This window comes from Microcoleus sp. FACHB-831 (genome assembly GCF_014695585.1).
Taxonomy (GTDB): domain Bacteria; phylum Cyanobacteriota; class Cyanobacteriia; order Cyanobacteriales; family FACHB-T130; genus FACHB-831.
Map to the genome: position 1 here is coordinate 1 of NZ_JACJON010000026.1, position 57,671 is coordinate 57,671.

The 57,671-nt window shown below is 46.1% G+C and carries 43 protein-coding genes (1 of these 43 running past the window's edge); 22 read left to right on the forward strand and 21 right to left on the reverse strand.

Translation table 11 applies throughout. The features are described from left to right. Nucleotides 1-60: 60 nt before the first annotated feature. On the reverse strand, nucleotides 61-240 hold the full coding sequence (locus H6F77_RS04010; RefSeq protein ID WP_190485605.1) for a hypothetical protein: 180 nt from the start codon (nucleotides 238-240) through the stop codon (nucleotides 61-63). A gap of 704 nt (nucleotides 241-944) precedes the next feature. On the opposite strand from H6F77_RS04010, the gene H6F77_RS04015 reads away from it, so the two are divergent. Together H6F77_RS04015 and H6F77_RS04020 are read left to right on the forward strand one after the other, a co-directional pair. After that, nucleotides 945-1,868: a class I SAM-dependent methyltransferase gene (locus tag H6F77_RS04015; protein ID WP_190485607.1), complete on the forward strand. Its 924-nt coding sequence runs from the start codon at nucleotides 945-947 to the stop codon at nucleotides 1,866-1,868. A 290-nt stretch (nucleotides 1,869-2,158) separates the two neighbouring features. Continuing rightward, complete coding sequence (locus H6F77_RS04020) at nucleotides 2,159-2,317, forward strand: hypothetical protein (RefSeq protein ID WP_190485609.1); 159 nt, start codon at nucleotides 2,159-2,161, stop codon at nucleotides 2,315-2,317. 254 nt (nucleotides 2,318-2,571) lie between these two features. On the opposite strand, the gene H6F77_RS04025 is transcribed toward H6F77_RS04020, so the two are convergent. Next, nucleotides 2,572-3,222 (reverse strand): hypothetical protein, encoded by a 651-nt coding sequence (locus H6F77_RS04025; RefSeq protein WP_190485611.1) that lies wholly within the window; start codon nucleotides 3,220-3,222, stop codon nucleotides 2,572-2,574. A 472-nt stretch (nucleotides 3,223-3,694) separates the two neighbouring features. On the opposite strand from H6F77_RS04025, the gene H6F77_RS04030 reads away from it, so the two are divergent. From H6F77_RS04030 to H6F77_RS04040, 3 genes are all read left to right on the forward strand, one after another. Then, entirely contained in the window at nucleotides 3,695-4,651 is a 957-nt protein-coding gene (locus H6F77_RS04030) for an NAD(P)-dependent alcohol dehydrogenase (protein WP_242021891.1), read from the forward strand. A gap of 137 nt (nucleotides 4,652-4,788) precedes the next feature. Beyond that, nucleotides 4,789-5,580: an SAM hydrolase/SAM-dependent halogenase family protein gene (locus tag H6F77_RS04035; protein ID WP_190485613.1), complete on the forward strand. Its 792-nt coding sequence runs from the start codon at nucleotides 4,789-4,791 to the stop codon at nucleotides 5,578-5,580. A gap of 325 nt (nucleotides 5,581-5,905) precedes the next feature. Then, nucleotides 5,906-6,301 (forward strand): nuclear transport factor 2 family protein, encoded by a 396-nt coding sequence (locus tag H6F77_RS04040; RefSeq protein ID WP_190485615.1) that lies wholly within the window; start codon nucleotides 5,906-5,908, stop codon nucleotides 6,299-6,301. Between the two features lie 118 nt (nucleotides 6,302-6,419). On the opposite strand, the gene H6F77_RS04045 is transcribed toward H6F77_RS04040, so the two are convergent. The 8 genes from H6F77_RS04045 to H6F77_RS04080 all read right to left on the reverse strand — a co-directional run bounded on the left by H6F77_RS04045 (nucleotide 6,420) and on the right by H6F77_RS04080 (nucleotide 19,324). Then, nucleotides 6,420-7,145, reverse strand: coding sequence for a DUF928 domain-containing protein (locus tag H6F77_RS04045; protein WP_190485617.1), 726 nt, complete (start codon nucleotides 7,143-7,145; stop codon nucleotides 6,420-6,422). Nucleotides 7,146-7,420: 275 nt separating this feature from the next. After that, nucleotides 7,421-9,367, reverse strand: coding sequence for a CHASE2 domain-containing protein (locus tag H6F77_RS04050; protein ID WP_190485619.1), 1,947 nt, complete (start codon nucleotides 9,365-9,367; stop codon nucleotides 7,421-7,423). 315 nt (nucleotides 9,368-9,682) lie between these two features. Then, nucleotides 9,683-12,256 carry a two-partner secretion domain-containing protein gene (locus tag H6F77_RS04055; RefSeq protein ID WP_190485621.1) on the reverse strand — a complete coding sequence of 858 codons (2,574 nt, stop codon included), beginning with the start codon at nucleotides 12,254-12,256 and terminating at the stop codon, nucleotides 9,683-9,685. A gap of 302 nt (nucleotides 12,257-12,558) precedes the next feature. Then, nucleotides 12,559-13,095, reverse strand: a complete 537-nt coding sequence (locus H6F77_RS04060) for a hypothetical protein (protein ID WP_190485623.1) — start codon at nucleotides 13,093-13,095, stop codon at nucleotides 12,559-12,561. A 134-nt stretch (nucleotides 13,096-13,229) separates the two neighbouring features. Next, a complete protein-coding gene (locus H6F77_RS28690) occupies nucleotides 13,230-15,053 on the reverse strand; it encodes a CHASE2 domain-containing protein (protein ID WP_309228796.1) in 1,824 nt (607 codons plus the stop codon). 142 nt (nucleotides 15,054-15,195) lie between these two features. Beyond that, entirely contained in the window at nucleotides 15,196-16,047 is an 852-nt protein-coding gene (locus H6F77_RS04070; RefSeq protein ID WP_190485624.1) for a FecR family protein, read from the reverse strand. Between the two features lie 74 nt (nucleotides 16,048-16,121). Next, nucleotides 16,122-18,155 (reverse strand): CHASE2 domain-containing protein, encoded by a 2,034-nt coding sequence (locus tag H6F77_RS04075; protein WP_190485626.1) that lies wholly within the window; start codon nucleotides 18,153-18,155, stop codon nucleotides 16,122-16,124. A gap of 302 nt (nucleotides 18,156-18,457) precedes the next feature. Beyond that, entirely contained in the window at nucleotides 18,458-19,324 is an 867-nt protein-coding gene (locus H6F77_RS04080; RefSeq protein ID WP_190485628.1) for a FecR family protein, read from the reverse strand. A gap of 77 nt (nucleotides 19,325-19,401) precedes the next feature. Between H6F77_RS04080 and H6F77_RS04085 the strand changes: the two genes are divergently transcribed. Both H6F77_RS04085 and H6F77_RS04090 read left to right on the forward strand, forming a co-directional pair. Next, complete coding sequence (locus H6F77_RS04085; protein ID WP_190485630.1) at nucleotides 19,402-20,013, forward strand: thylakoid membrane photosystem I accumulation factor; 612 nt, start codon at nucleotides 19,402-19,404, stop codon at nucleotides 20,011-20,013. 176 nt (nucleotides 20,014-20,189) lie between these two features. Then, complete coding sequence (locus tag H6F77_RS04090; protein ID WP_190485632.1) at nucleotides 20,190-20,801, forward strand: hypothetical protein; 612 nt, start codon at nucleotides 20,190-20,192, stop codon at nucleotides 20,799-20,801. Nucleotides 20,802-21,055: 254 nt separating this feature from the next. On the opposite strand, the gene H6F77_RS04095 is transcribed toward H6F77_RS04090, so the two are convergent. Continuing rightward, a complete protein-coding gene (locus tag H6F77_RS04095; RefSeq protein WP_190485633.1) occupies nucleotides 21,056-26,098 on the reverse strand; it encodes an ATP-binding protein in 5,043 nt (1,680 codons plus the stop codon). 628 nt (nucleotides 26,099-26,726) lie between these two features. On the opposite strand from H6F77_RS04095, the gene H6F77_RS04100 reads away from it, so the two are divergent. Together H6F77_RS04100 and H6F77_RS04105 are read left to right on the forward strand one after the other, a co-directional pair. Continuing rightward, nucleotides 26,727-28,166 carry an ATPase domain-containing protein gene (locus H6F77_RS04100; protein WP_190485635.1) on the forward strand — a complete coding sequence of 480 codons (1,440 nt, stop codon included), beginning with the start codon at nucleotides 26,727-26,729 and terminating at the stop codon, nucleotides 28,164-28,166. 46 nt (nucleotides 28,167-28,212) lie between these two features. Beyond that, nucleotides 28,213-29,778, forward strand: a complete 1,566-nt coding sequence (locus tag H6F77_RS04105; RefSeq protein ID WP_190485637.1) for a sensor histidine kinase — start codon at nucleotides 28,213-28,215, stop codon at nucleotides 29,776-29,778. Nucleotides 29,779-29,812: 34 nt separating this feature from the next. On the opposite strand, the gene H6F77_RS04110 is transcribed toward H6F77_RS04105, so the two are convergent. Beyond that, a complete protein-coding gene (locus H6F77_RS04110; protein ID WP_190485639.1) occupies nucleotides 29,813-30,571 on the reverse strand; it encodes a nucleotidyltransferase domain-containing protein in 759 nt (252 codons plus the stop codon). 3 nt (nucleotides 30,572-30,574) lie between these two features. Continuing rightward, complete coding sequence (locus tag H6F77_RS27775; RefSeq protein WP_242021893.1) at nucleotides 30,575-31,261, reverse strand: DUF6717 family protein; 687 nt, start codon at nucleotides 31,259-31,261, stop codon at nucleotides 30,575-30,577. A gap of 154 nt (nucleotides 31,262-31,415) precedes the next feature. Here H6F77_RS27775 and egtC point away from each other — a divergent pair, with 154 nt between their 5' ends. The 4 genes from egtC to H6F77_RS04135 all read left to right on the forward strand — a co-directional run bounded on the left by egtC (nucleotide 31,416) and on the right by H6F77_RS04135 (nucleotide 35,628). After that, nucleotides 31,416-32,204: an ergothioneine biosynthesis protein EgtC gene (egtC, locus tag H6F77_RS04120; RefSeq protein ID WP_190485642.1), complete on the forward strand. Its 789-nt coding sequence runs from the start codon at nucleotides 31,416-31,418 to the stop codon at nucleotides 32,202-32,204. 52 nt (nucleotides 32,205-32,256) lie between these two features. Beyond that, complete coding sequence (locus H6F77_RS04125) at nucleotides 32,257-33,498, forward strand: SUMF1/EgtB/PvdO family nonheme iron enzyme (RefSeq protein WP_190485717.1); 1,242 nt, start codon at nucleotides 32,257-32,259, stop codon at nucleotides 33,496-33,498. A 197-nt stretch (nucleotides 33,499-33,695) separates the two neighbouring features. Further along, the gene (gene egtD, locus H6F77_RS04130; RefSeq protein WP_190485643.1) at nucleotides 33,696-34,739 is read left to right on the forward strand and encodes an L-histidine N(alpha)-methyltransferase; all 1,044 of its coding nucleotides are present in this window, start codon (nucleotides 33,696-33,698) and stop codon (nucleotides 34,737-34,739) included. A 226-nt stretch (nucleotides 34,740-34,965) separates the two neighbouring features. Beyond that, nucleotides 34,966-35,628 (forward strand): dual specificity protein phosphatase family protein, encoded by a 663-nt coding sequence (locus tag H6F77_RS04135; protein ID WP_190485645.1) that lies wholly within the window; start codon nucleotides 34,966-34,968, stop codon nucleotides 35,626-35,628. Here the strand turns inward: H6F77_RS04135 and H6F77_RS04140 are convergent. The 4 genes from H6F77_RS04140 to bchM all read right to left on the reverse strand — a co-directional run bounded on the left by H6F77_RS04140 (nucleotide 35,621) and on the right by bchM (nucleotide 37,968). Continuing rightward, nucleotides 35,621-36,001, reverse strand: a complete 381-nt coding sequence (locus H6F77_RS04140; RefSeq protein WP_190485647.1) for a DUF423 domain-containing protein — start codon at nucleotides 35,999-36,001, stop codon at nucleotides 35,621-35,623. The genes H6F77_RS04135 and H6F77_RS04140 overlap by 8 nt on opposite strands. Nucleotides 36,002-36,015: 14 nt before the next feature. Further along, on the reverse strand, nucleotides 36,016-36,690 hold the full coding sequence (gene rplL / locus H6F77_RS27780; RefSeq protein WP_242021895.1) for a 50S ribosomal protein L7/L12: 675 nt from the start codon (nucleotides 36,688-36,690) through the stop codon (nucleotides 36,016-36,018). A gap of 78 nt (nucleotides 36,691-36,768) precedes the next feature. Then, nucleotides 36,769-37,239 carry a hypothetical protein gene (locus H6F77_RS04150; RefSeq protein WP_190485649.1) on the reverse strand — a complete coding sequence of 157 codons (471 nt, stop codon included), beginning with the start codon at nucleotides 37,237-37,239 and terminating at the stop codon, nucleotides 36,769-36,771. Nucleotides 37,240-37,281: 42 nt separating this feature from the next. Then, nucleotides 37,282-37,968: a magnesium protoporphyrin IX methyltransferase gene (gene bchM, locus H6F77_RS04155; RefSeq protein WP_190485651.1), complete on the reverse strand. Its 687-nt coding sequence runs from the start codon at nucleotides 37,966-37,968 to the stop codon at nucleotides 37,282-37,284. A 325-nt stretch (nucleotides 37,969-38,293) separates the two neighbouring features. Between bchM and H6F77_RS04160 the strand changes: the two genes are divergently transcribed. Beyond that, complete coding sequence (locus tag H6F77_RS04160; RefSeq protein ID WP_190485653.1) at nucleotides 38,294-38,761, forward strand: pentapeptide repeat-containing protein; 468 nt, start codon at nucleotides 38,294-38,296, stop codon at nucleotides 38,759-38,761. Nucleotides 38,762-38,925: 164 nt separating this feature from the next. On the opposite strand, the gene nagA is transcribed toward H6F77_RS04160, so the two are convergent. Next, nucleotides 38,926-40,113 (reverse strand): N-acetylglucosamine-6-phosphate deacetylase, encoded by a 1,188-nt coding sequence (gene nagA, locus H6F77_RS04165; RefSeq protein WP_190485655.1) that lies wholly within the window; start codon nucleotides 40,111-40,113, stop codon nucleotides 38,926-38,928. 44 nt (nucleotides 40,114-40,157) lie between these two features. Between nagA and purE the strand changes: the two genes are divergently transcribed. The 7 genes from purE (at nucleotide 40,158) to H6F77_RS04200 (ending at nucleotide 50,268) form a co-directional block, all read left to right on the forward strand. Continuing rightward, nucleotides 40,158-40,679, forward strand: a complete 522-nt coding sequence (gene purE / locus H6F77_RS04170) for a 5-(carboxyamino)imidazole ribonucleotide mutase (protein ID WP_190485656.1) — start codon at nucleotides 40,158-40,160, stop codon at nucleotides 40,677-40,679. 480 nt (nucleotides 40,680-41,159) lie between these two features. Then, nucleotides 41,160-42,812, forward strand: a complete 1,653-nt coding sequence (locus tag H6F77_RS04175) for an ammonium transporter (protein ID WP_199321174.1) — start codon at nucleotides 41,160-41,162, stop codon at nucleotides 42,810-42,812. A gap of 224 nt (nucleotides 42,813-43,036) precedes the next feature. Continuing rightward, the gene (locus H6F77_RS04180) at nucleotides 43,037-44,698 is read left to right on the forward strand and encodes an ammonium transporter (RefSeq protein WP_309228797.1); all 1,662 of its coding nucleotides are present in this window, start codon (nucleotides 43,037-43,039) and stop codon (nucleotides 44,696-44,698) included. 71 nt (nucleotides 44,699-44,769) lie between these two features. Next, complete coding sequence (locus H6F77_RS04185; RefSeq protein ID WP_375335919.1) at nucleotides 44,770-45,633, forward strand: SGNH/GDSL hydrolase family protein; 864 nt, start codon at nucleotides 44,770-44,772, stop codon at nucleotides 45,631-45,633. Nucleotides 45,634-46,125: 492 nt separating this feature from the next. Next, on the forward strand, nucleotides 46,126-47,334 hold the full coding sequence (locus tag H6F77_RS04190; RefSeq protein WP_190485658.1) for a 4-hydroxy-3-methylbut-2-enyl diphosphate reductase: 1,209 nt from the start codon (nucleotides 46,126-46,128) through the stop codon (nucleotides 47,332-47,334). A gap of 187 nt (nucleotides 47,335-47,521) precedes the next feature. Further along, complete coding sequence (locus H6F77_RS04195) at nucleotides 47,522-47,821, forward strand: muconolactone Delta-isomerase family protein (protein WP_190485660.1); 300 nt, start codon at nucleotides 47,522-47,524, stop codon at nucleotides 47,819-47,821. Nucleotides 47,822-48,105: 284 nt separating this feature from the next. Further along, nucleotides 48,106-50,268, forward strand: coding sequence for a fused MFS/spermidine synthase (locus H6F77_RS04200; RefSeq protein ID WP_242021896.1), 2,163 nt, complete (start codon nucleotides 48,106-48,108; stop codon nucleotides 50,266-50,268). Nucleotides 50,269-50,397: 129 nt separating this feature from the next. On the opposite strand, the gene glgA is transcribed toward H6F77_RS04200, so the two are convergent. Both glgA and H6F77_RS04210 read right to left on the reverse strand, forming a co-directional pair. Beyond that, on the reverse strand, nucleotides 50,398-51,870 hold the full coding sequence (glgA, locus tag H6F77_RS04205; RefSeq protein ID WP_190485665.1) for a glycogen synthase GlgA: 1,473 nt from the start codon (nucleotides 51,868-51,870) through the stop codon (nucleotides 50,398-50,400). Between the two features lie 231 nt (nucleotides 51,871-52,101). Next, complete coding sequence (locus H6F77_RS04210; RefSeq protein ID WP_190485667.1) at nucleotides 52,102-53,766, reverse strand: CHAT domain-containing protein; 1,665 nt, start codon at nucleotides 53,764-53,766, stop codon at nucleotides 52,102-52,104. 383 nt (nucleotides 53,767-54,149) lie between these two features. On the opposite strand from H6F77_RS04210, the gene H6F77_RS04215 reads away from it, so the two are divergent. Beyond that, a complete protein-coding gene (locus H6F77_RS04215) occupies nucleotides 54,150-57,218 on the forward strand; it encodes a poly(A) polymerase (protein WP_190485669.1) in 3,069 nt (1,022 codons plus the stop codon). A 105-nt stretch (nucleotides 57,219-57,323) separates the two neighbouring features. Here H6F77_RS04215 and H6F77_RS04220 read toward each other — a convergent pair whose 3' ends face one another. Next, nucleotides 57,324-57,671 carry the 3' portion of a PadR family transcriptional regulator gene (locus H6F77_RS04220; RefSeq protein WP_190485671.1) on the reverse strand. Its footprint extends 189 nt past the window's final position, so only the last 348 of its 537 coding nucleotides appear in the window; its start codon lies beyond the right edge, outside the window — the gene reads right to left on this strand; its stop codon occupies nucleotides 57,324-57,326.

Here is a 57,671-nt window from a genome sequence, read left to right on the forward strand (position 1 = left end):
GTGAGGATTTTTTTTCTTAAGTCTATGGAATATGCTGCTGCCATCTCTATAATTTTTTTATTACCTCTCTACTTTACCCTTATTGTGGTACATCTGATTGCAATTTGCTGTAAAAGTGTGAAATGCCTTTTGCGATGCCAAAAACAGCGCGATCGCCCATTGCGGTAAGTTGGTGTTGACTGTAGTAATTAGTGGGGCGATCGCGCTTTTGTTTAGTTTTGAGTGAAAGCGATCGCGCATACTAGAATTCAGACACCTGCATTGGTTAAAGTAGCGCCATGTCTGTAGCAAGAACAAAGAGCTTAAGATTACAAGTTGTCTGTGCGCGATCGCAAGCAGTTAGATAGTTGGTAGGGTGGGCGAATGTCCACCTAATTTTTTGTAGAATACGTTTGATAAACCTGATTGAAGACGCGATAGCTTGCGCTGCTGCTTGTCAGCAGATCGCACCCCCCCCTCAAGTTCCCTAATGAACTGTTGGAAGCAATGTTCTAGCCTGGAATGGCAAGAATCCAATTAGATAAAGGGAACAAGCGATGGGACTGACAAGAATGCTTTTCGACACCCTGCTGTAAGACGCAACTTTTATTTAGAATCCTCAGTCAAGAACTACTACTGGGCGCAAGCTATATTTATCGCATCTGTAGAAGGATTTACGCCTATCTTTCCTTAATGTGGCGAATCCTGCAAAAAGTATCAAAAATCGTGCGCGAGGACAGGAGAGGATTTGAATACCACAGCTAGCCATTTTCTAGTAACGATCTGAACCGTGATGCAGTTGCCCATTGATATAAAATACAAATTCTTAAGGGTTTTAGTGAGTTAAACGGCTAAAATTCGGTATAATTGCTGAACTTTGGAAAGTTAGAGTATCGTACTTTCAATGACGGTATCGTCGAGTTTTCCGCCCTGTACATTGTCTTGATAAACAGCCTCTAATATCTATGAGTCAGACTTTAAAACACCTACTTGCCCGGTTGCCATACGCTAGGAAGCTACACAGAACCTTTAGTGCATTTGCAACAGTTATGGATCAAGGTGCTTTCTCGGCAGGGCATTACTACTCGCCAGTACCAAAGCGAAGTGAAGTATTGGCATACCTTGAGTCCTTAAAAGAAGAAGAAATAGAACTTCCAGATATTAATCTGAACAAAGAGGGACAAGCTAACCTTCTTGAGGTATTTCAAACCTTTTACAAAGATTTACCCTTTGGTGAAGAACGAACTTCGGATTTACGTTACTACTTCTCACAATGGTGGTTTTGTTATGCGGATGCAATATTCCTTTATTCTTTCTTAAGACACACTAACCCAAAAAGAATTATCGAGGTTGGATCGGGCTTCTCTTCAGCAGTTATTCTTGATACAGCCGACAAGTTCTTACCTCACTATCCTGAAATTACGTTTATTGAGCCTTACCCCGATCGCCTTAAAAATTTACTCAAACCTCAAGACTTTGAGAGATGTAAGCTTTTGGAAACCAAGGTTCAAGAAGTGCCCCTTAGCATTTTTACTTCATTACGTGCTGGAGATCTTTTATTCATTGACTCAAGCCATGTTGTAAAGTGCGCGAGCGACTTGCAATTCTTGATGTTTAAAGTATTGCCTCAATTACCAGTAGGAGTTTTTGTACATTTTCATGATGTATTCTATCCCTTTGAATATCCGGGGGAATGGCTGCTTGAGGGTAGATATTGGAACGAAAATTACTTCTTACGCTCTTTTCTTGCGTATAACAATGAATGGGAAATTTATTTTTTTAACACCTATGTGGCCAAAGTTTTTAACCAATTCCTTGCAGATAAAATGCCCCTTTGCTTAAAGAATACTGGGGGAAGCATTTATATTCAAAGAGTTGGAAAAGGCTAACAAAAGCATAGATTGGACGGCTTGGTAAACTTTGGCTTTATTTCAGCGCGATCGCCCATTGCCGTAGGTTGGTTTTGACTGTAGTATGTAATTACGCGATCGCGCTTTTGTGTAGTGTTGAGTTGTAGGTTATGTCAACAAAAACATATTTCTTAGTGCGATCGCACTCAATCAATCGCAGCCCATCTCCATATAGCAGCTTGCCATTAGATTATGTAACCCATCCAACCCATCGATATGAACAAGGATAGCTTTTACCTAAGAACGAGTAAACACAATAGGAACTGGCAGTGGATGCGATCGCCCTCCACATACTGACAAGAGCGATCGCGAAGGACAGCTACGCTTCACGCACCTGCTCTTCACGCCACCCAAACTTACGCCACCCAGCAAGAAAGGTGAGAGAGGCTTTATGTGCGATCGCCGTTTGGGACGGTTCGCTTAGGTGAGCGCTAGGAGAGCATCGACAGCAGCGTCCTCACCCATCATCGAAATACTTTCAATGTTGCGTTTCTCCTGGCAGCTTTACAAACTCTGTAATTTACCTGGAGATATACTGAAGTTTTCAGTTTATTCACGCTCCTAATAGATAATATCAATATAATTTCCGCCTAGTAAACAGTCCGACTGCTTTATCTTTGGGTCTGTGGTGGCTGTAATTCAAGGTTATTTGTTGGTTTTTAGCATCTTTTACCTTAGTAAGTTATAGCTTGAGAACCGCTCTAAGCAGAAAGATAATATTAACAATTATTGCAGCTACTCCTAAAGTCATAGCCATCATGCTTAATTTCTCTTCTTGTCTAAGTAGACCTTTCTCAAATTGTTCGGGTAACAGTACTTGTAGTTGCCTCATACCAACTATTCGAGCACTGGCACTAAATTTTTGGTGATACTGCTCTATCACTGCCTTGATAAGTAAAGCATCGTTAGGATTGAGGAGTACAGGGCTTATTTGTATACTGCTGCTATTAAAAGTGACAGAGGCAGTAATGTTATCTGGATTGGTCTCTATAACTTCAGCACTAAGAACATGATCGGTACCTATATTTAAACTTAGTGGTTTATCATAATCAGAAGATTGAATTGATGTATTTCCAGAGTTGTATACCCTCACTGTCATTATAAATACGTTTTGGATTGGTTTGCTTTCATAAAACACCTGCAATTTTCCTTGAAAATTATCTGTTACATTAAAAAGAGGAACAAGTGAAACAACTCTACACGTAATCTCTTTTTTGGGTTTTTGCCGTCTATAGATGTACAGTGAAATCAATACAGAAACGATAATACCGACTATGCCAACAATAACTGTCCAGATAGGATCGCGTAATAGATCGAGGATGCTTTTCGACATTGTTAGGAAAACTCAGAATTTTTTAGTGTTGTTTCTCCAAGATTATAGCAAGACACATATGAATATCTGGTAAAAATCCCACACCCTCCGCAACTTCCCTGCTGAACCGTTGCAACTGATTTTATAGACTGGAATGGCGATAATCCAGTAGGTCGTTTCTGGCTGCATATAAATATTGGTGAGATCGGGCTTTCGTTTAGTGTTTATTGAAGGCGATCGCTGGTATTAATTAAGCAAGCATCAACGTATTTTCAGCCATATAAAAACCTGCTTAATACGTCATGCGCGAAGCAGAAAAAAAGCCCTGAAGTTTCCCGGTATGGGTGCTGCTGCACTTAAATTGTTTATGTAAAAAAAAGCATATGTGATTAAAACTCAGCCTATTTCCGATTCGTGTTGGGTTAATGCCCGCTAGACTAGCGTTATAACCGGGCGTATTCTCGCCCAATTAAAATAAAGGAGCGGTATTTTTATGAGCGATTTAATGAAAGCAGTTTTTATCAATCAATATGGCTCGCACCAATTACTGCAATATGCAGACGTTCCTAAGCCTCACATCAAGCCTAACCAACTGTTGGTGAAAGTTCGTGCCAGCAGCGTTAATCCCGTAGACTGGAAAATTCGCTCCGGACACTTGTCATTAATCACGGGTAATAACTTCCCGATGATTTTGGGGTTCGATCTTTCCGGCGAAGTTGTCGAGGTTGGGAATAGAGTCACGCGGTTCAAAAGCGGAGATAATATTTACGCCTACCTCGACAGCATACCAGGAGGAGCTTACGCGGAATATGCAGCGGTATCAGAAAAAGCGGCTTGTCTGAAACCAAATAACATGAATTACGAACAAGCTGCTACCGTACCTCTTGCAGCTTTGACAGCCTTACAAGCTTTGCGAGATTTAGGTCAAATACAGCGGGGACATCGCGTATTAATCAATGGTGCTTCGGGTGGAGTAGGCAGCTTTGGCGTGCAAATTGCTAAGGCGATTGGCTGCGAGGTGACGGCAGTTTGCAGCGCGAAAAATGCGGAATTAGTAAAGTCATTGGGAGGCGATCGCGTTATCGATTATACAACCTCTAACTTCACTCAAACCCCAGAGAGATACGACATTATTTTAGACGCTGTGGGCAAGCAATCCTTTGATTCTTGCGAAAGTATTTTGCAACCGAATGGAGTTTACGTTTCTACTTTGCCCACGCCCGATAACATACTACCAACCGTCCTCACATTTCTGTTACCTGGTAAAAAAGCTAAATTCGTTCTTGCTCAATCTAATGGTTGGGATTTAGCCTATCTCAAAGATTTAATTGAAGCCGACAAACTGCGGACGGTTATCGATAGAACTTTTAGTTTATCTGAAGTAGCAGCGGCTCATGCTTATAGCGAAGAAGGGCGTGTAGTCGGCAAGCTGGCGATCGCAGTACCCTAGAGCTTTTTGGCAGAAGCAATCTACCATTTTTGCAGGGAGCAAGGGGGAGTAGCCTGCGTAGGATCGCAACATTAACTCTGACGGTAGAAGCCAGGATTTGAGCGTGGCACGATTCTAGAGAAAAGCGAGGTAAAAATATGCTAGTTCACATCATTGCCGATTACGGTTTTGGCGATCTCGCCTTTGCTGAAGTAGTGCAGCGCATCAAGTTCTACCTACCCGATGCCGAACCGATTCTTACCCCCGTGCCTCCTTTTGCGACGATTGCGGCTGGATTCTGTATCGCGCAGCTAGGCTTGAACGAAGCCCCAGCCGGAACCATCATTTACCACAACGTCGCCCCCCGCGAAGATGACGAACAAGCGCGTGCAGCCAATGCTGGCGAACGTCTTGCTTTTGCAAGGTTGCCGACAGGGGTGCGGGTAATCGGCGTTAATGCTGGCTATGCTTACTCGTTCGTGCGCGATGTGGCTGAAGACTTGCGCTGGGCTGCTGTTCCTGCGGAAGGTTCGCAGTTTCGTTCTCGCGATTTGTTTCCGCAAGCCGCCGCCGCGATCGCGCTAGGACAACCCGATGCAATAGCAGAGAAAATCCCCGCCTCCGACATACCCGACGTGCCGCAAAACTGCATCGCCTACATTGACGGCTACGGCAACTTAAAAACCACTATTAAACACGATGGCAAGATACGAGATGGCGCCGCCGTGCATTTGCAAATTGGCGATAAGGAGATGCAAGCGATCGCCAGCGATGGCAGCTTTGCAGTGGAATCCGGACAGTTAGCCTTTGCGCCCGGTAGCAGCGGTTGGACTAATGCCCAAGGCGAAGAGATGCGCTGGATGGAATTGTTCCTGCGCGGTGGCAATGCTTGGGAGTCTTTTGCTCGTCCGTCAGTCGGCACATCGATACAGATGGACTATAAATCATAAGCTTAAAAGCTTTCCTAGAAAGCAGCTTTTATAGGCGGCTTTCTCATCCCCCGGTAGTTTAATACTTTCTATTTTTAGAAAATCAATGTGACAGTTGATGCGACTAAATCAATGCTAGCTGATGCTGTGGAATACCTATTCAGGTTGTCAAAATTGCAGCAGAGGATTTTTGAGGTTTTAAGCAAATTTTATCTAACGTTTAAGTATCAATATTTTTATTATTTTTAGCATGATGACCTTGCGGACGGGCATAATATTAACTGGTAATTTTATATTAGAATATCTCGATAAAAAATACCACCGAACAACCCAGGAGATATAGAATATGGCAGAAATAAACCATGCTACGCTGGAAGTTGCTCATAAAGCATTCGGTTACTTCACGCATGGTATAGCGACAGGCGATTGGAACCTGTTTATAGAAATGCTTACCGACGATTTTACCCTCTGGTTTCCAATAGGGCCATACCAGGGATTAAATGTTGGTAAAGAGCGAGCGAGCGCATTCTTCAATTACGTTTCTGAAACCTGCAACACAAGGTTAGAGGCGACACTCGATCGCGTTACCAGCAATGAAACTACTGTTGTTTTCGAGTTCAGAGACGAAGGAAGCTTATTTAACCAACCTTACAAAAACCGAGTAGCAGTTTCTTTCGATGTTCGTGGAGACAAAATTTGCGGTTATCGAGAATATTTTGGTAGCGATGGTAAATCTAATTAACATAAACATTAAAAAGCCAGTTTTAATTAAATAAAACTGGCTTTTTACTTGGGCTTAGTTGGGTGGGTATTATCTAAACCAGCAACTTTCACAATCTAAAATCCCAAACTGTATTAACTTATTGTCTAGCTACGGTTTGCCGATCTTGGACTGCAACTTCACTCAATCCTACTTGATCTAGCAATAACATAAACTCATCCTTCGACGAGTTGCTTGAAATAGCATTGAGGGCGTCGAACCATAGTCCAGCTTCAGCATATACAGAAGCGCGATCGCGATCGCTTGTTGCTGCTGTTAGCTTTTCTTCCACCTGTGGCGATCGCGCTACGCGCTTAATCCAGCTTTGTACAAACGTATCGTTAGAGCGTCTGTTCTTATTACAAATTAAGGTAACAGACCAACGATATTCTTTACCTGGAACCAGTTCTGGCAAATTGCTAGGCATTTCTAATTTAGCAATTCCAGCCTTTTCTACCTGTACTTGTTGTACAAAAATCGGTTGGGCAACTCCCGATTCCACTAAGGCAAATTCCAGTGGTTGCGCTGGCTTTTCTGATATATTCCAGAAAAACGTAGGATGACCTAACGAGGTTTGTGCTGTGTGATCGTTAGGCACTAATAATGCCAATTTTACTGGTGCTGCTTCAGTGCATCCTCGCGAACCAGTTGCTTGGGTTCGTCTGGGCGTTCCCCGATTAGGAGGAACGTAACTAAATTTTGATTTTGTTTGTCGGGTAACTCCCGGCTTCGCAGGGCTTGCAAATACGCTATTGAGGGAACTATCTAGAAAACTGGTTGCGGGCATCAGGAACAACGTTGATGCAGCAACTCTAACCGCAGTCATCAATATTCGGGGAGCGACCATAATAACAGGCGCAGGGGTTAAAAAAGTTTTGTTAACAGTAGATGCTCCCTACTTAACAAAAGTTTGTAAATTGTGTAGTAGCAATAATAAAAGCTACTAGCTTTAACTACTATCCACAATACGAGAGTGGTAACTGCACTTCCTCTTTATTTAGATAGAAAGCCTATCCTAACTTATGAGGGAGTAACTAGAGCAAGAATTGAGCAACTTCTGCATATAGATATAAAAGCACAACTGAACTTATGGGGGAGTAATTAGAGCAAAACTTGATAAACTTCTGTGACCTGAGTCCGCCCTTTGAGCCTAACGCTGTCGATAAATCGAGTGGGGAATTGTTCTTGGATATGCTGATAAGTTGCTTGATTAATCAAAATGCGGCAAATACCCCCATCAATTGATTTGTTATAGCTTTCTAACCGCGCTGCCACATTAACGCTATCTCCAATGGTTGTATAGTCTACTCTTTGGGAACAGCCGAGGCTACCAGTTACGACCGTTCCTGTGGCAATACCGACTCGCATGGCGGTGGTGGGGCGTCCTTGAACGAGCCATTGCTTATTAAGAGTTTGAAGGGCTTTAGCCATGTCTTTGGCGCACCGAACGGCGGCGATCGCATCTTTGGCTATCTCTTCGGGCGTAGTTCTAGCAATAGGGACGCCGAAAACGGCCATAATCGCATCGCCAATAAATTTATCAACAACACCACCATGAGCCAAAACCAGCCCACCCATCGCCTCCATATACTGATTGAGCCACGACATCAGCGTTTTTGGATCGGTTTCTTCGGTAATTGTTGTAAAACCTTTCAAGTCTGCAAATAGCACCGTTGCAGTCATTTGACGCCCCAAGAGTCGTCCTTGTTCTAACAATTGATCGCGATCGCGCCAAATAGCTTTAGCAATGGCTGGAGTTACGTGACGCCCAAACAAATGCATCACCATTTGTCGATCTTGGCGCTCTAATTGTGCAGTGTAACCAACGATCGCAGTAGTAGCTCCAATTAAAGCCAGCAACGGCGGTACGACCGGAATCCACCAACTGCTAAGAAAAAGCACATAGGAAGTAGCGATCAGCGCCCCAGCCGCTAGTATTAGACCAATACTTAGTTGTAACAGCGAGTAGTTGCGATCGCCGTCAGGACGAACAGCCCAACTCAAAGCCGCACCGATACCAGACCACAGAAAAATCCAGGAAATTTCTAACGATTCTGACCAAGTTTGGATTAACGGACGCCCTTCTAAAGCTGCACTTAAAATTGTTGCGGCGAGATGAGCTTGAAGTACAACACCAGGAGTTTGTTCGGGCAAAGTTCTTAGACCGCTACTGTAGGGAATGTAGAAGAGATCGTTCAAACTCGGAGCAACAGCGCCAATTAAAACAATGCGATCGCGCATCATTGATGCTGGTACTTTATCTTCCAAAACATCCCTTAGCGAAACCATATCAAACGGCGCAGCACCGTTGAAATTCAACATAATTTGGTAGCCACCAGCATCCGCTCGTACATAGCCACCATCATTCGCCTCAAAAGGCACAAATACAGCCTTACCTAGCTGCAAAAAATCATTTTTAGCATATTCGGGAGTAATACCTTCAGCCTCCAGATAAATACCAGCCAGACGAAGGCCAAAACTAGGTAAAGCAGGCTCATTATTAGGCGTTACAAACAGCAAGCCGCGACGGATTTTGCCATCTCCATCAGGCACAATATCATTAGCGCCCACTTGATCTAACTTGCTTAACAGAGGTGGCGGGGCGACAGTACTGCTTTTGTTATCGGCAACTTTTTTTTCAATTCCAATTAGATTAGGCGTGGATTTAAAGACTTTTTCTAAATTTTGAGTACCGGGGGGAACGGGCAAATCTCGATAGATATCTAGGCCAATTGCTCTAGGCTTTTGTGCTTTTATTTTTTCCAGCATTTTAGCCATATCAGCATCGCTTGCAGGCCACTTTCCCACATAACGAATATCGGGTTCGTGAATACCAACAATCAAAATGCGCTTTTGCATTGGATCGGAGGGACGCCAGCGAAAAAATTGATCGAGAGTTGCCCATTCCCAGGACTGCAAAAGACCAGCAAAGCGGAAAGCAATAACGATTCCAGCAACACCACTAGCAGCGATCGCGCATCCACGACGCGAGGCGATCGCGCTTCCCCGCTGTAGCCAAATTTTCTGTTTCAGATGCTTGGCCCCCATAATGCTTTCAGCTATAAGAATTTTAAACTTTCAGAGGGAATACTTTTCCACTAAATCTGTAACTGTTCAGGAAAAACCTCAAATCTTATTTAATTAAAAACTCCGCAAAAAGCGAATACTTGGTATTTTACTCTATCTGTAACTATAGCCATAAACCATCATTTTTCCAACTTCCTCTTCTACTCTTTCCTTCGCGTCCTAACGGCTAGCTCCTAACGCGCTTCGCTTTGCTAACGTTTCGCGGACGTGGTTCCTTATAAAAACTTTTTCTCCAAATTAACTAACGCTGCTATAGTATGAATAAAGTAATTCCTACTATAAATTACACGTTAACTTTTCTGCGGATTCAACAGCCATCAACTGTCGATTAGTTCCTAAAATGACCCGGCCATCAGCCCCCGCGCTCATACCTTGTGCCTCTTGGATAGTAGAATTTTCCAAGCGATTAACTTTCGACTCCTCTACACTATCGCGATCGCTCCTAACAGCGCTGCTGCGTGACGAAATCGCCTCAACATCAGTTACCGCATAAGAACCAGTAAAAGCACCATACGGCGTAGAAGGCAAACCACCAGTACCAGTAACAGTAAAGCTGCCGCGTTCAAAATTACGACGCGCCAAACAACTATCAGCAACTAATTGATCGGGGCTAACAAATTCTTCTTCTAGGGGCGCCAGCGAACCTTGAACATCATTTACCTCTGTATTAATATTGACAACGCCATTAATTCCCAAAGTAGAACTAGCGGTAATTTTGCTATTAGGAGCTATAAAAAAACCGAGTGAGTTGATTTTAATATTTCCCCCATTTCCCTCGTAGGCATTAGCAGTAATATTGCTATTTTCCAGAGCAACAACTACATCGGTGTCTATACTAATATTTCCCCCGTTGCCACTACCACCAGCTTCGGCAGAGATGATACTGTTGCGACGCAGTTGTAAAGATTGGGTTTCTAGGCGAACATTCCCTCCTTCCCCTGCTACAGTTGTAGCGGCGGCGATACTTCCTCCGTTATCCATATCAATTGAATTAGCCACAACTTTTATATCCCCTGCATCTCCCGTTTCTCGACTGCGAACGCTTAATCTACCCCCATCTTGGAGAAGCAATCTATTAGTTTCTACGGTAAGATTTCCCCCTTTCCCAGCTCCTGAAGTACCGTTAGACAAGGCGCTGAGAGCTTGGCCATCCGGGGAACTGCCGATTAATTCTACAGATTCGGAAGCCTTAACACTTACATCTCCTCCTTGCCCTTTACCAAAAGTATTAGCTGCGATCGCTGCTCCTTCTAACACCTCTAGTCGCCCAGTTACTACCTGCAAATTTCCAGCATTTCCAGTTGCTAAGGTGCTGCTATAAAACCCAGTAAGCAAACGAGTATTTGGCGGAATAGAAACTGGATTGCTACCAGTCAATTGAACTGATTCGGCTGCATTTACATTCAAATTTCCAGCTCGTCCCGCTCCCAAACTAGCAGTAGTCAGGGTTGCGTTATCCGCAGCCGAAAACCGCTGTGTATTAATAGTTAAATTTCCAGCATCTCCAGTGTTGCCAGTCCCGGTTAATAAAGAGGATGCTTTTAAATCTACAGATCTAGAAGCATTAACAGTTAAATGACCTCCCTTACCTGGCCCAAAAGTAGAAGTAGCTATAAATGCGCCATTACTAGCACTAAAAGCAGGCGTATTAATGACTACATCTCCAGCCGCGCCAGTACCAAAACTAGCAGTAAATAATCCATTGCGGAGGCTTTCTGGCTGGATAGTTCCTGTTGAAAACTTGATGGTGTCTTCTACATATTTTCCAGTTCCAGTCAGTTCTACCGACTCCATCGCGTTGACTGTGAGCATACCTCCCGGTTGCGAACCTAGAGTTAGTGCTGTCAGGCGGGAATCTTCGCGGAGTCGGAGCGATCGCGCCTGCACTTGGATATCGCCTCCCCTAGCGCCGCTGACATCAACTGTCGCTCGCTCGGATAACTGCACGTCCTGGAAGTTTTGCACGCCTGGATAGCTTAGTACCCAGCCATTAGCTGTTTGGTTTAGGTTGACTAAACCCATACCTGCAACGCCGCCTAGCTCAACCCGTCCGCTTGGTGCTGACACTCTGCCTCCTTGCAAGGTTACTTCACCTCCCACAAGTGCTAAGGTTTTCCCAGGAGTGACTAAATTTGCTCCCTGCACCCGTATAGCACCGGGATTGCTGCCAAATTGCACTCCAGAGGGAGCGCTTACCGTCAGCAGAGGTGAAGATTCGGATAAATTGGCGCTGAACTGGTTGCGATCGCTAAAGACTATGCTGCTGGCTGTACTGGCGAAAAACGACCCTTTCACGTCGAGACGAGCAGTTGTGCCAAATAAGATGCCGTTGGGGTTAATTAGAAATAAGTTGGCTTCGCCATTAACACCAAGCGTCCCCAAAATATTAGATGGGTTAGCGCCAGTCACCCGCGTGAGAATGTTTTCAATGCCAGCAGGTGAGGAAAAATAAATTCGCTGTCCTGGGTTGATATTAAATTGTAGAAAACTGTGGAAGAGGTTAGCACCTCTAAATGCTCCGCCATCGATGCGATCGCTCTGTCGATTATTGATAAGTACGCTAGGAGTAACAATAGAACTTTCACTCCCCAAAGTCGTATCAGGCACTAACTGAGCGAATGCACCACCTTCAGCCAGTAAAAAGTAAAAAGGCAAAAGCAGAAAGCCATAAATCTTCTGTTTTGCCTTATTGATACCATTTGGGTTTAATCTGGCTGCATTTGAAGAGCGGAGATTTCCTACTGGTAAGACGTTTCCAATCCAAAATCCAAAATCCAAAATCCAAAATGGTATGACTCGCTCTAACTTTGGCTTTGAGCGATCGCGCCTAGCCGATGTTTGCTGTGACAACTTTCGTTCCCCACCTCTTCACCCCTAGTTTGGATTTTTTAGGATGAATTTCTATCTGCCGAAGGTGTTAGAAACTACAAATGCCACCAATCTGACCTGCTCAGACCTATCCCCCATCTCCCTTAAAAAGGAGGGAACCACGAATTATTTTAAATCTCGCTTTTTAAGGATGATTTTGGGGGATCTAAATTGTTTATAAACAGTCTCTTAGAAACTGCTAAGGCCGTTGAGCAGTAAAAGTTTTACCATTCGGTATTGCATATTTACTTGAATTAATAATTCTAGCGTATTCCCGTAAAATCCTAGCGACGGGCACTATTAAGAGTGATGCGATAAATTTGTTGTTCTGGTGACAGATTACAATCAGAAATCGGCTCATTCGGTGGGCAATTCGCGCCTGGGGCTGGCTCCCACTCTACCATTAATAACGATAAACTATTACCTTTGCGGAAACCCATCCCAGCCCCTGTAGGGCCATCCGCTGCGTATTGAGGGTCTTCTTTCCAGCCCTGTTTAATTAGCATTGCTTTAAGATTATTAGCAACATCGCGCAGTTCGTTAAAATTGCGTCCATTTCCGGTTGCTGCGATTTTGCAGCCCATCCCTTGTCCGTTGTTTATATAGTCTTTAAAAGATGCTCGTGTAAGAGTCGCTTTAACTTTAAGAGTTTGTGACATTTGCGATCGCAGTTGGTTGCAGGTGTTAGCGGGCAATGGTTGAAAGCGTCTTGCTGAAGCCTGCGAAACTAAAGTAGAGGCAGTTGTTGATTGAGATACCGCGAAGGACATCGTGCAAGCGATCGCAGCCAAGACAGTATATTTCAGGCAGTTTTTACCCATTGTTTAATTCTCTATTTTGGTTTACTTCCTTGATTAATTAAAGCTTCATTGCCACAGCAAAAATTCCGCAAAAATTTCACCTTGATTCTAAGATTCCCGACTTCTTAGATAAGTCGGGGATCTGAAAGACGCCTTTACCTTTTGCCTAAAATAGCGCAAATAACTGTTTCGCGTTCTCTACCTCGTAATTGGATAGTTTTAATCGGTCGCACGTAATAGCGATCGCGCACGTAGGCATAAGTTTCAGCACTCATTAGCACGCGATAGGGGTTGCCCGCTTTTACCTCTTTGTTCATCGCTTCAAGTCGAGCCGCGACGTTGACAGTATCTCCCAAAATAGAATAACTTATACGGCGAGAACCACCGACACTGCCAGCAATAACCGGGCCAGTATGAATGCCAATTCCAAATTCAATAATTGGCTTGCCTTCAACCTTAAAACGCTGGTTTAGCTGTTGTAATTGTTCGTGCATTGCCAGACAAGCAGCGATCGCATTCAGAGCATCTTGCTTAATGTCTTCTTCTTTGCTACGAGCGAAGGGAATGCCAAAAACGGCCATGATTGCATCCCCAATATATTTATCAATCACGCCGTTATTGTCCATAATGCATTCGCTCATAGCGTCCAGATACTGGTTGAGCCAGTTGAGCAATTCGCGTGGTTGTAATTTCTCCGAAATAGTAGTAAAACCTCGAATATCCATAAACAGAACGGTCGCTACCATTTCTTGGGCTTGCAACTCGCCGTTTTGGATAATTTCCTCTTTGCGCTGCCAAATTAAACTGGCAGTTTCAGGAGCAACGTGTTTTTCAAACAACTTCATCAATTGTTGTTTTTCTTGCTGTTCTCGCAACTGCACGATCGCGCCAGCTAATAGCATCGTACCGATGGGTGCAGCAGTTGGAATAAACCAGCGTCCAAACGTGAATAACAAAATGGCGATCGCCAACCATGTTACGGGCAAAAGTCCTAAAGTTAGCACTCGTCCCCTTGGCCCCTGCTTTAACAACAGCCAGCTAGTAGCGCTCCCTATAATAAGCAACAAAAGCAATACTCCCGACTGCGGTACGGGTTGTAGCAGTCGGTCATTTAGCAAGTTATCAATCACAGCAGCATGAAGGTAGATCCCTGATGTCGGGGGAGTTTGATTGAGCGGTGTCACTAGCGTATCAACTCCCGTAGCCGTGATGCCCACTAAAACAAATTTTTCGGCAAAGGCGTCTTTAGGAACTCTGCCTTCAACCACATCCACAAAAGAATAAGTGGGCGCATCTTGCGTGTTTCCGGGCCAATTGATCAATACGCGCTGGAACTCAGCAGAGCGATCGCCCAAGGCTAAAGGCTGTTCTGGCTTTCCCGTCTGTAGTTGTTTGTTGTCGTTATAAACTTGAAGCATCGCCACGCCCAGCGACGGCAACCCGCGAGCAAATAGCGTGGCGCTGCGGCTAATACCATCTGTATCCGCTTGGTGCAAAATATGACCTTCAGCGGCGGCGGCTTCTTGTAAGTTGGGTATAGTTGCCAGCGGTATTCCCCTGTCATCCCAAGCCCTAGCCAGAACTACATTCCCCTTGGCAAACATGGCATCTGCAAATTGAGCATCTTGGGGGCTGGGTTCGGCAAATAAAATATCAAAACCAATAACTGCTGGCGGCGACGCTTCTAGAGATTGGAGTAACTTGGTATAGCGATCGCGCGTCCAAGGAAATCGCCCGTACTTCCGCAAACTCGCTTCGTCAATCGCAACTACAACCACCCGTTTATCCCAATTTGGCTTAGGCAAAACTCCTATATTGCGAACTTGGAACAGCGTGTTATATCCCAGGTTTTCTAGCGGTTGCAATAAGCCCAACTGCCACGCGCAGATTGATATAACACTAGCGATCGCTCCTGGTAGAAGGGACGGATTGCGGGAGAAATAACGCTGGAAACGAGCCACCACTAATTTAGTTGCCACATTTTTAGAGCCTTTTGTACAGAAACCGATTGACTCTCTTTTTGAGTTGTCATTTGTCCCTTATCTGTTGGCGGAACAAATTGATGCATCCTGTACTATGTGCGTCTTGGTATTGCGTACCAATCAGAGTAATAGCTATTTGCTAATTGTCCTGTTTAGGCCATTTGTTTGTTAAATCGTAATATTCCTCTTTCCCAAGCGGAGTACGAATTACTAGCTTCAAGCTAGAATCCTTTGGCAAAGGCAATACCACATTAATTTTACCCTCTCGATTCATCTCTAAGGGTTGGTCGTTCATAAATACCAAATTTAGCGGATCGACTTGACAAATAACTCGGACTTGGTTGTTTGCCAATCTTGACAAACTTTCCAAAACATATTTTACGTTTTCCTGGTTGGGCTGGGGTCGAGTGGGCGGATCTCCAGGAAAAACTAGGGAAGAATAACCACCCGCTAGACTGACAGTTTTTCCTTTAGCAGTGACGGCGACAGCGCCTTCAAGTGTAGAAATTCCAGTTTTACCGTTTGGGCCGACACCGATGCCAAATACAGTCCCGCGAACGCCAGCAACACCAACCGGACTGCTAAGTTCGAGGCGGGAATTACGGTTGGTTAGGCGTCGTGCTTGTACCCTTGCCTGTCCTTTGGGGACTGAAAGCTGAGTAACTCTGCCGCCATTGCGAGTAATGGAAAGATTTTTTACTTGCAGGGTGCTGTTTTCAGAAATATTGACTGTGGCAATGCCATTATCTACAGCCAAAACAGCGCTGGAGGCTTTCCCGGTAGCGATCGCGCTCCCAGATGCACTGAGGCGATCGCCCACTTTTGCAGGTCGTCCCTGATATGTCACCGTCCCTCGAACTTGCTTCACTTCCAGCCACCGACTCGCAGGCACTTGGATATCGCGAGCCAACAGGGGCAAGGCTAAGGTTACTAAAATAGTGGCTAAGAGCAGCCCTATTAGTCTCGAAGATTGAGGAAGACGCAGTTGCATAGTAAAAAAATTAGTTTAAGTAGCTTTTAAACTACATATACCTCATATAGTTTTCTTACCCGGTTTAGAGGCAATTAAACTGATATCTTCACCTTTGGGGCGATCGCGCCTTCAGGTTGGGGCAATTTCTGCTTCTTTTTCTTTCCTAAAATGCAGTAAATCGTTGTCTGCTGTTCGCGTCCCCGCAGTTGGGTCGTACCTACTTGGTAAGCGTCATAGCGATCGCATACGTGGGCAAAAGTTTTGCCGCTAACAATCAACTTGTAGGGGTTATCTCCTTTTACTTCTTTATTCATTGGTTCCAGTCGCGCGGCAACATTAACTGTATCCCCCAGTACCGAGTAATTTAGTCGCCGCTTTCCCCCCACGCTACCCGCAACCACTAAACCTGTGTGGATGCCGATACCTATTTCAATAGTTGGCTTGCCTTCAGCTTGCAGTTGCCTATTCAGCCGTTTCAGACGTTTCTGCATAGCAATTGCCGCCGCGATCGCGCGATGAGCATCGTGTTTAATTGCTTCTGGATCGGTGTGAACGAAGGGAATGCCAAAAACAGCCATAATTGCATCCCCAATATATTTATCTATAACGCCGCCCCGATCCATAATGCAGTCGGTCATCGCGTCCAAATAACGGTTGAGCCAATCTAGCAACTCACAGGGGGGGAGTTTTTCTGAAATAGTGGTGAAGCCGCGAATATCGCAAAACAAAACTGTGGCGATTGTTTCTTGAGCTTGCAGCTTGCCATTTTGGATAATTTCGTCTTTACGCTGCCAAATTACCTTTGCTGTTTCTGGGGCTACGTGTTTGGCAAACAAGCTCATCATCTCTTGCTTTTCATACTGCTCTCGGATCTGCATGCCGACTCCAGCCATGATCGTTGTGCCTGCGGGTGCTATTAATGGGAGCAACCAGCGATCGTCCATGAAGGATGAAAGCGAGAAGATAATCCAGGCGCTGGGTAAGAGAACAGCGATCGCGGCTCGTTCCCGGACGGAGCGATTGTAGAGCAGCGCCGAGACGGTCGGGCCAAGCGAGAGCAATAAGATAATTACCCAACGATTACGGGGGCTATGCAGCAGCCTGTTATTTAGCAAGTTATCAACCATCGCCGCATGTAGATAAACCCCAGAAGTGGGCGGATTTTGATCCAAAGGCGATCGCATCGTATCAGCGGCTGTTGCAGTTACGCCTACTAAAACAAACTTACCTGCAAAGGTAGAGGCTGGCACTTTCCCTTCAACAACATCAGCATAGGAGAAAGTGCGGGCATCTTGCGCCGCTCCCGGCCAGTTAATCCACACATCTTCGCGTCTATTTCCCTTAGCTAACTCCGGTAGCTTTGCGCCTTCGGGCGACAAGCGCTTAGCAATAGGCGACTTTAAAGGCAATAGATTTTCAGAAAGATTAGAAACTAGAGGCGACACGCTAGAAAAAGGCAATTCTTTATTTTGCCCCTCTGCGCCTATACTCCCGATCTCCTTATTTTCCCCAACTCCGGACTCCGGACTCCGGACTCCGGACTCGGCGACTACTTGCAGCATTGCTAAACCCAGTGCTGGTGTCTTGCCAAAAAAGATGGGCGTCTGACGGCTAATGCCATCGTCATCAGGATTGTGCCAAATCTGGCCAATATTAGCCGCAACTTCTTCAAATTCTGGTATTACTTGCAGGGGATAGCCGCTTTCGTCCCAAGCCATCGGTAATACAACATTGCCGCTAGATGCGATCGCGCTGGCAAATTTGCGATCGCCTTTTCCTGGATCGACGAAGAGAATATCGAAACCAATTACTGCTGGTGGGGATTTTTCTAGCGTTTTCAATAGATCTACATAGCGATCGCGCCGCCAGGGAAATTTACCGTATTTCTTCAAACTCGCATCATCAATTGCAATTACAGCCACCCTTTCATCCCAGGTGCGGTGGGGGATAATGCTCGATTCCGTGCGAACTTGAAACATCCAATTGTAGGCCATCCTTTCCAACGGTTGCCAAATGCCCAGTTGCCACATCCCCACAGATATGACTGCTGCTACCGTACCCGGAATTAAAGCATGATTGTTAGAAACAAAACGCCGAATCCGCCGAAGCCAATTTTTTTCTACCACGATAGCGCCCACCAGACACACACATCATTTCTGCTGAAGATGCTATAAAAATGCCAATGCCTACACAAACTTCCAGCCCTGAAACTGATGGTAAATGCCCCTGATCAAATCTCGATTTAACTTTAACGAGCGCCAAAACCAGAACGTGATGTTGGCACTAAATTGGGAACACACGAAGCCATTACCCAGAAGTAATTAGCATTACATCCTATTAACGCAATATCACAGAAATTTCCTATCGTTCTATTGGGGGATATTGCACTTTGGTTGCATTAATTTTTATTTTTCCCCTGCTCCTATGTTCACTTGGGGGGATTGACCGATGTACCAGTGCTATCGGGAACTTGCAATTCGTAAACCTGTTGATTGCCCAAAGGATTTCGCACTATTAATATAATTTTGCGATCGGATGGTATAGGCACTACAGTATCGAGTTGCCCATCGCCTCCGGTGTCTACCACCGTGCCATTAATTAGTACTAAATTAATGGGGTCAACTGTAGCCGTGACTCGCACTTGCTCCTTGTTTGCAGCATCAAGAATTTGCAATTTTAGTTGAGTGTCGCCTGTGGTAAATCTGGGTGTTGTGGGTGGTTGCCCCGGAATAATTAAAGCAGAATAACCAGGCTCGACTAGGACAGTTTTTTCTTGAGCGCTGAAGGCTATGGTTCCTTGAACGGTCGAAAGAGTAGTTTTACCATTTGGGCTGACAGCGACGCCAAATTCGGTGCCCCGCGTACCAGCAACGCCACCGGGCGTTTCAATTTCATAGCTTGATTTACGGTTCGTAAAGCGCCGCACTTTAGATCTAGTCTGCCCTCGTGCCAGGTAGAAGCGCGTTGTCTTGCTGCCATCGGGCAGAGTTTTTAGGCTCTTGACTGCTATGTTGGTATTTTCCGCAACGTTAATGATGCCAATACCGTCATCGGCAGCTAAAACAGCGCTAGAGCCACTGCTGGTGCTGATGCGATCGCCTTCAACTCGCAGGCGATCGCCAACCTTAACACGGCGTCCGTTACTTGTCACTTCGCCCTTAACCTGCCGCACTTCTACCCAGCGGCTACCCCTTGGAAGTGGTGCGGCTAAAGCTAATGGTAAGGAACTAACGACTACGCTACCTACTAACAGGGATAATCCTAGTAGGGGGATTTGAGCAACAGATAACTTCATCGCCAGCCACAATAGGTGAACACAAAGCCGATCTAAAGACTACTGACAGAAAATAGAGGTTCCACAGCAACTTGGGTATGATCTTTCCTTTTTTACAACTTCACAACACAATTCTTGCGATTTACCGCAGTTCATGGCGGCGAATTGTTTCTACCTGCCTTTTGACGCTGATAGGAGCCTTCAGCTGTTCCTTTTTAATAGGTACGTCACCAGCTCTGGCGGGTATCAACGATGACCACTTTGACGGCAATATATTTGCCCTCTATGGTGGAAATGGCTCTCTCGTACCGCCCCGCGTGACGCTTGCAGATTCCTTTAACCGGAGTAAACCAGCAATTTTGGTGTTTTATGTCGATGACAGCAGCGATTGCAAGCAATTTGCCATCGTAGTTTCGCGGATGCAGGCTTTTTATGGTCGGTCGGCAGATTTGATACCCGTGAACGTGGATGCTATTCCCCTAAAAGCCACCTATGCGCCAACTGAACCGGGCTATTACTATGATGGCGCCGTTCCTCAGATAGTCGTCCTCAATCAGAAGAGTGAGGTTGTCCTGAATCATAAGGGCAAAGTGGCGTATGAGAAGGTAGACGATGTTTTGCGGGAGGTGTTTAACTTGTTGCCACGAGAAATAACACCTGATTTGAAGCAGAGATCGTTTAATGAGTTCAGTAGCGAGTTAGCGAAGTAATCGTTCGCTTTGTGGCGCAGGAGAAACGAGCAGCGATCGCCTAGTGTCGCCAAAACTTGTTTCCCCTGCCCTAAACTGGTAGCAGGCTTCTAGCCTGCTACACAATAAAAGATGTCTACCATATTTCCCGGCAAGAGCGGTTAAACTATCTCCAAGTGCGGCCAGAGGGTGTTTAAATGTCTAAACTCTACACCACAGAAGAACTGATCGAAATCTTGGCTATGGAACGCCGCGCCTGCCTCAACGGGCAGCGTCTCAACTTGGCTGCTAAGACTTCTGGCGTCAACCCGTTAATTGACAAGTTTCTCAAAGCTGATGGCATCCAAAAGTTCACAGCTTATCAAGACTTTAAAGCCGCTGTTCACCGCTACCAAAAGGAAAACGGTGTTTCAGGCATTGTCTGGCGACAGTTAAGTATTAAAGGTAAAAGCCTGCACTATCCCGTCATCGACGATCAGTTAATTGCTTTGCCTCGTGATGTGGAGACGCTAAAGGCGGCGAAAGCTTCTGTCGTGCCATTCTGGCATGAAGTGACGGCGGGAATGCACTTATATCTTAGTGTTAATAATGGCAAAGAACATCGGCTGATTGCACCAGATGATGTGGGCAGAATTGGTTATAGAACTGAATGGGCTAGCATCTGGAAGTGGGAGAAGTCAGAATTCTTGGAAATAGTTTTGCAGCTAGCATGGGGAAAACCAGAGGAAGCCGCTTATAAACGCGGATGGCCGAATTCTGGCAGCGAGTATGTTCATGCAGTAAATCCCGGCAATCGTCCTATTTGTTAAGGCTGGTGCAGGCAAGTTTTTATATGGTTCGGCTACTGAGTGCGTCTGGTTAGCACAGTAAATAAACTATTGGTTGGAAGCACTTTAGGTTTGCAAAGATACACACACTACACGAAAAAAGTTTGCGAAGGTAGAGTTTTTTTGCTGCGTTTTTTGTTGTTGAGCGTTTTACTTTTAACAAATACAGAATGAACTTATTAAACATTGTCCAATTGCCTCAAATCGGCAGTATTAAGGCATTAAATTCCGCTGTTTCATTTTTTTTGATAGACAAACTCTTCAAGTAAGATTTTTATGGCTCTTAATAATTCATCAGGTTCCACAGGTTTGGTAAGATGACGTTGGAACCCAGAAGCGATCGCCAACTGGCGATCGCTCTCTCCAGCATAAGCCGTTAGCGCGATCGCCGGAATTTTTCCACCCTTTTCAGGGGGTTGCCTTCTCAGCAGGCGCATCAGCATATAACCATCCATATCAGCCATCCCGACATCGCAGACTAATACATCTGGCAAGGATTGTTCTATCAAGTTAAGGGCTTCTGATGCAGAGGCAGCAACTCTCACTATTGCACCAGCTTGCTCCAAAATAAATGAAACAATATCTCGAATATCTGGTTCATCGTCCACAACCAAAATTTGTAATTTCATGAGATGAATCATCGAAGTCGTCTGGGGATAGTCAGGGGGTGTTTGGGTTGAAGCTGGCAGCAATGGCAACCTGACAATAAAAGTAGCTCCTAAGCCTTCACCTGGACTTTCTGCCCAGACATTTCCGCCATGTAATTCAACTAGATGACGGACAATTGCCAACCCCAACCCCAATCCACCAAACTTGCGAGTGGTTGTGCCATCTTCCTGCCGGAAGTATTCAAACACATAGGGTAAAAACTCTCGCTCGATCCCTTTACCATTATCCTTGACTTGAATTTGAGCGTAAGTATCTATTTGCTCTAAGCGAATTTCTACAGCTCCTCCAGAAGGCGTAAATTTAATAGCATTGGAAACCAAGTTCCAAATCACCTGTTGCAGGCGGGTAGAGTCTCCCAAAACTTGAAATACTCGATTTTGAATTTTGGATTTGGGGTTATTAGTGTCTTTCAATCCAAAATCTAAAATAATAAATTGCAAATCAATTGCTTTTGCTTCTGCTGCCAGCCTAACGGTTTCTAACGCCGCTTCAATGGTAGCTGTAAGGTTGACTGGTACCGTGTTCAAAACCAGCTTGCCGCGTAAAATTCGAGAGACATCGAGCAAGTCTTCAATTAGTTGAGTTTGTAGCTTGGCATTCCTTTCAATGGTTGCTAGCGCCTGCTTTGTCTTTTGTTCATCAAAGGTACGAGATTGTAACAGTTTTGCCCAGCCAAGAATTGGGTTTAGGGGCGATCGCAGCTCATGGGACAATACTGCCAAAAATTCATCTTTGATACGGTTTGCGGTTTCAGCTTGTTCGCGGGCAGCTTGTTCGCGGGCAAGCAATTGTTCTCGTTCGGATTCAGCTTGCTTTTGCTGTGTTATATCTCGCGAGATGACGACCAATTGTGCAACTTGTCCTGATGCATCTCGAATCGGGGTAATGACGCTATCCCAGCATTTAGGCTCGTTCTTGGTAATCTGGCAGTAGCAGTAGCCTTGAAATTGACCGATGTTACCTGCTTTGGCGGCTGCGATCGCCGTCTTTGCACGCTCCAAGTCTTCGTCGTGCCAAAAATCAAGCCAGTCGGTATTCAGCAGAGGCGTAGGATCGTCAATCTCCAACAGGGACAGCCCGCCTGTATTGATGTAGAGGATTTGTCCGTCTAAAGTTAAGACTTTGATGCAGTCGTTACTGCTCTCCAGAATGCGTTGCTTTAGCTCTTCACTTTCTCGTAGGGCTTCTTCGGCTTGTTTGCGCTCGGTAATGTCGAGCGCGGTTCCGATGAACCCAATAGCTTGGCGGGACGCCCCTTCGCCCTCGAATTGCACCTGCCCATTAGCTAACACCCATCGCTCAGTTCCGTCATCCCACACAATACGGTAGTCAATCTCGTAAGTCCCTGGCGAACTGGGAGCGAGTGCAGCGCTGATGGCATTAACTACACGTTCTCGATCGTTAGGGTGGATGCGTTCTAATACCCTTGGTAGGGGAAGAACAGTATCTATCTCGCCCCAGATCTCGCACATTCGCTTGTCCATTTCAACGAGGTCTGTCTTAGGGTTATAGCGCCAAGTTCCAAGCCGACCTACCTGGATGGCGAGCCGCGCACGCTCCTCACTTTGTTGCAGTGCAATTTGTGCCTGTTCGCGTTCGGCTTCAACGCGCTTGCGATCGCTAATGTCTCGAACGATGACTTGGGCAGCCCATTTACCCTGGTAAGTAAAGGGAAGCGCAGCCACCTCAACATCAACAACGGTACCATCCAGACGCAGCCATTTCTCTTCAAGCAACGGTATAACCTGGGTGTTTCTAAGTTGCTCTATCCGCTCCACCACAGCACTTCGATATTCTGGGCTAATCATGTCAACCACTCGCTTACCCAACAACTGCTCTTTTTCGGTTGCGCCAAAGAGACTGACAGCCGCTTGGTTTGCAAATACAAACCTACCCTCGCTTTGAATAAAAATTCCATTAGGAGAAAGTTCTACCAGTTGACGATAACGGGTTTCGCTCTCTTGTAGGGCTAATTCAGCTTGTTTGCGCTGCGTGATATCGGCTGTAAATACTGATAGCCCATTTGCTATTGGATAGACGTAGTGTTCGTACCACCGATTTTGGGGAGGAAAAAAGTATTCAAACTGAATTGGCCTTTGCTCTACAACGGCTCGATGAAACTCGGTTTCGATTAAACTGCCGCCTATCACAGGAAACACATCCCAAATTCGCTGACCTAGCAACGCGGCTTTGGGCACTTGACTTAATGCAGCCGCGCGATCGTTGGCATATACAAAACGCCAATCGCAATCCAACACCACAAAAGAGTTGTTGATACTGGATAAAACTGATTCCAGCCGGGCTTTAACCGATTCTGCTTCCTGCCGCAGTACTTGTTCTTGTTGCACGGCTTCTTTCCGCAGGCGTGACAGTTTGAGATTGGCTTCGACTCGCGCTAGCAATTCCCGTGCGGAAAACGGTTTGATCAAATAATCATCAGCTCCCGCTTTCAGCCCTTCCACCCGCGCCTCTTCTCCAGCACGGGCAGACAGCAAAATAATCGGAAGTTCTCTTGTCGCTGGGTCAGTCCGCAGTTCTCTGAGCAACCCAAACCCATCGAGTTGAGGAATCATAACATCTGTCAGCACCAGATCGGGAGCCTGTTGCCGAATAATTGCCGCAGCCGTCATTCCATCCGCTACGGTTTCTACTTCATATTGGTGACTCAATAACCGCCTCACATAGTCACGCATATCAGCGTTGTCATCGACAAAGAGGATTCGTGCAGAAGGATTTGAGGGGTGGAGGGGCTGAGGAACACAGGAGAAGATGTCTAGCTTGCTGCCTTGCTCCCCTGCCTCCTCTGGTAGCCAGCATAATGCTTCCTCAATGTAAGGAGATGCACCTGTTGCAGTTGAAGCGAGCGTTCGAGTTGAGGCAATTTGGTTTTGGGGAAGATGAAGAAAGCCTGTAGGAATTGACACTGTGAAACAGCTACCTTGCCCTTCCAAGCTGGTAACGGCAATTGTTCCACCATGCAACCGCGCTAACTCTTGCACGAGAGATAAGCCGATTCCCGACCCTTCGTAGGTTCTTCCTCTGGCTCCGGGTACGCGATGAAACCGCTCAAACAAATGAGGTAAATAGCTTTCTGGAATGCCAATACCCGTATCGCGCACATCCAGTTCTACACGATCCGTGTAAGAGCGCAAGCTCACCCGAATTTCGCCCTCGAAGGTGAATTTGAATGCATTAGACAGCAGATTGAGAACAATTTTCTCCCACATTTCGCGATCGATGTAAATCGGCTCCGGGAGAGGAGGACAGTCTACCACCAGTTGCATACCTGTGCGTTCGATGGCAGAACGAAATACGCTGGCAAGTTCGCAGGTGAAGGTGGATAGATCTGTGGGTTCATAGGCTGCGTCAATCCTACCCGCTTCTATGCGCGAGAAATCCAGGAGTGTATTGATTAACTTCAACAATCGCAGGCTGTTGCGTAAGCTGACTTGTAGTTGGTTGCGTTGGTTCTTTGAGAGTGGCTCGTTCCCTAGCAATGTTTCTTCTAAAGAGCCAAGCATCAGCGTTAAGGGAGTCCGCAATTCATGGCTGATGTTGCTGAAAAAGGTGGTTTTCGCGCGATCTAACTCAGCCAGTGCTTCTGCCCGTTTGCATTCGGCTTCATAGGCATCAGCATTGGCGATCGCTGTCGTTACGTTACTCGCAACCAAATCAAAAAAGCCGCGATATTCATCATCAAATTCTCGTCGAGGACTAATGCCAAGCACCAAAGCTCCTGCTAACTGTTGCTTTTGCCCAGTAGCAATTGGCATCACTAAAGCAGCATTGGGAGAATCTGGCCAAGCGCCTCCCGGTAACGCTCCAAATCGGGTTGGCAAATCTTCAATTAGCTGCGCCTGAAGTGTTGATTTAACTCTAGCCAGATTCCATAGATCGATTGCTTGAGTTAAATCAACTTGTTGGAGACTCTTGGCGGCTCCTATCTCAATGCCTGCTGTTCCAGTTAGGCGAGCTTGTCTTCCAATGTCCTCGTCAACTAAATACAGTAGGGCAAACGGAACATCGTAAGGATTTTTGGCGAGGGTGTGAGTGGCAATGCGGCAAGCTTCCTCAACTGTTTTTGCTTCTACACTATTGCTTGCCAGGTCGCGCAACGTCTGGAGGCGACGCTCACCTACAATTTGCTTTGTTGTTTCGCTGCAAGCACAGAAGACTCCCTCAACGTTGCCGCTCTCATCTCGCACGGGGCTGTAGGAGAAGGTGAAGTAGGTTTCTTCTAGATAGCCATTACGATTCATCAGCAACAGCAAGTCTTCAGACCAAGTGGGTTGACCTGTACTGCGGACGCTATCAGCAAGTGGGCCTATAGCATCCCAAATCTCCGCCCAACAGTCTTTGGCAGACTGCCCTAAAAACTGGGGATGCTTGCTGGCTCCGAGAATGGGACAGTAGGCATCGTTATAGAGGCTGATATATTCAGAACCCCACCAGACGAACATGGGGTGGCGAGAGTTCAAAATAATACTCACAGAAGTTTTTAAACTCTGAGGCCACTGGGAAACGGGGCCTAAAGGCGTTTGCGACCAATCGTGCGATCGCATTAATGCGCCCATCTCACCACCGCCTGCAAACAGATCCACTGTCATCATCACCTCTTGTCGGATTCCTGCGTTACATCACACTACGTTTCGATAAGCTTGTTGCTTCGGGAGAGAGCATACTGGCTAAAAATTTTCCCTGCCTGCGTCTGGGTTAATGCCAACGCGGGAGGTCTGGAAATGCCGCATCATCCCAATGACAAATCGCGATCTCGATCAGAGCGCTCTTTGCGGGTTGATTGAAGGAGAAGAGAATAAAGGGGCCTTTGGCTCATATTCCCAAGCTAACGTGTTTGAGCAAAATTCTTGGGGCTGCAACAAGCAGGCAATCCAGATTTATCAACTGGTAAGTATATAAAAAGCCAGAAAATCGACTACTACATATTTCGCCATATTTTACCTATCTACCTTATCGACTTTCAGGCTGAGTGCGTATGTAAAATCGATATTTTTTATCTATCCCATCAAACCCAGTTCCCCTTTCAGCTCTAAATTATAGGTTTGTTAAACATCAGGAGACTATTCATCTCTTGCCTTTAGAAACTCTGTTACAGAAACACCGACGCCTTGTGTTAAATTGCCCCTATGTAAGCGATTGATGGTTTATGTTCCTCAAATTAAGAAGCATTTGAGCCATTAAAATTAAGTAGCCCAACCCGCCAAGGAAACTATATCGAGCATGTATACAGACCGTCTAGCGACCGGAATCTCAGGTCTCGATGAGGTTCTTTATGGTGGATATATCCCTGGCCGAGCCTATTTAGTGCGGGGTGGGCCAGGAACAGGCAAGACAACCCTGGGATGGCACTTCCTCTTTGCCGGAGTCGCGGCTGGGGAAGCAGTCCTGTTCATCACATTAGGAGAACCCGTTACACAGCTTCTACAGTCGGCACGCGAGCTAGGATTTGACCCAACGCAAGTCAAGTTTCTAGACCTTAGTCCCTCTTCTGACTTTTTTGCAGAAGTCCAGACCTATGACATCTTCACACCAGCGGAAGTTGAACGGGAACCGACGACTCAGCGGATTGTCGAGCAGGTACAAATGCTGAAACCGCAGCGAATTTTTATTGATGCGATGACCCAGTTTCGCTACTTTGCGACAGATGCGTTTCAGTTTCGCAAGCAAGCGTTGTCCTTTCTGCGGTTTTTAGTAGAGCAAGGAGCAACGGTTCTCTTAACCTCAGAAAATAGCCCAGAAGCACCTGATGACGATTTACAGTTCATGAGTGATGGCGTCATTACGCTCAATTTCACCGCACAAGCGCGGACGCTATCGATTTCTAAATTTCGGGGATCTGACTTTCGCGCGGAGTCTCATTCCATGCGCCTTACCAGCACTGGAGTGAAGATATTTCCCCGCTTAGTGCCAGAAATCTATACGCAGCCGTTTACGCTCGAAAACATTTCTTCTGGAATTCCAGAGCTTGATGAATTACTGCATGGCGGGTTGGAGCGCGGCACTATTACGATTATTAGTGGTCCAAGCGGGGTCGGCAAAAGCACCCTGGGACTCCAGTTTATGAAGGAAGCGGCGGGTCGAGGCGAACGTTCCGTGATTTACAGCTTTGAGGAGTGGCAAGAGACCCTAGTGCGGCGGGCACAAGCGATCAACATTCCCGTCCATGCCATGCTGAACCTGGGGACGTTATCGGTCGTGCAGGTGTCGCCTCTGCACTACACACCGGATGAGTTTGCCAGCCTGGTGCGGTTGGAAGTTGAAGAACGACAGGCGCGGATTGTGATGCTTGACAGCGTGGCAGGCTATCGACTGTCGGTGCGAGGCGAGGATCTGGTTAGCCACATCCATGCCCTATGCAAGTATTTGCAAAGCCAGGGAGTGGCAGTGCTGTTGATCAATGAGGTGGAGGCGATTACAGGGGAGTTTCGCGCTACAGAGGTTGGTATCAGCTATCTGGCAGACAATCTTATGTTTCTGCGCTACCTGGAGATGAAGGGGGAGTTGCGGCGGGCGATTGGGGTTTTGAAGAAGCGGATGACAGATTTTGAGAAAACCCTGCGGGAGTTTGAGATCAGTCGCTATGGGATCAAGGTCGGGAAGCCGTTAACAAATATGCGGGGAGTGCTGCGGGGAGTTCCGGAACTGCTGGACGAGGAGTAATCTTGAGTTTCACTTTCTGTTATTGTCACGTTTTAGGGAATTAACCATGAACCGGATTCTACTATTTCTAGAAAACAGCGAGAATCGTCGGTTACTGGAAGAATTTCTGAGCTTCCGCTATGAGGTGCGTGTAGGAAACTCTTTATTGCAAACAAAACAGGCGGTTCCTATGCTGGATGAGCCGTTCGATCTGTGTATTTTGGATGGAGTGGCCTTGAATCATCTGTGGGAGTGGGCACGCGCCAAAAAAGAAATGGAGCAGCCTGTATTTCTGCCGTTTCTGTTAGTAACTCCGCAATCTCAGGTGAAGTTGCTGACCCGTCAGCTTTGGCAGAGTGTGGATGATTTGATTAGCAAGCCGATCGAAAAGTTGGAATTACAGGCGCGAGTAGAAATGCTGCTGCGATCGCGGCAACTGTCGCTACAACTGAAGGCAAGCAATCAACAGCTTCAAGATGAGATTGCTCAGCGCGATCGCGCTGAAGCCGAGCGTGAAATGGCGATCGCTGCTTTGCAAGACAACGAACTTCGCTTCCGGCGGCTGACTGAATCTAATGTAATTGGCATGATTGTGGCTGATTTAAAGGGCAATATTGTTGATGCCAATCAGGCGTTTCTCAATATGGTGGGCTATACATCTGAAGAGTTGCAGATGGGGACAATTCAGTGGCAAGCGATGACACCACCTGAGTATCAGGCGTTAGATCTACAAGGAATTGAGAAACTGCGCTCGACTGGCTTGCTCACGCCGTTTGAAAAAGAATATATTCACAAAGATGGCAACCGCGTCCCTGTAGAGGTCGGTGGTGCGTTGCTTGATGCGGTCGAGCAAACTGCTGTATGTTTCGTGTTGGATATTAGCGATCGCAAACGAGCTGAAGCAGAAACCCAACGCGCACTTGCACGAGAACGAGAAATCAACGAGCTGAAGTCTCGCTTTGTCTACATGGTTTCGCACGAATTCCGCAACCCGTTGAATATCATTTCTGGTTTTGTGCGTCTCCTCGAACGCCAGGGAAATCGGCTTGAGCCAGAGCGTCAGGCAGACTTTTACCAGCGCATCAAGTCCGCCATTGACAGAATGACTACCCTGCTAGACGATGTATTGCTAATTGGCGAAACAGAAACGAATCGTTTGTCATTTCAGCCTGCACCGCTAGAAGTCATATCCTTTTGCCAGTCTTTAGTTGAAGACCTTAAAATCGCTAACGACGAGGTTGAGATCGGCTTTATCTATACAGTCGAAAGCTTGAACGCTAATCTCGACAGCGCCCTACTGCGTAACATTCTCGGAAATTTGCTCTCGAACGCTATTAAGTATTCAAGTGCAGGTAGCCCAGTGCAACTTTATTTATCGTGCGAGGCTGATGTCCTCACTTTTAAAGTGCAGGATACCGGAATTGGCATTCCCCCAGAGGCACAGACACGATTGTTTGATGCCTTTTATCGAGCAAACAATGTGGACAGCAGAGCAGGTACTGGGTTAGGTTTGGCGATCGTCAAGCAGTCTGTAGATCTGCATGGTGGCACGATTTCAATTGAGAGCGAAGTTAATGTTGGCACAACCTTTATTGTCACTCTTCCCCTCAGCAAGCATCTGCACCAAAATTAATCTTGGTTGCTGATAATAGCGAGATACATTAACCTTATTTCTGGGCAAAATGTGCTAGACGCGATCGCACCAGCAAGTCATTCAGCGCCTCTTTAGCAGAAGTCGTTTCAGGTAAACTACTAGCCTTACTCGCCGCCTCCAATTCGCCGCACAAATGCTGAAATTGCTGCTGATGAAACTCTATATCAACATCATCTAAAATAGCTTTTTCTGCACCTGACAACTTCCTAGCAATTAGATCGGGTATGTATTGCAATTTGAAGGCTTCGTTTAGATGCACTAGATTAGCTTCCACTTCCCCCGTTCGCATTAAATGAATTCCGGTTAATAGCACCCTGTATATATATAACAATGGCTTAATTCTTCGTTCTTTATCGAAGAGCCGCCATTGCGTTTGGGCAAATCCGAGGTAATGGTGAACGTGATGGCGCGTAATGCAGTTTTTGGCAGTAACTTTTAATTCTTCATGAGCTGGATTCGTATGAAGAATTAAGGGTGAATAAAGTTGCTCTAAGACATAGCCGTTCTTTTTGAGTAGTAGGGAAAAGAACTTCTTGATATCGTGAGTTACCAGATCGATTTCCAGCCCATCTTGGAATTGCGATATTTCGATAGTCTCTCGCCCAGGATCTAGTCCAAGAACTTCCGATACTGGCAAAATGTGCGCTCCCCGCAAGTCATAATCGGAATCTGGCGATGGAAAGCCATACAGATGCGCTCCGCTTATTGTTGCGAACAAAAGCGGATAAGGCTGATTAGAAATTACATTTGTTAGCTGCTGTTTATTGTCCATATTTTAACGGAGTTTTTCTGCCTTGCAGTATAGCTTTGTTGGCGCTTCACCGAAGTATTTAAATAAGGCAGGACAGAGCCAACCCTCCATATTTTTTTGCTCCCAGTTATACCAGTTTCCGCCGTACTCGTTTCTTTGCCAAATAAGTTCTGCTTGATATCCTGGAAAAGGGTTTCCAGAAAACAAAAGCTTGAAACCTTTTTCGGCATTCGGGATATCCTCAACGAGAATATCAATCATCTGCGGTATACCGCTAACAAATGGCTCCCGTACAAGTCCGACTCGTTCATCGTCAAACACCCAGGTATGCTCGCACCGATAGGGGAAAATAACCATCATTGCGTTAGACATCGGTTCAGCCTTACAGTAAATTTTTTGTGGCGCTACACTAAAATACTTGAACAATGGTGGACTTAGCCACCCTTCTAAATTTTTATCTCCCCAGCTATACCAGTTACCGCCATACTGTTCTTTCACCCAAATTAATTCTGCTTGATACTCTGAAAAAGGCACTAGGGAAAACAACAGTTTAAACCCTTTATCGGCATTGGGAATATCCCCAGCGAGAGCATCAATTATTGCAGGCATACCGCTGACAAAGGGTTCTTTGATAAGCCCAATAGTCTCATAGTCAAATACCCAATAATCTTCATGCCGATAAGGAAAAATTACTATCTTTGTGTCGAACATAAAATTACTCTCAATAAGGAATTTTGTGGGTAGGCAAAAGCTCCTAGCCATAGTTACCAGGCGGGAGATTGGTAACTAGAATATCCCCGCTCTGCATCGACAGTGAGGCGCACGTTAACATTTATTAAGACCACTAGGAGCGATCGCTTCATATATGTGCCGATTACTAGGCTATCTCGGAAAACCACTTTCACTGGATCGTCTGCTGTTCAAACCAGAACACTCGCTGATTGTCCAAAGCTACGAACCCCGCGAGATGACCTCCGGCGTGGTCAATGCTGATGGCTACGGCATCGGCTGGTATCACTCTACGCGAGAAACTGACCCCTTCGTATACAAAAACCTGCTGCCCATTTGGGGTGATGTTAACCTGCCCGCCCTCAGCCGTTACATCGAGTCAGGGTGCATAACTGCTAACATTCGCAGCGCTACCACTGGTCAATCTGTCGATTTGAGTAATTGCCAGCCCTTTAGTCGCAAGAGTCTGTTATTCACTCACAACGGCGCCATCAAAAACTTCCGGCAATCTTTATATCGACCAATCCGCAACTTACTAAGTGATGAGGCTTACCAAGCAATAGACGGCTCTACCGATTCCGAACACCTCTTCGCGATGATGATTAACGAATTGGTAGCTAACCCAAATATTAGTCTAGAAAAAGCCTTGTACACCACGTTAACTACCCTAGCTGAGTTAGCCAAAACTCATCAAGTGGAAGTTTCTGCAAACATAATTGTCAGCGATGGCGATCGCATGGTCGCTTCTCGTTTTGCCCAAGGTGTCGCCACTCCCTCTCTCTATTGGCTGCGGGACGATCCATTATTCCCAGAGGCAGTAGTTATTGCCTCCGAACCGTTATTTACTAGCAATTGGAATAAATTACCCGAACGAAGCATTATTAGTGTGGGGGAAGACCTTGACGTTCAAATCGCTCAATTCTAAACCACTCCATCCCAGCACCCTCGATGAACGACGACAGCAGATAAAACAGTGGATGCAGCGCTGCCGTAACGGAACGCTGGCGCTGTTTGAAGGCATCAACTACGAAACTTTCTGTCGTCAAGTTCATCCCGACTTCAGCCCGATTGGTTGGCATCTAGGCCACATTGCCTATATCGAGGCAATGTGGCTGCTAAATCGTTGTGCTGGCATTTCTTTTGAACCCCCCGTTAGCAAGGGGGGGAAAAGCAATTTGACCCAATATCAACGCTTATTTGCTGCTGATGGATTGCCTAAGCACGAACGGGTTTATCTACCGACACTCTCGGAAGTTCGCTGCTACCTGGATACAGTCAGAAAACAGGTGTTCGATTACCTGGAAATAGCGCCAATAGATTCGCAGGAACGCTTGTGGCGCTGGTTAATTCAGCATGAAAGCCAGCACAGCGAAATTATCAGCTTTGTGCTGCAATTGCAACAAGGCGCGATCGCTCCTCAGTGGTCTGGCATCAACCGTCAGCAGTCAGAAAAACAACACTCAACTGACAACAGCCAACTGACCGAAATGGTGGAAATTCCAGCAGGTGAGTTTGAGATGGGTAACGACTCTATCGACGCGCTGGATAACGAGCTACCAGTCCATCGAGTATATTTGGATACCTACCAAATTGACCGCTATCCCGTCACCTGCGGCCAGTATCGCGCGTTTATGGAAGCGGGGGGCTACCGCGATCGCCACTTGTGGTCAGATGCGGGCTGGAAATGGCTTGAGGATAATCCTGTAAACCAACCGCTTTATTGGGTGGATGCCGCAGAGTGGGACAATTACCCTGTTTGCGGTGTAAGTTGCCACGAAGCCGAAGCCTATGCCCGATTCGCGGGTAAGCGCCTCCCAACCGAGGCGGAATGGGAAAAAGCCGCTAGTTGGGATGCAGCAACAACCAGCCGCCGCACTTACGCTTGGGGGGAAACTACACCAGACGCGCACCGATGCAACCATGACAACGCGGTGGGACATACAACGCCAGTAGATGCCTATCCAGGCGGACAAAGTGGTTATGGTGTTTGCGATACTCTAGGCAACGTCTGGGAGTGGACTGCTTCCTGGTTCGATGGCTACGAGGGTTTTGTGAGTTATCCTTACGCTGGTTATTCCAAAGCTTATTTCGATGGACAACATCGAGTGCTAAAGGGAGGAAGTTGGGCGACTCGTCCTTGGGCGTTGCGGTGTGCTTTTCGCAACTGGTATTATCCTGAAGTGCGTCAAATTTTGGCTGGATTTCGATGTGCTTTGTAAGGGGGATTTATAGTCCGGCCTTGACGCTTGGGGGGTTAAGTAGCCAGGGTAGTGGGAAAATGCGAAAAGAATCGGAATCAGCAGGAAGTATCTAGCCCAGGCGCGATTTTATTGCTAAAGGCTTTGTGTTTCAATGACTGATAGCTTTAGCAAGCGATTTTGCGAGTGCGATCGCTCCCACACAAACCGGAGGTTGAATGACAATTTCTAAAACTGCAAGCAGCAATGTATCTTCCCCATACACTATAGAAAAACGCTTGCAGCTACAGCATTTACTTAGTTCTACCCAAGCAAAAGAAATAAAACAAGTTGACGGTAGCGATGTTGTTAAGGGTTTAAGTCAAACTCCCAAATCGTTACCGCCTCGCTATTTTTACGATGACAAAGGTTCGCAGCTGTTTGAGCAAATCTGTGAGTTACCGGAATATTATCTAACACGCACGGAAACTGCTATTTTGCAGAAATATGCGGGTGAAGTTGCGAGTTTTACAGGTGCGTGCGAACTGGTGGAACTGGGTAGCGGTAGTTCAACTAAAACCCGCGTTCTGTTAGATGCTTATCAGGAATTAGGCTATCCGCTGCGCTATCTACCAATTGATGTTAGTGCGGGAATTTTGGAAAATAGTGCTAAAGATTTGCTGGCTGATTATCCATCGCTACAGGTAAATGGAATAGTAAGTACCTATGAGTTGGCGTTGGAAAATTTACCAGCAGCCGAGTTACCAAGCCGCGCGATTTGTTTTATTGGTAGCACGTTGGGTAATTTGAAGCCAGAAGAGTGCGAGCGCTTCTTTTCACAGATTACTTCTGCTCTCCAGGTCGGGGAGTATTTCTTGTTAGGGATAGACTTGCAAAAGCCAGCACATCTGTTGAATGCAGCCTATAACGATAGCCAGGGAGTAACGGCTGCTTTTAATCTGAATATGTTGGAGCATTTGAACTGGAAATTTGATGGCAATTTTGACACGACGCAGTTTGAACATTGGGCGTTTTATAACGAATCGCAGCACCAGATTGAGATGCATTTGAAGAGTAAGCGATCGCAATCTGTGCATTTACGCGCCTTAGATTTAACCGTTGAGTTTGAGATGGGCGAGACAATTTTAACTGAAATTTCTCGCAAATTTGATATCAATGTTATGCAGCAGTATCTGGAAGCACGGCGTCTAAAACCTCTGCAAGTTTGGACAGATGCGGATCGGTGGTTTGGCTTGGTGTTGTGTCAACTGCAATCGGCGTAATCAACAAGCAATATCGCTCAACTAAATAGGTTTTATTTTTTAGAGGCGCATCTCCATGCGCCTTTAACGCAAGTTTAAAAAATTAGCCTGTTTAATTTATGAACCAAGATGCACTACCAACCGCAGAATGTTTTACAAAAGTTTTAAAAAATTACATATAGCCTAAAAAAAATCAACAAGCGATCGCGTTGTTGAAAATATACTATTTGAAGCTCAGATAGTCTTGATGAAATACACATTTATCTTTCTAATTTTAGGAACTTATCTAATCGTAATTAGCTTTAAATTGGGAATATTGGGATGGCTGCTTTTTTGGTGTGGTGTTAGTTTTATTACCCTCGGCGCGGCATATGGATGGCTAGGGGCGCGAGTATTTGGCAAAGGGTCAGATGGTAGGATGGCATGGTGGGCTATGGCTTTATTGATGCCATACTTATTGTTAACCTGGGCAATCTGGCACTTGCAAATAAGAATAGGAAAAGAGGATAGTTGGAACGCGATCGCGCCTAATATATGGTTAGGGCGCAGACCATTTGTTAAAGACTTGCCAGATAATATCAGTTTGATAGTCGATTTAACAGCAGAATTCTCAGAATCTCAGAAAGTTATTGCAGGCAGAGATTATATTTGCGTCCCCACATTAGATGCATCTGTACCTGACGATAAAACCTTTCGAGAACTAATAGAAAAAGTCTCAGCTTGGCAAGGAAATATTTATATCCACTGTGCCCTTGGACACGGAAGATCGGCAACAGTCGTCGCTGGTGTACTTGTGGCAAAAGGGCTTGCAGATAATGTCGATCGAGCAGAGGAAATTATCAAAAAAAAGCGTCCTGGAATTGAGATTAGTAAAGCCCAGCGTCGCTTGCTTAATAGGGTAGTTACTTAAAGCTAAAAGCTGCAACCGCAAGACAACCCCAGCCAATTAGAAAAGCAGCTCCACCAAGGGGAGCGATCGCGCCCAACCACTTTATACCGCTGAAACTCAGGGCGTACAAACTCCCTGAAAAAAGTGCTATGCCAGCGATGAAAGCAACCCCAGATGCAACTAGGAAAGAGTGGGATGTTTCGGCGCGACTTAATAATAAGGCTACCACTAACAGTGCCAAAGCGTGATACATCTGATAACGAGCGCCAGTCTCGAAAATTTCGATAGCGCGATCGCTGAGTTTTTCCCTGAGAGCGTGCGTCGCAAATGCACCAGCAGCAACAGATAAACCAGCTAAAATAGATGCGATCGCTAGAAAAATTTGAGTAATCATAATCTCAGTAACTTTTATCTAATATTAACCTTTGCGCCTGCTTTTTCCAACTGCGCCTTGATGCTTTCGGCTTCATCCCTGGTAACGCATTTTTTAACAGGTTGTGGTGTAGCTTCTACTATGTCTTTGGCGTGCTTCAGACCTAACCCTGTTATTTCCCTTACCGCTTTGATAATGGCAATTTTATTAGAGTTGGGAGAATCTTCTAAAATTACATCGCATCTTTCTTGAGCTTCTGTTGTAGGGATAGTATTGGAAGAATATAGGTAGCGATCGCTCGTTCCGGATATGAGGAAATAATAAGAAATTCCCCCTTCCTCGCTTACGTTAAAACTACCATCAAACTCTTTAGCTTTTTCATCCAAATATTGCTTCGCTTGCTCTGCTGTTAGCTTCGCCTCCATTGCAAAGTTTAGAACTGTGATATTCCCATCACCTTCTTTGATTAGTCGGTAAAAAGTAGACTGGACGCGATCGCGGATTTCTTGCTTGTGGTCTTTGTAAGATTCCCACGCCAGCCAGCTACCCGCTCCCATTAAAGGCAAACTATAGACAAGACAAGTGAGAACCTGGCTTATTATCTTATCTCGTTTAGTCTCTTTGCCAAAAGGTTGATAAACCGCAAGTAATAAGAAAAAAAAGCCTAAAGTCAGTAGGAACCCCGCAGCGCCTTTTTTGATTGGCTTCATAGTTCTAGGTGATGTGTTTAATATGCCGAATCGTTAACGCGATCGCTACTATATCTACACTTCCCTTCGGGTTAATTCCTAACTTTTAGCAAACCCTCCCCCTAGTTCGGGAAAATAATACGCAACTCCACCATTATCACTTACATTAAAGTTAGCGTTGAACTCTTCGGCTTTTTCATCCAAATATTGTTTAGCGGCTTCTCCTGATAGTTTTGTATCCATCGCAAAGCGCATCACTGTAATGTTGCCATTCCCTTCTTGGACGAGTCGAAAAAAGCTAGAACGCAGGCGATCGCTCATTTCTTCTTCAGCTTGTTGCTTTAAACCCCGCCTTAGCCAGCCTGCGGTAATAGTCCCAGATACTCCTAACAACAAGAAAGGCGAAGTTATAATTAAATTTACAGCGATATTTTCGGCTTTACTCATCGGCTTTTGGCCTTTCTCAGGAGGAACTAACATGAGGCATATAAAAAGCAGCAAGCCGATTCCTATGCTAAAAGAGCCGCCGATGAGTAACGTTTGGGCAAACCTTTTTTTGGCAGGATTCATAAATCGCAGCTAATTTACTCGAAGATTGCTGCGATCTTAACCTCATTTTCGCGTAGCTTCCAGTATGCGCGAAAAGTAAAAACGGGTGCGAGTCATAGCCTGTCGCTGAATTGAAAACCCAGCACTTTCAAGAATCTTCACAACATCAGCTTCGCGATGCAGATAAGCCCTAGTTGCTTTACTAGGGCCAGGGAAAAAACTGCCAATTTTCTTTAGCAAAGTCAAGGCGCAAGTTTTAGGCGCGAAGCTGAGAATCACGCGAGATTCTGCCATAGAACTGAGATGATTTATCATCTCCGCTGCTTTATCTTGGGGATAGTGAATTAGCACGTCGAGGCAAATGACGGTGTGATATTTGCCGCTTAATGTCTCCAAATCTTGAACGGCGAAAGTAAGATTATCCGCGTTCTGCAAGACAGTTTGCGATCGCTCTTTCCCTTCTTCTACCATTTTCTCGGAAATATCGCTGGCGAACACTTTCGCACTTGCTTGGGCTAGGGGGATGCTGAGGCTACCGACGCCGCAACCAGCATCGCAAATCGACAAGTTAGCCAAATTGCCATCATCTTTCAGCCAACCCAAGACGGTATCGACTGTTTGCTGGTGTCCCGTGCGGATATCTAACTGGACTTTATTAACTTCGCCATCGCCGTAAATCCGCCGCCAGCGGTCGAAACCAGTGGCGTTGAAGTATTCCCGAACAATCGTTTTATCGTCAAGTGCGTTCATAAACTTGGATTTAGTTTAAGTGTTCCCAACGCTTAAACTTACCATTCTGAGCCGCCACTAAGAAATCAAACCGCAAATTGCAGCCGCGCCGCTTGTTCGATTGTAGTGCGGGGGTAGGGCTGTCCTTAAAAAGTTTTTGCAACACAACCCCGCCGTTGGGGTGTCCAGAGGGGTCGTATTGGGTAATTTGTGCTTCTGCGAGTTGTCCGGTGGGGAGGTCGGTGAAAAGGAGGTTGATATCGAGGGGGGTAGAGGGAGAGAGGAGGGTGTTCCAGAGGGAAAGGGCGGTATTGTTGAGGGTGTAAATGGATTTGGGAGTTGAGTTATGGACGCTGAGGAATTGCTCAGAAGATATGCTGCTGGGGAGAGGGATTTTGCTCGTGTGGACTTGAGAAGCAAGGATTTGGGAGGGGTTGACCTCAGTGGAGCTGACTTGAGCGGTGCCAGAATTAGTTTCCTCGAACTTGCCAATTTGAGAGGAACCAATCTGCGTAATGCCCGTTTGGCTGATGCCAATTTGGATGGTGCTGATCTGACTGGAGCTAACCTCAGAGGAGCTGATTTGCGTGATGCCACTCTCAGGGGTGCCAATCTGACTGATGCCGATCTCAGAGGGGCTGACTTGTTTGAAACTGATCTGAGAAGAGCTAACTTGACCTATGCCAATTTGGGGGGGGTCAATCTGGAAAAAGTGGTTTTTTGCGATACCATTATGCCAGACGGATTCATTCGGAACGATCACTGTTTAGTTGAGAACCGTTTGGGACGAGGTAGAGCATACATCAGTAAATAGAGGTGAATGTTCTGAATCTCTGGAGGAACATTTGACAGAAAATTCTAGTAAATTCCTCAAGATTGCTTATTTTCATGCCCTCTTATCAGCTAAAGAGAAAAGCCAATTACAAACACGCGATCGCTCCCCTAAAATCGCACGATTCACTTATTCTTAGTTTTCTCCTACATTAATCGTTCCCACGTAAGTTCGCGTGTTGCTTCATCTAAGCGCCAGCGCAACAATTTAGCGGCATTTTCACCAATTATTCCTGTCATCGCGATCGCTTGTCTTGGTGCTTCAGTTGCAAGCGCGATCGCTGTTTCCACGCCACAAATCCCCCATTTGACTAAATTCTGCACTCCCACCAATAGCCCTAGCGTCGTCCCCGAAAGCGTTCCATCTGGCAGTCTCGCCGTGCCATTTTTTACCTCAATCTGTCGCGTATCCCAAGGATAAACTCCATCTGGAAGCCCTAATGGTGCTAAAGCATCGCTTACCAAAAAAATGCCTTTCTCATAGCAGCTTGCTCGTAATAGCAGCTCAATCATAGTAAGAGAGACGTGCTGACCGTCGGCAATTAAACCACACTTAACATCAGGATGGACTATCGCAGCTCCCAATAATCCCGGTTCTCGGTGATGTAAACTCGGCATGGCATTAAACGCATGAGTCACCATCGATGCTCCTAGTTTAAATGCCCGTTCTGCTTCCGCTGCTGTGGCTTGTGAGTGTCCCAGACTAACAGTAATGCCGAGCGATCGCAAATATTCTATCGCCTCGCCTGTCTCATCTAACTCTGGCGCAAGCGTCATCACTTTCACGATACTCGCGTAATCCCCTAAAACGCGCTTGATATTCTCAATCGTCAGCGGCAAAAGATACTCTTCGGGATGTGCGCCTCGCTTTTGGAAATTCAAAAATGGCCCCTCTAGGTGTACCCCAAGCATTTGGGCAACTCCGCCTTGCTCCCCTGTTGTAGCAAAATCGGCTAAAACAGAGAGCGATCGCTGTATGTTCTCCACCGATGTCGTAACTATGGTGGGCAAAAATCCATCTACGCCCTGATTCCACAGAAATTTACAAATTTCTGGCAACTTATCCGCATTCTCAACATTCAAATCGGGAAATGCCAAGCCCAGCGCCCCGTTAATCTGCAAATCCACTCCACCAAGCGAAACCCAATCCCCACCGACATCCACTACTTGCAAATCGGGCGGTGGAACCCGTTTAAACACCACATCCATCGGCAAAATTGATTTAACAATTCCTTGCGAATCGACAAATATTTGCTGCAAGCCTTCGCAACCTAGCACTCTAGCGTTGATAATATCCATCGGTGTAGCAAATGACAGAGTTGTTGCTTGTGTCATCACGTTTAAAAATCCAAAATCCAAAATCTAAAATCTAAAATCGCATGACTCAACCACTAATTGGAATTATCATGGGCAGCGATTCCGATTTGCCTACCATGCAGGGAGCGATCGCTGTATGTGAAGACTTCGGCATTGCCTGCGAAGTTGCAATTGTCTCTGCCCACCGCACGCCAGAACGCATGGTGGAATATGCCCAGCAAGCGCACGTCCGGGGGCTAAAAGTAATTATCGCTGGTGCTGGCGGTGCAGCCCATCTGCCTGGTATGGTTGCCTCGCTTACACCCTTGCCAGTAATTGGGGTTCCCGTAGCCAGCCGTCACTTACAGGGAGTCGATTCCCTCTATTCAATCGTGCAAATGCCAGCCGGAATTCCTGTCGCCACCGTCGCCATTGGCAATGCCAAAAATGCTGGACTTCTGGCTGTGCAAATTTTGGCTTCCCATCAACCAGAGTTATTAGAGAAAGTGCAGCAGTATCGGCAAAGTTTAGCCGAATCTGTAATGGAAAAGCAAGGGCGACTAGATCAACTGGGTTATAAGCAGTATCTAGAGCAAATGCCCTAACAATAAAATGCATTGTGTTAACAGAGAAAAAAGAAAACCTTGGTATGGGCAAGCTGAGGTTTCTTAAACGCTTTTCCAACAGATAAACCGTCAATTATCACTTTATTTACAATGCCCTTTAATTAACCGCGTATTAATCTGCTATAATTAACGGCCATTTTGTATTTACAAAGATAGATTCACTTTAGCGGCTCAAACTCTATGTCCTTAAGAGTTTAGGCCCGATTTTATTTGTCAACGAACTAAAGTCAGCAATAAGAGAAAATGTAATTTTTTATACAGAATTGTAAGAGGCATAAAATACAAAATCTAAAAACTTAAAACGCCAAATTGACAACCTCGCTCAAGCTGATAGCGTCTTGAATCAGCAAGGGGTTGTTATATACATTTTTGTCGTTACTAGCTTCAGATGAAGAGATATAGGGCGCTATTGATTAAACCGTTGGATTTGTTTTACGCATAAAAGGAAGTTAAGTGATGATGTCTAAACTAATGCTCAAAAAGAAGAAGCAGAGAACTAAAATTAGGCGCCTATCTTCAAATTGGCAAACCTACTCACCTCGGAATGCCAGTATCTTAAAGAAGTTGCAAATTGCCATAAAGAGATTGTCTCCTTCTTGGCAAGCCTGCATACCCCTGGCGACTTTAATTGTGCTGGTTTGGGGTTATGTAGCCGTTGCCCAGGATGCTCCCGCAGCTGCACCTGCTGGCCCAACGACAGCAGAATTGAAGGTAGCTCTGGATACGCTGTGGGTAGCGATCGCCGCCTTCTTAGTGTTCTTTATGAACGCTGGCTTTTGTATGTTAGAAACTGGCTTCTGCCGCCAGAAAAACGCCGTCAACGTCCTCTCCAAAAACTTAATTGTTTTCGCCCTCGCCACCGTCGCCTTTTGGGCAATTGGCTTTGGTTTGATGTTTGGGGATGGCAATCCCTTCATTGGCACCAACGGGTTTTTCCTAAACGGAGCAGATAACAGTCCGGCGACAGCAAGTGCCTATCAAGGCGTCTTCGGCTCACTCAATTGGGCGGGTGTACCATTAGCTGCCAAGTTTTTGTTCCAGCTAGTATTTGCAGGGACAGCCGCAACGATTGTATCGGGAGCAGTTGCAGAACGGATTAAATTTGTTGACTTCCTCATCTTCAGCGTCTTGCTCGTCGCCATCGCCTACCCTATTACCGGACACTGGATCTGGGGCGGTGGTTGGCTATCTTATGGATATCAAAACCTGCCTGAAGTTAACGGTGCTTTGAAAGTAGGCTTTTGGGATTTTGCCGGCTCGACAGTAGTTCACTCAGTTGGCGGGTGGGCAGCTTTAATGGGAGCGGCATTTTTGGGACCCCGCATCGGCAAATATCAAGACGGTGAAAGCTTGGCGATGCCAGGACATAACATGAGCATTGCCACCTTGGGTGCTTTGATTCTCTGGTTGGGCTGGTTTGGCTTCAACCCAGGCTCAACAATGGCAGCCGATCCATATGCCATAACTCACATTGCGCTGACAACTAACATGGCTGGTGCTGCCGGCGGAATTGCCGCTACCATTACAGCTTGGATATACCTTGGCAAGCCAGATCTTTCAATGATCATCAATGGAATTTTGGCTGGCTTAGTTGGTGTTACAGCGTCCTGTGCTTTCATCAGCATTACCAGTGCTTTGATAATTGGCGTGATTGCTGGAATTCTGGTAGTTTTCGCTGTCCCCTTCTTTGACAGGCTGAAGATTGATGACCCAGTAGGGGCTACATCGGTTCACCTCGTTTGTGGGATTTGGGGTACTCTGGCAGTCGGTCTGTTCAGCGCCGGTCCCGGTGTGTACTCTTGGTACGGTGACGGTCTTGGCCCAGCAAAAGGTTTGTTGATAGGTGGAGGCCCGAATCAGTTAATCGCTCAGTTGGTTGGCATTGTCTCAGTAGGTGGCATAACCGTTCTACTCAGCACAATCTTCTGGCTGGCGCTTAAGGCTACCCTGGGTATCCGAGTGACTCCACAAGAGGAGTTTGAAGGCTTGGATATTGGCGAACACGGTATGGAAGCCTACAGCGGAATGGCTAAGGAGTCTGGCGCTGGTGGAGTGAGTGATGGTGGCAGGCACGGTGGAATGGGAACCGCGTCGGGACAATATGCCAAGTAGCTTTTGGCCGCCTACATAAACAACAGGGTTTTTCGGTAATTGCATAAAGTCCGCCCCACTTGCCGATTTTAGGTCTGGCAATGGGGCGGATTTTTTGTTAATCATTGAACAATTTATTTTTTGAGGAGTTTTGCTGTAAATTTTGATACAGAATTTTATTGGCTGGAATTGGTGCAATCAGATTCATTTGCTGATCAATACGCGATGTTGAAGGAACAACCCAAGTGAGAAAAAAAGTTCTAATTGCTTGCCTAATCTCGCTGTGTCTGCTAAGTGTGCCCCTAGTCGGAAATGTACTTGCTCAAGATGCATCGCCTACGACAAGTCCTTCTCCAACACTGACGAGTCCATCACCGGATACTACTTTAGTTTCACCGTCACCGACGGCTACAACAAGCCCAACCGCATCACCGACGGATTCGCCAACTCCAACGCCAACACCGACATCTAGTACCGTGCCTGGGTCGGTTCCGGGGACAAATTCTACTCCAACCGCCGAGCCTACAACAGCTTCTCCAGCGCCCGCTGATACAATAAGCGCTGCCGACGCTAAAACAGCAGCTGATAATGCTCAATCAGCCGCAGACACCGCTTGGATGTTAGTCTCCTCAGCCCTCGTGCTGCTGATGACTCCAGGGCTGGCTTTCTTCTACGGGGGATTAGTCAAAGGGCGCAACGTCCTCAACACCATGATGATGAGCTTCGTCCTAATGGGGATTGTTGGTGTTACTTGGGTGTTATGGGGCTATAGTCTTGCCTTTGGTAATGCATATGAGACAGTCGCAGGTGGCGCAAATCGAATTCAGGCCAATCCTCTAATAGGCAACTTAGACTGGCTGTTTTTGAACGGCGTTGCCTTCGACAAACCAGACCCAATTGGTTATGCTGCAACGATTCCGCATCAAATCTTCATGGTTTACCAGATGATGTTTGCCATCATCACCCCGGCGCTGATTTCTGGGGCAATTGTTGAGCGGATGAGTTTCAAGGCATACTTCTGGTTTGTACTGCTTTGGTCTACATTTATCTACTCTCCCCTGGCTCACTGGGTTTGGGGCAAAGGCTGGCTCGGCGCTATGGGAGCGTTAGACTTTGCGGGCGGTACAGTCGTACACATCAGCTCTGGTGTTTCTGCTGTCGTCGCCGCTTGGGTGATTGGACCGCGCAAAAACTTCGCAGTGACGCCACACGCACCCCATAACGTTCCCTACGTCTTGCTGGGAATCGGCCTGCTGTGGTTTGGTTGGTTTGGCTTTAACGGCGGTAGTGCTTTAGCATCAGGTGCCCTGGCAACGGTTGCCTTTGTCGCCACAATGGTATCTGCGTGTGCTGGCGGTCTAATGTGGGTCATCCTGGAATGGGTACTCCGGGGCAAACCAACTGCCATCGGTATTGCTAGCGGCTTCCTAGCAGGTCTGGTAGGTATTACGCCTGCGGCAGGATTTGTTACCCCCGGTTACGCTATCCTCATCGGTTTTATCACCTCTGTTTGCTGTTTCTTCGCGGTCAGTTGGCGGGCCAAATTGCAGTTTGACGACTCTCTGGACACTTTTCCAATTCACGGCGTCGGCGGTACTGTAGGGGCGCTTCTGACAGCTCTTTTTGCTACCAATGCCGTCAATCAACTCAAGGGTCCTGATGGAAAAGTTATGAATCTTGGGCTGGTAGATGGCAATGCAGGGCAACTGGTGACGCAATTCATCGGTGTAGCAGCAACCTACGTTTTCGCGGCTGTTGGCACCTTTGTTATCCTCAAGGGTCTATCTTTAGTCATGGATCTCCGCGTTAAGCCTGTAGCCGAAGACCAAGGTTTGGATATCAACGAACATGGTGAAGAAGGTTACGGAGATGAATTTGCTTCTGGCCTGAGTTTTAAGGGCGAGTAAGTGACGGGACATTAATTTGTTCGTGTGGGCAATTTAAGATTAGATTCAACGTGTTGCTGAATCTGATAAGCGTGTTCACTGGCTCAAAAACATTTCCGGCTTGGGCTTTGTTATCCCTAGCTACTAATGGGTTGCTAATGCTGGCAGTCATCCTCTTGCTCCTACGGGAACACTGGCTGCCCGCTAGTTCGCAAGCAAGTGTTTCTGCGACTCAAGTTAGCCTTCTGAGTAGCCCGCAGGCTCCGCCCCCTAATTTAGGGCCGCGTCACCAGCTCAATTACGACCAGTGGGTGGCTTTGCTGGGGCGAGAAGCGTCTGTAGCAGCAACACAGCAGCCCAAACATTTAACGATTCTGGCTGGGGATTCTCTCAGCCTGTGGTTTCCGACCGACTTGTTGCCCCCAGAGCGAACCTGGCTCAATCAGGGAATCTCCGGGGAAACCTCGGCGGGCTTGCTAAGACGATTGGATCTGTTTGACGAAACTAAGCCGGAGGTCATTTTTGTGATGATCGGCATCAATGACCTGATCCGGGGGGTAAAAAACGAGACGATTTTGGCTAACCAGCGACAGATTATTAAATATCTGCGGCGGGTTCATCCCCGAAGCCAGGTTGTGGTTCAATCGATTTTGCCCCACGGTGGAGAGGCAACAACTTGGGAAGGCCGCGATCGCCTCTTGGCAATTCCTAACAGCCGCATCCAGGAAATTAACAAGCAACTGGCTGCGATCGCTGCTGCTGAAGGCGCTCTTTATCTCGATTTACATCCCCTGTTTGCGGATGCTAATGGCAATCTCCGTTCTGTACTCACCTCAGATGGCTTGCACTTGAGTCCCCAAGGCTATATGGTGTGGCGTTCTGCCCTCCAGGTGTTTGCTCAGTTCAAAATTGAGGAAGCCGGAGCTAATAGCCAGCCTTACCGTAGAAGGCGATAACTATCCCCGCACAGCAAAATTCGCCATTGGCAGATCTTTTGTTGTAGCGGTTCTGCTTTGGAGCAAATCAACACCACTGATGAACAGAATAAAATAAATTTAATATCTATATAGATTTTTAGTTATTAAGGGTGTCGTAATCTCCCTATTCATCCCTATCAGGGAGCGAAACAACCTAACTTAAGCTGTAATTCCTTCCCAATGCTGCTGGAAGTTTTATAGATTGCTCGGCGACAATAAGTTGGGTGTAAGGGTTTTATTTCTTACTTTCAATATTTGTAACTTATCTAAAGACCAAGTTTGATTAAAATCATTTATAACAGGTGATGTTAGGCAGGTTCGCTTTAGCAAGAGAAAAGTAACCCGTAGCGTTGGTAAAAAACAAATAGCTTCAGACTTAGGAATGGCGATCGCCCGCGTTGCAGCCCAACCATTCTATGATCGAGTGGAATCAAGCTTGACAAGCATCAGTCATTTCACGGGACGCGCCCAATGGATACGAAAGCCTTTAAACGATCGCTCCAACAATCTGAAAACTACCACCGCAAGGGATTTGGGCACCAAGAAGAAGTCGCCAATCTATTGCGCTCAGAGTATCAAAGCAATCTAATTCAGAAAATTCGCGAAAGCAACTACACGCTAAAACGCGGTGATGTCACCATCCGGCTAGCCCAGTCTTTTGGCTTTTGCTGGGGCGTTGAGCGTGCTGTCGCAATGGCTTATGAAACTCGTCAGCACTTCCCCACAGAAAAAATTTGGATTACCAACGAAATCATTCACAACCCTTCCGTAAATCAGCGGTTGCTTGAAATGCAGGTGGAATTCGTTCCTATGCAAGCAGGTATTAAAGATTTCTCTGTTGTCGGTGCGGGTGACGTTGTAATTTTACCCGCGTTTGGTGCTAGCGTTCAGGAAATGCAGTTGCTCAACGACAACGGGTGCAAGATTGTCGATACAACTTGCCCTTGGGTTTCCAAAGTTTGGAATACCGTCGAAAAGCACAAGAAAAAAGATTACACCTCGATTATTCACGGCAAGTACAACCACGAAGAAACAGTCGCTACTAGCTCTTTTGCGGGTAAATATTTAATCGTGCTGAATATGGCACAAGCTGAGTATGTCGCCAGCTACATTCTCAACGGCGGAAATCGCGATGAATTTATGGCGAAATTTAGTAAAGCCTTTTCTGTTGGGTTTGACCCCGATGTAGACTTAGAACGAATTGGCATTGCTAATCAGACAACGATGCTTAAAGGCGAAACAGAACAGATTGGTAAGCTATTTGAGCGCACCATGATGAAGAAGTATGGCCCAACTGAATTAAACGAACATTTCCAAAGCTTCAACACAATCTGCGATGCGACTCAAGAGCGCCAAGACGCCATGTTTGAGCTAGTAGATGAAAAACTAGATTTAATGGTGGTAATTGGCGGTTTTAATTCCTCGAATACCACGCATTTGCAAGAAATTGCAATTGAGCGGGAAATTCCTTCTTATCACATCGATAGTGCCGAGCGTATTATAGATGCGAACCGGATTGAACATAAGCCATTGGGGGGCAATTTGGAAGTGAAAGAAGGTTGGTTGCCTAACGGCGAAATCGTCGTGGGAATTACCTCTGGTGCTTCAACACCCGATAAAGTAGTTGAGGATGCAATCGAGAAGATTTTTGAGTTGAAAGCAGCTACTGCTGTTGTTTAGATTTAGTTAGTTATTGGGGAGATAGCAGCACTATAAAACATTCCACGGTGTAGGGTCGATGTCCCTGCGATCGCTAAAAAAATGCCAATATAGATGGCTGCTGTCTCTTTCCTTGTAAAAATGCTAGTTAGATAAGCATTTTTAAAAAATAACTGTTTACAGGGCTGCACGAAAGGAGAAATTAAAAATGCTGTTCATGTTGAGAGTACGCATAGAAATTACAGGGCGATCGCCTGACAACTTGCGGAACCGTTTAGCTCAAGAAATAGAAACAATACTAGCAGCAAAAGCCGCAGGTAAGGTTTTGGGTATGTATAAAGTCGCAGGACGAAAACTTTTGGTAGCCATTATTGATGCCGAGTCTCACGATGAGTTAGATCGTTACATTGCCAATCTACCAATGGCGCCTTTCCTAGAAGTAGAGGAAATTTTGCCACTGCGGGAGTATGAGGCGGTAGCAGAAGAAATGAAGCAGCGTTTGCAATAAATCAAGTTTATATTTTGCCCCGTCAGGGTTTCTCCCGCTCGGATATTTTGGATTAAAATAACATTTTACACATCTATGTCCGCAGGCTAACACCTGGGGCTAGACAAACCAAGTCTGCACAGGCGGAACGAGAAAAAACAACTAATATTAAAGCCGCCGCAGACAGGCTTTAATCACAGCTACCCACCATTCAGAATGTGGGAAATTTGGAGGAAACATTGTTGGTAATTCTTTTCTCCTTTACCCTTTTTGTCAGTGCATTCCTACTTTTTTGGGTACAGCTGATGGTAGCCAAAATGATCTTGCCATTATTAGGCGGATCTCCATCAGTATGGAACACCTGTCAGCTGTTTTTTCAAGCAGCTTTATTGCTTGGCTATGGATATTCCCATCTCACAACAAGTTGGTGGGGTACGCGGCGACAAGCAGCAATTCATACCCTTGTACTTTTATTGCCCATCGCTTTTTTACCAATTACTACAGCTAAAGGTTGGCTACCTCCTCACGAAGCTAATCCTATTCCTTGGTTGCTAGGTTTGTTGGTTATATCTGTTGGCTTGCCTTTTTTTGTGATTTCTACCAGTGCGCCTTTGGTGCAGAAGTGGTTTGCAGACACCAATAGTCCAGCAAGTCGCGATCCTTATTTTCTATATACGGCGAGTAATATTGGTAGCATTTTAGGGCTGCTTTTTTATCCAGCTTTGATTGAGCCAAATTTTTCTTTGACGCGCCAGAGTTGGTTATGGTCAATAAGTTATGGATTGCTGGTTTTATTAATAATTGGATGTGCAGTATGTTTGTGGCGATCGCCTATAAAAGGCAAAAGTGAAGATAAAGAATTAAGAGGCGATAAATCGCCGTCTCTACAAGAACAAAACTCTTCTTTTCCTCCCACTATTCAACAGAAATCCCAGTGGGTATTATTATCTTTTATTCCTTCCAGCCTACTTCTAGGAGTTACAACTTATATAACAACAGACATTGCAGCTATCCCGCTGCTCTGGGCTGTGCCATTGGCTATTTATCTATTTACATTCATTTTGGCTTTCAGCCGCAAACCGCTACTTCCTCGTAGCAGTTTGGCGGGGTTTTTACCTTTATTATTGACAGCGCTGATTGTTTTATCTTTGCTTAAAGTAATGCAGCCCGTTTGGGTGTTACTTCCTTTACATTTACTAGGATTCTTTATTGCGGCGAGTGTTTTTCACGGGGAATTAGCTCAAAATCGTCCTAGCGCGGACTATTTGACAAGTTTTTATTTCTGGCTGGGAGTTGGTGGGGTATTAGGTGGATTGTTTAACGCGATCGCTGCACCTCTACTATTCCCATCTGTTCTAGAATATCCTCTGATGATGTTACTGAGTATCGTATTAGTGCGAACTCCATCACCAGATTTAGAGGAATCTTCTATCTTCAATTTGAAGAAAACTTTACCTATTAGTATAGGTATTTTACTAGGTTCTCTCCTAGTCGGGATGCAGTTTAGAACCTTTAATAACAATTTGCTGGGCAGTATTTTTGCCCTTGGCATTCTTATTGCCATTCGTTATGCTTTTAAACTAAACCCAATACGATTTGGTGTCGGTATAGCGTCGATTGTACTGCTCAGTTTATTCTACATACCAAGCATGGGTAGATTGCTCGATACTGAGCGCAATTTCTTTGGCATTAATCGGGTATTGTATGACAGGCGCGGAAACTACCACACTCTTCTACATGGAACTACCGTGCATGGAAAACAAAGTTTAGATCCACAACGACGAACAGAACCGTTAACCTACTTTTATCCTAGTGGCCCAATTGGGCAAGTATTCAAGTCTTTTAATAATAGTCAACGTCTATCTAATGTTGCTGTGATGGGATTGGGTATCGGAACTCTCGCTGCATACTCAGAACCAGGACAACAGTGGACTTTCTACGAAATAGATCCAACTGTGGAAAAGCTGGCTCGCGACAGTCGTTATTTTACATTTTTACAAGACTCAAAAGCAGCGGTGTCTGTAGTTTTAGGTGATGCTCGTCTGCGATTGATGGATGTGCCTGAAAATAGCTATGATGCACTCGTGATGGATGCTTTTAGTTCTGATTCTATACCAGTACATTTGGTGACGAGGGAAGCAATTCAGCTTTACTTGAGCAAGTTAAAAAAGCAGGGTTTATTGATAATTAATATTTCCAATCGCTATATTAATTTGGAACCTGTGTTAGGTGCTTTAGCTCGTAATTTAGGTTTATCCACGCTGAGACAGTTGGAATTAGATGTTTCTGCTAGTGAGAAGGAAATGGGTAAATCTGCTTCTCATTGGGTTTTGTTAGCACGCGATCGCAGCGATTTTGCCAACCTTATCAACGATCCGCGCTGGCAACCCATCCCAGAAAATTTGGATGCTCCTTTGTGGACAGATGATTTCTCAAATATCTTCGGCGTACTGCGTGCTTTGAAATGATTATAAATATTAAAAAAAGGTGCCAGCCATTACTTGTTATTTAAGGCAAATTTACCCCCGCTCACGGTATCTAAATCGGGGATAATTACTACCCCTCTCCTGGCAGAAGAGGGGCAAGAGGAGAGGTACTTATTTGTGCCGAATCAATTCGTAAATTTCTAGATATTCCTTACCTGGATAGTTCCATGAGTAGTCATAACTCATGCCCTGAAGCACGAGTTGGCGAAACTCTTCTGGCTCCTGATACCACAAGTCAAATGCCCGATTCATTGTAGACTCCAAAGCAGAATAATCTGCTTCCTGGAACACATAACCATTGCGCTGTTCGGGCAAGCGATCGCTATCGTAATCTCGGTCAAACACTGTATTCACCAAACCGCCGACTCCCCGCACAATTGGTACAGTGCCATACTTCAAACCAATCATCTGTGTCAGCCCGCACGGTTCGTAGTTGCTGGGAACTACGATCGTATCTGCCCCGGCATAAATTAGGTGGGACAATTCTTCATTAAATCCAAGTTCTAAATGAACGTCGGGGTTATCGTTCAAGAACTGTTTTTCGTGCCGGAAATGAGCGTTTATTCCTGCTTCTGTCGCCGAACCTAGCAGAACAAATTGCCCTCCCCTCGCGAGGGTATGATAAATCGCATGATGGACGAGATGAACGCCTTTTTGATCGTCCAATCGACCGATGTATGCAACGATGGGTTTATCTGCGTCGCGCAGTAGCAGGCGATCGCGTAAAGCTTTTTTGTTCTTTGCTTTCCCTTCCAGGTTTTCCTTAGTGTACTTATAAGGAATGTAGCGGTCTGTTTCGGGGTTCCAAAAATCATTATCAATACCGTTAAGAATCCCGCGAAACTTACTTTGGTACAAATGCAAAGTGTGACCCAATCCATAACCAAACTCACCGTGATGAGCTTCCCAAGCGTGATGAGGCGAAACTGTAGTTACATAATTCGAGTAAACGATGCCCCCTTTCATAAAGTTCAATGCAAAGGGGTTGAAATTATCGCGCAGGCGATCGTATTGGAAATAATATGATTCTTGATTCAGACCTGTTGCCCAAAGAATTTCGCTACCTCCCATTCCTTGATGCTTAAAGTTGTGAATGGTGTAGCATACCCGTTGGTTCCCCATCTCATACTTATAGTTTTCAAAGAGCATAACTGGAACTAAGCCAGTCTGCCAGTCATGGCAATGGATGATATCGGGACGCTTATTACTCTTGAGCAAAAATTCCAGCGCGGCTTTGCTGAAGAATGCAAACCGCATATTATCGTCGTTACAACCGTAATAACAGCCCCGGTTGAAGAAGTTATCGCCGGAATGGGGTTCGATAAAAAAACACACGCGCCCGTGTACCCAACCGCAATAGACAGAACAGTGGATCTGACCGCCAAACCAGGGCACCCACAGATCGCGATATGCATCGTGGAGTCCCCAGATATGGTCATAGCGCATGCAATCATACATAGGCAGAATTAGCTCTACCGCATGACCGCGACTTTCTAGCTCTCTGCTGAGTCCGTAAACTACATCGCCTAAACCTCCCGCTTTGATTACAGGAGCGCATTCAGAGGCGATTTGCACAATGTACATTTTTATTTCTCCGTCAAAGAAAATATATTTTCTTAACTTCACAAAAGTATATATTTTCCTGACCAATACGCAACCTGACCAATGGGAATAAACAGCTTGTTGCAAAACGCAGCCATAAGAAGTTGAGCGATCGCTCCTTTAGTTACTGCAAGATAATACGCTCCACCATTGATTTCACGGTTTTGCCCGCTTGAAGTTAATGCTAAGTGCCGCAGAATATTGAATTAGCCGTCACCAAGGGTTGCCAATCATTGTGAATGCAGCCCAGTAATATGGATGCGATAGATTCTCTTCTCCCATCCGTGCCAACGTTGACGGCAAAGACACTTTTACTCCAGCGCTGCGTAGCTGTCCCGGCAAAATGCGGACTTGTTTATGAATCATAGCTAGTTGCGCCAGCCTTAGCGCCTGCGCTTTGATGGGTGCAACCCTCAAGTGCCGATAAAACTCGGTCATCAATGGTAATGTCCCTTCCTCGCTGACATACCACAGGCTTCCCAGCGCAGACTTAACACCAGCTTGTATCGCTAATCCGGCAAAACCCAACTCTGCATCTCTATCTCCCACCGCCGTGCGACACGCGCTGAGTACCAACAGTTCAACTTGTGGGTTATTCCAACCCATATCCCGCAACTGATCGAGACGCAGCTTAGTGTCCCACAACTGGATGTAGGAATTATTCGGCTTCCCTGGCTTAAATTCACCATGTGTTGCCAGATGAATAATCTGGAAAGGTTGTTGGCTCCGTGCAGATTTGAGGTTATCTAGAGTAAAGGCTTCATTGAGAAACGATGAACCCCGCCATAGCTGCTGCGTTATTACAGCTAACTCTATCGGTACACCTGGTAAAGGGTTTTGATGAGTAAAACGGTCAGCTCCCATTGCCAAGACTTGGGTATTCTTGATATCAGCGTAACGGGGATTGGAGAGGCTAACACTGGGCATCAAGGCGACGCTGTAGCGCTGTACCAAAAACCCACGACCATCGTGGAGAACAGCCACTGGCAGACAGCGCATATCGCTATCCATGAGGAAGACAAGATTTTTTATACCTTGAGCTTGTAACTCAGCTTCCAGCGGTGCTATTAGCCACTCATAAAGTTGTCTAGCTGGGGGTAAATAGCTGGTTGTAGCAGTTTTGGCTATGTCGGTAATTTCACTGCGTAATTTTGCAACTTCTTTTAGAGCTAGCGATCGCGTGATGCCATCCAGCTTTATGCTAATCGGTTGCTTGTAAGGGGTCACTAGCAACAGTGTCAGGGTGTCCTGATTTGATGATTTTCTAAATTTGACATAGATGAAGGCCGACTTCACACCTGTGGTTGCATCAATTTCGCGAAGAATATCCGTAAGATTTGCTCGGTTTTGAATCGTGCTTTGGCGCGGTAGTTTTAGATAGTTTTCAAACTCCCTTGTGGAAGTTTCTTCCAGATTGGCTACCTTAGCGTCTGTCGGAGACTGAACTTGTCTAAGACCAACTAAGCCTGGGAAAACTCTACTGCTTGCTCCTACTTGCTCATAGGTGATTTCGTTGCTGGAACCAAGGGCAAGCCTATTGCGAGGAACTCGCTCGACTACAATTTGTTGCAATAAAACAGGGTCAATAAATCTGTTTGTAATTGGTGTGAAACCAGGAATGGATTTAAGGTTAGAGTTGCTTGCACCGATTCCTACATTGTTTCCAGCAGAATTGCCGTTTCGTTGTGGATAGTTTTGAGGAGAGATGTTTGGTTTAACATCTCTCCCCCCCTTTGGCCCCGGCTTAGTGGGTACTGATGTGGTTCCAGTCCCCTGCTGCGCCGACTGCGGCAAGGCTTTTGTAGCGGAAAAAATTATAACTGCTGAGCTTGCAGCTAGACTTACACAAACAACATATCGAGTTGATAAAGACAGCATATTCAGAGGTTATTTATAAATGTTTTTTCGATAATGCTAGTCGAATTAATATCAGGCTCATCATGGCAAATTTAACTATATCTTTGCTCGTCTGGAGCGGATAATCATACGCCAACTGCAATTCAGGATAAAAGCAAGTTATTTATATGGCTTAATTAAGTGAAAATCGCGGCTATTGTAGTTTTTTTCTCGTTTGTTTGACAAGCCATAAATATTTCCCAAATATCTAGGCGTAAACGAGCGAGATTCTACCTATTTATTTATAAGTCATAAGAACTGGCAGGAGCGCAAAAATTCCTGTATTATGTATGTAGTATTAAGATAAAGGGCGTGCAGCGTGCGATCGCATGCCTGCCTAGCTTGAGCCGGGAGACGATCGAGGTATGTCTAATCAAAAAATGGCCACCAGCCGCGAGGTTTACAACCGCATCCTATGGGATGCACGGTTAGATCGCCACGCCTTTACAATCGGCTATTTAGAACGCACATCTGAAGTAAAACTCCGCTCTAAACCGCTAGCGGAATGGGAAGCTAATGGCGACATACCCTGGCATCGCATCCGCTACATAAGCTGTGGAGAGACAATAGTTTGGGATCGCGATCGCCACTTGGATCTCGTCTCTATAGGACAGCTACCCGCCGCTGCATGGACGGCGCAATTAGGGGAGCAAGATCTTCCGCTTATAGCAACGCCATTTTCACCAAAACCAATATACCGATATGGTTCCCAAGGTTGGCAACCGAGCGACGAGCTACCTGAGTCTGTTCCATCGAGTGCTTTGACCATCGTTAGTTTTAACGTGCTGTGCGATACATACGAGCAGGAACGCATCCAGACAGAAAAGCGGATTCCAGCGATCGCCAGCCATCTACGCAACTGCGATGCGGATATCATAGCGCTACAGGAAGTGACGCGATCGCTGCTAGATAACCTTTTAGAACTCGATTGGGTGCGCGGCTACTTCATCTCGGAACCGCCAGAAGCCTCAACGCTGGAACGCTATGGCCTTTTGATCCTGTCGCGGCTGCCGTTTACCCTAGTCGAGCATCGGTACTCGGCGCACAAGCAGGTATTAGTGGGAACGTGGCAGATAAACGAGCGATCGCTGCATGTAGCTGTAGTACATTTAACAAGCAATCGCGGCCACAACGCAATGGAAAAACGGGCGGTTCAACTAAACTTGTTGCTCGATTACCTAAAAACGCAGCCGGGAGATTGCGCGATCGCCGGAGACTTCAACACCAGAGGCGACGAACAACAAGATCTGTTAACTAAAAGCGGCTTTGTTGATGTCTGGAAAGAATTGCATCCTCTTGAAGAAGGTTATACTTTTGACCCTCACCGCAACACGCTAGCAGCAATAATGACCATAAGTAACGAGGCGGCGCGGTTCGATCGCATCCTGCTACGCGCCGCAGATGGGCGCTGGCTACCGCGTTCTATGGAAATATTCGCCTGCGAACCCATACCGGAGGCTGAAGGAACCCTCTATGCCTCGGATCATTTTGGCGTGCGTGCGGTTCTAGAATGCTCTATGCAGACAACCGCCTCTTTGCGTGCGGTGCGCCCTGTATATCAGAGCGCTGTCGTAGTAATTCCACCTGCTGAAGTTTGGTCAGCAATTCAGGCAATTCGCCGCCGTTACGATCGCCAGATCGACCGTTGGATGCCTCACATCACATTGATTTATGGCTTTGTTCCAGAGGAGTATTTTGAGGAAGCAGCGCAAGCGATCGCGCGATCGCTTGCTGTTGTTGAGCCTTTTGAGATAACCCTTTCAGGCTTCGACACCTTCGAGCATCGCTCTAGCAGCACCGCTTGGTTGCGACCTGTTACCCAGCCAGAACGAGCCTTACATCAGTTGCAAGCAGTCTTACAGCAGCTATTTCCGCAGTGCGACGAGCAAAGCAAGAAATCGCCTGCGGGTTTTACGCCGCATCTGAGCGTGGGACAGTTCAAGAGCGTACAAGAAGCGATCGCGCAGCTTCCTTCCTGGCATCCAATAAGCTTTCCTGTAGAATCTGTTGCTCTAATTAGTCGTCGCGGCGATGAACCTTTCGAGGTTAGATATCTCGTACCCTTGGGGAAGGAAATTAAAGACACCGCCCTCATTGCTGGAACAGGCGAATCTTTTACGCAAAATCCAAAATTGAATAGCCTGATACAGCTAGTTAGCAACCTTGAGCCAGAATTAAGCCAAGCACAGCGAGAACATCGCGAAACAATTCTGTCTCTCGTGGCGCAAGCAATAGCGGAGTGTTTGGGTTATCAGCCATCGCTGCATCTCGTGGGTTCGGCGCGTCTGGGCGTGCAAAGTCCGCAAAGCGATTTGGATGTTGTTTGTCTGATTCCTACTTATATGTCGGGCGAGCAGTTTTTATTAAGCGTGCGGGAGAGATTGTCAGGGTTGTGCGATCGCTCGCAGGTGGTTAAAGATGCAAGGATGCCAGCGTTGAGGATGCAGATAGAAGGCGTGTCTGTCGATTTGCTTTATGCTTGCACTCCTAACGATTTCCAACTGGAAAATCCAAAATCTAAGATCCAAAATCGTGTAAATGATTTCGATCCGCTTAGTTGGAAAGCACTTGTGGGTTGTTTGGAAGCTGACGCGATCGCTGATACTGTAATTCCTCGCATCCCGTTAGATTCTTTCCGCGTGCTGTTGCGTGCTACCCGTGCGTGGGCAAAAGCACGCCAAATACACGGCAATGCGTGGGGTTTTGTCGGCAACTTTTCCATCGCCTTGCTGACTGCTTGGAGCTGTGCAAATTATCCACAAAATGTTGAGGATGCAGGAATTGAAAGGCTGCTACAACATTTTTTCCAGGCGCTAGCCGAACACGATTGGAGCTATCCCATCGCGCTGACTGAAGCTGGCAGACATTACAACGTGCGCCTTCCCCGCGACTGGATGCCTATAGTTACTTCAATTGAGCCATGTCAAAACAGTGCGCGAAATGTGTCGCGTTCGACAGCAGAGATTTTGCGCCGTGAATTCGTTCGCGGTGCGGAGATTGTAGAGCGGGCTTTAGCTGGCGAAATCGGTTGGGAAATGCTGTTTGAGTCAGCAGATCTCAAGGCGCAATCAAGCCTGTTTTTAGTGCTGAGTGCGACAATTGAAGACAGCGATCGCTCTTTATCCGCCTGCGGTTGGCTGGAAGGACGCATAATTGGATTGGCCATTAATTTGGAACAGCAAATTGATGTTTGCGTAAGACCTTGGCCGGGAATAAGGAAGGATCAAAATAAAATTAGCGCGATACTGGGTTTGGAGCTTCCTAAAGATTGCGATCGCGTTTCATGGCTCGAAGCCAATGGCGCTGTAATACAACTTCTTGCCCAAAACTTTGTAAGTCAGTTCAACAATTCCTTTGCCGATTCTAATAGCATTGCTTTGGTTAGCCTGCTGTGCGATCGCCAAGATTTTGGCCAACTTTACCCCAATTTATGACTAACTCCGGAGGATTTTTATAGGTATTGATTTTAAAGAGCAATCCTGAGCGGGCGTTACCTTTTAAGTGTTGATTAACTGTTATTCAGTTCTGGCAACCAAAAGTTATTGGTGACTAATTACATCAATGGCTGTCTTGAGCCAATCAATATAAGTTTGTTCTCTTCGGATTGCTAACTCCAGTACCAGCCTTTGCATCATTTGTTCGCGATTAGCAGCGCGATCGCCCAACATTGGTAATTCAACATTTTCACACTCAGCCAACTTTTCCTTACGTGCTGCTAACTGCTGTTCTAACAATTGAATAATCGCTTCATCAGGTAATTGCGCCGCAAAATGCAACTGAACGAGCAAAGGATCTCTCACTGTTGGCAAGGTTTGAGGACATTGAAGCCAGCGGATTAATTCGCCTTTCCCCCCTTCAGTTATGCTGTAGACCTTGCGGTTGGGGCG

Coding starts and splice junctions, on each gene's coding strand:
- H6F77_RS04010 (WP_190485605.1), bottom strand. CDS start 240: ATGCGCGATCGCTTTCACTCAAAACTAAACAAAAGCGCGATCGCCCCA.
- H6F77_RS04105 (WP_190485637.1), top strand. CDS start 28,213: ATGAACCGGATTCTACTATTTCTAGAAAACAGCGAGAATCGTCGGTTA.
- bchM (WP_190485651.1), bottom strand. CDS start 37,968: ATGAACGCACTTGACGATAAAACGATTGTTCGGGAATACTTCAACGCC.
- H6F77_RS04050 (WP_190485619.1), bottom strand. CDS start 9,367: ATGGGGGCCAAGCATCTGAAACAGAAAATTTGGCTACAGCGGGGAAGC.
- H6F77_RS04035 (WP_190485613.1), top strand. CDS start 4,789: ATGCTAGTTCACATCATTGCCGATTACGGTTTTGGCGATCTCGCCTTT.
- H6F77_RS04160 (WP_190485653.1), top strand. CDS start 38,294: ATGGACGCTGAGGAATTGCTCAGAAGATATGCTGCTGGGGAGAGGGAT.
- H6F77_RS04045 (WP_190485617.1), bottom strand. CDS start 7,145: ATGACTGCGGTTAGAGTTGCTGCATCAACGTTGTTCCTGATGCCCGCA.
- H6F77_RS04215 (WP_190485669.1), top strand. CDS start 54,150: ATGTCTAATCAAAAAATGGCCACCAGCCGCGAGGTTTACAACCGCATC.
- H6F77_RS04190 (WP_190485658.1), top strand. CDS start 46,126: ATGGATACGAAAGCCTTTAAACGATCGCTCCAACAATCTGAAAACTAC.
- H6F77_RS04090 (WP_190485632.1), top strand. CDS start 20,190: ATGTCTAAACTCTACACCACAGAAGAACTGATCGAAATCTTGGCTATG.
- H6F77_RS27775 (WP_242021893.1), bottom strand. CDS start 31,261: ATGTTCGACACAAAGATAGTAATTTTTCCTTATCGGCATGAAGATTAT.
- H6F77_RS04095 (WP_190485633.1), bottom strand. CDS start 26,098: ATGATGACAGTGGATCTGTTTGCAGGCGGTGGTGAGATGGGCGCATTA.
- H6F77_RS04110 (WP_190485639.1), bottom strand. CDS start 30,571: ATGGACAATAAACAGCAGCTAACAAATGTAATTTCTAATCAGCCTTAT.
- H6F77_RS04140 (WP_190485647.1), bottom strand. CDS start 36,001: ATGATTACTCAAATTTTTCTAGCGATCGCATCTATTTTAGCTGGTTTA.
- H6F77_RS04210 (WP_190485667.1), bottom strand. CDS start 53,766: ATGCTGTCTTTATCAACTCGATATGTTGTTTGTGTAAGTCTAGCTGCA.
- rplL (WP_242021895.1), bottom strand. CDS start 36,690: ATGAAGCCAATCAAAAAAGGCGCTGCGGGGTTCCTACTGACTTTAGGC.
- H6F77_RS04085 (WP_190485630.1), top strand. CDS start 19,402: ATGATCTTTCCTTTTTTACAACTTCACAACACAATTCTTGCGATTTAC.
- egtC (WP_190485642.1), top strand. CDS start 31,416: ATGTGCCGATTACTAGGCTATCTCGGAAAACCACTTTCACTGGATCGT.
- H6F77_RS04060 (WP_190485623.1), bottom strand. CDS start 13,095: ATGGGTAAAAACTGCCTGAAATATACTGTCTTGGCTGCGATCGCTTGC.
- glgA (WP_190485665.1), bottom strand. CDS start 51,870: ATGTACATTGTGCAAATCGCCTCTGAATGCGCTCCTGTAATCAAAGCG.
- egtD (WP_190485643.1), top strand. CDS start 33,696: ATGACAATTTCTAAAACTGCAAGCAGCAATGTATCTTCCCCATACACT.
- H6F77_RS04175 (WP_199321174.1), top strand. CDS start 41,160: ATGTCTAAACTAATGCTCAAAAAGAAGAAGCAGAGAACTAAAATTAGG.
- H6F77_RS04030 (WP_242021891.1), top strand. CDS start 3,695: ATGAGCGATTTAATGAAAGCAGTTTTTATCAATCAATATGGCTCGCAC.
- H6F77_RS04200 (WP_242021896.1), top strand. CDS start 48,106: ATGGTAGCCAAAATGATCTTGCCATTATTAGGCGGATCTCCATCAGTA.
- H6F77_RS04070 (WP_190485624.1), bottom strand. CDS start 16,047: ATGCAACTGCGTCTTCCTCAATCTTCGAGACTAATAGGGCTGCTCTTA.
- H6F77_RS04125 (WP_190485717.1), top strand. CDS start 32,257: ATGCAGCGCTGCCGTAACGGAACGCTGGCGCTGTTTGAAGGCATCAAC.
- purE (WP_190485656.1), top strand. CDS start 40,158: ATGACTCAACCACTAATTGGAATTATCATGGGCAGCGATTCCGATTTG.
- H6F77_RS04025 (WP_190485611.1), bottom strand. CDS start 3,222: ATGTCGAAAAGCATCCTCGATCTATTACGCGATCCTATCTGGACAGTT.
- H6F77_RS04135 (WP_190485645.1), top strand. CDS start 34,966: ATGAAATACACATTTATCTTTCTAATTTTAGGAACTTATCTAATCGTA.
- nagA (WP_190485655.1), bottom strand. CDS start 40,113: ATGACACAAGCAACAACTCTGTCATTTGCTACACCGATGGATATTATC.
- H6F77_RS04080 (WP_190485628.1), bottom strand. CDS start 19,324: ATGAAGTTATCTGTTGCTCAAATCCCCCTACTAGGATTATCCCTGTTA.
- H6F77_RS04040 (WP_190485615.1), top strand. CDS start 5,906: ATGGCAGAAATAAACCATGCTACGCTGGAAGTTGCTCATAAAGCATTC.
- H6F77_RS04195 (WP_190485660.1), top strand. CDS start 47,522: ATGCTGTTCATGTTGAGAGTACGCATAGAAATTACAGGGCGATCGCCT.
- H6F77_RS04015 (WP_190485607.1), top strand. CDS start 945: ATGAGTCAGACTTTAAAACACCTACTTGCCCGGTTGCCATACGCTAGG.
- H6F77_RS04100 (WP_190485635.1), top strand. CDS start 26,727: ATGTATACAGACCGTCTAGCGACCGGAATCTCAGGTCTCGATGAGGTT.
- H6F77_RS04150 (WP_190485649.1), bottom strand. CDS start 37,239: ATGAATCCTGCCAAAAAAAGGTTTGCCCAAACGTTACTCATCGGCGGC.